This is a genomic window from Methylomonas sp. (assembly GCF_023228165.1).
Lineage (GTDB): Bacteria > Pseudomonadota > Gammaproteobacteria > Methylococcales > Methylomonadaceae > Methylomonas.
The window spans coordinates 230,051-278,580 of sequence record NZ_JALOBS010000002.1; the positions used below are offsets into that span (position 1 = coordinate 230,051).

The following is a 48,530-nucleotide window of genomic DNA, read 5'->3' on the forward strand; positions in this document are numbered from 1 at the left end:
TAAGGCCGCATCAGTAAAATTCACTACATCCAAGCTGCTTACACACCGGTATTTTTTAATGATCGAACCAGTCAAAGCGTTAATTTTAAGCTGCCTAATCTCATCCTCGGTATTCGCTGACGACGATTGGGACCATTATCGTGGATATGGCGACCATCACCATCATAGACATCATCATTGCCTGCCTGCCCCGCCCATTTATTATGAGCGCGATATCGTCTATGTACCTGAACGGATCGTGGAATACGTCCCAGTACCGCAGCACTATTACTCAGCGCCGCCTCCGCCGGTCAGTTATGGCTACTATGATCAACGTTCGTCTCAAGGCTTAGTCGGCGGTGTATTAGGTAGTGCAATGGGTTACCAGATGGGCAGGGGCGATCCCTTGGCTGCCGGAATTGGAGCGGCGACCGGTGCCTGGTTCGGCAATGGCATGGGTAGATAATGATAAAACCAAGTCATTCTTTATTCCCGTTTAGCGGCCTGCCTGTACCGGTCTGCACCGCTCAAACCGGCTGGACGGCCGCTGTCGATAGTTATAACGATCGCAATGCCTATCGGCTAAATCAGGATATACAGGAGTGCCGGCAACTGGCAGAACCTGCTGTCGGCGGAGCGGCCTTGGCTGATGCGGGCATCGGTGCCGCAATGGGTACATCGGCAGGCGGCATTGGTGGTGCTTCGAAACGGTTTACAAACAGAACTGCAATACAAACGCGCTTACAACAGTTGCTTGAGGCAACGCGAACATGCCGTCATTAATTAATCATGCTTGATAAAACCAAATCACACGACTTTCTAAAGTGCTTTTATTGTTAATAACCAATAGTAAATACTTATGAAAAACAAAATGAACGACAATAAAGATATTTATAAAACTGTAAGCTATGCGGCACTTTTGATGGGGTTATCACTTCCGTTGTCAATATTAGTCATGCAGCTATTTAATTTTGTGCTAGGCAATCATATTATTTAACACCCTTCGACTAACGCAAATTATTTACGCTATTGAATTCCTTTCGACATTGATAAGCCGAGCGAGTAGAGAAATAGCGTTAGGCCGATTTATTATGCAAGGCCATCCACACAAGGAGGAGCTAAAAAAGGCCATGTATTCGGGAAGATTGAGGACATGTTTTCAATAAGTTGAGTCTTGTCGCGCCACCGGCTTTTAGACATACTCCGCCACACCCTGAATGTGCATATTCAAGACCAGATCAGCCCTATACCGCGGATTCAAAACTGGTTGCGGCGAGCGAAGCCTAGATTCGTGGACCTAAAACGAATGCCGTGCCGCCCAAGGAGACACGGCTGAAGCAGCGCTTACGGTTACCTATCCGTTAGTATTTGATAGTCACCCCCACAAAAGCCGAGCGTCCCATACCAGGAATATTCCGCCCCCAGGGCACGGTATACGCTGTCGGCCCCGTTGGATTCATGCCATAACGATCACCGAGATAGGCTCCGGCCAAGGGATGATAATATTGCTTATCCAATACGTTATCCAAACCCACATCCAAACGAACCGGTCCCCACTCGTAACCTGTTCTGGCATTCAGCAAAATGTAAGACGATGTGTGAGTTTCGTTTCGAAGAGTCTGAACGTTGTCCTTACCATCGACAAATTGCATTTCAAGCGCACTTTGCCAACTGCTCAAGCGGTGATCCAAACTGAGCTTCATGTTAAAAGGCATCATCTTGTAAAGATTGCCGCCATCCATGCGCTCGCCGCGCACATAGCTCATTGTGGTGTGGGTGGCGAACTCGCCTAATGTTTTGTCTTTATACAACTGTGTGCGCCCGGAAACATCGACACCCCATAAACGGGCATCATGGTTGGCGAACTGTAGGTACTGATAATTGTTAGAGGTGCCTTGGGTCGCGGCCGCACATCCCATATCGTTTGTACCCAACATGCTCGTCAAATTTGTACACGGATCGACATCAATGAAGTTATTCACATAAGTGAAATAAGGCGTAGCAGCAAACTCCCAACCATCATTTTTAGGGTCATGAAACGCTGCGGTCAAACTGACGGTATGCGCCGTCTCTTCGGTCAGGCTCAAGTTACCCATATAGCCGTTACCATCGCCAAACCAGCCTATCATCCCCATATCCATCGGCCGGCGACCCCAAGTATAGAGTTCATACAAATTGGGGGCGCGATTTTTTCGTGCATAACCAAACTCGAACTGGCTCATATCGTTTGCCGTATATTGAACCAACGCAGTGATATCGAACATGTCGTAATTACGTTCGCGATTGGCTGCATTGAACGCATTAGCAGCAGCCAAGTCCAAACCGGCCCCTGCGGCACCAGCCCCACCGAGTAAAGCTGGATTGTATGGCTGAACATTTTCAGCATCCATCATCGTGCGGTCATAACGCAATCCAAACAAGCTTTTCCATCGCAGATTCCAGTTCGCTTCCCATTCGCCAAAGAACCCAGCGCGATCCCGTTCACCATTATGGATGTTGTAATAGGTTTCGGGTGCCATCATCCAGTAAGCATTGTTCGGTTGCGGTTGATTGGCCCCGGCATTGATAGTTGCCGATGTATTGGCGTGAACGCCCGGCCAAAAATCGTTGAGTTTGGCACTATGATATTCGTGACCGACACGAAATGTATCGCGCTCGCTGTAGGGGATTTCGGCTTGGATTTTATACCCCAAGTTTCTACCTCTGGTTTCCATCGGCATCCGGTCATTTGGCGGCGCGAAACTTCCCACATACTGCCCGCCAACGATTGGAGCAAAAGTATTTCGCCGCTCATCATCAATGTCCATGCTGTGCGAAGTACTTTCGAAATAAAACTTACTCTCCAGCGTACCCCAATCGAACAGTCCTTTATGCATGATATTGCCGAAGATACTGTCGTTGTTGGTCATATCCATTCGCTGATTCGGGAAACCCTGTTTTGGAATGTGCTGTTGACCGCCACGGATAACGACCAAGTGGTTATCGAACTTGAACGATAATGCCGCTGAGTGGTTTTGGTTTTCATAGTAAGTGGATTTGATAACATCGCCAGTCCCGCTTCTGTAATCCATACTTTCAGTGTGCGAACCGGTATAGTCCAAGCGCACATTTTGATTCGCAACGCCGGCCGCGATACTGCCGCCGAACGCATCGCCATTACTGCGATAAAATGCGGACACACTACCGTCGATCAGAATATCCTTGCCCGGCTCCGCAAATACCGGCTCCGGAGTAGTCACTGAAATTGTCCCGCCTATGCTGTCGCCTCCCAGGCTAACAGGTGTCACACCGCTTAAAATAGTAATTTTTCCTATGTTGCTGCGGTCGATATAGGATAGCGGCGGATTCATGTGATTGGCGCAAGCCGAACTCAGCGTCATGCCATTTACGGTGATTTTGACCCGGTCATCGTTAAGACCATGAATGACCGGCAAACTCGACACCCCCCCGCCGCCATACAAGCTAACGCCCGGCGTATCTTCCAATAGTTTAGCGGTATCGCTAACCGCCGCCCTTTTACTGGTAACAATATCCGCCTCCATTTCAGAAGCGCTTAAAGCCTTAACGGAAGGAAATTTATCGGTAACGATGACCTTTTCCAATACGACTGGCTGGTCCGTCACTTGCTCCTGGGGATTTGCGCCGGCCATTGCCGGAACTGCCAGACATAACGGCAATACCCCCACCGCCAATCTACATACCCGCTGTCTATTGTTAAAACCATCGAGATTATTTTTGCGAAGTGAAAAGGTAATATCGGGGACAGGTCTTTTCATTTTTTGCCTTTGCTTGTGACTGAAAATGGGAAATTTCACTAAGTAGTGATTTCAGCAAAACACAGACCAGATTAAGAAAAGCATAATATATTAATTACATAAACAACATAAGCCTGCCATTATTTCTTGGAACTATGTTATTTACCATATGTTCCCTAAGTTATTTCACTTATCGCCACCCTTGCTTTCCGCGACAAGGGAAAAATTTGGCTCTCAACTTGTTCTTTATTTGTTTTCATATATACTTACAAAAAACAAAAAAGAAACATTTTAATACCCGTTTAACTCACGCAGGATTAGCCGACCCAAGCCAGACAATCCGTACTTAAGAGAGAAAAACATTAGGAGATTCAATCATGCTGCAACAGTCCGTTCATATGAAAGATCAAAAAGCCAATCAAATTGCCATGCGCAGCCGGCTTTACCGGCAATTCGCCATTAATCGAATAGAAGATCTAACCGTAGTCGTAGTGATATGGGGGGTGTTTTTACTAACGGGCGCCAGCTAAAATAAAATCATGTATCAGTTGACTTTTTATGTCCCGGCCAGCCACCTGGATCAGGTAAAAAACGTCCTATTTGCAGCGGGTGCGGGACAATTTAACGATTACGACCAATGCGCCTGGCAAACCTTAGGCCAAGGTCAATTCAGACCTTTACTCAACAGCCAACCCTTTCTGGGACAAATTGGAAAACTGGAAAGGGTGGCAGAATATAAAGTGGAAATGATTTGCGCCGACGAGCATATCAAAGCAGCCGTTACAGCACTGCTGACCGCTCACCCCTACCAACAACCGGCCTATGCGATATACAAACTTCACGATTTAGCTGGTTTGTAAATGTAGGCATTTGCTAGCAGTACGATGCTTGGATGGCAAAAACCGGCCAAAAGCCGCCAGACGAAACAAAAGTGGCAATGGCAAATGTCGTCAAACCAAAAACAGTCGTATGGTACGGTGAGTTTACGAACCACACCAATGCAAGTTGTTTACCACATCTACGTTGTTGTATCCTGTCAATAACTTGGTTTATCTAAAAGTCCTGATGTAGGGTATGCATCGCGTAGCAATAGAAGGTCATCATGGTAGTAAAAGACAAAAGGTACCCGATGCGCGTCCTACCGGACTAGGCATCTCGCTTTTTGAACGGGAGAAAACCATCCCATAAGTTCGGATGTAATCCTCATTGTTCAGACGTCATATTAGCTGAACACCCCACGCATGAGGTAACGATCACTCTATCGTTAAATGCTATACTTCATCGCTCATATTTTTTACTAGGCTGAATATTTAACAAGGAATTTAAATGAGGTCAGAATCAAGAAATAAAACTATTCATTACAAAAGAGCTGTAATAACAAATTGCAATTTGACCCTACAGAACCTTTTGAAAACGGCATTTAGCAAACAAGGTAACGCAGCTAAAGCTAAGCAACGCAGAGAGGTCCTGAATCAAGATGATGAAAGTTGCCGACTCATAAACCATCATAAAGATTATAATGGAATGCTTTTTGGCCAACTTATCTTCTTTGAACCAGGTAGAAGCCAAGTATTAATTACGTTGGACGACGACGCCGAATACTATGAAATAGACGCAATCACACCAAACTCTATTGACAAAGAAAACAATGAAAGCGACAAAATAAAAAAACGCCGGGAATTTGTCGATTCTATGCTTTATTTCGGAGTACTCGACAACCATATTGTTCTCATACAATCCGCAAGTTTACGAGCAAGAGAACTAGAAGCTCATTTAGCATGGCTATTAGGTTCTTGCTCTCAAGTTATGGATAAAAACAGCGCATTAATACTTCAGGATAAACCTTCAGAGGAAACAATTACTAAGATCGAAAGATCTCCAGTAAAAACAGTGCACCTTGGCACCCCTGTTGAATCTCGATTAGAAACCAATACCCCTGAACCAAAGGCAGAATTATCCGCACCCAAAGAAGGATTGGCAAAAAAAGTAAAATGGATACCGTGCGGAATGGGGGCTAATGTTATTCAAGCAGCTCTTGGAACAGATTGGTTTGAACGACTGGATCTTGACTCTTCTTTGGACGAAGCAAACCTTCAAGTAACCCTTGAAATTACTTACCTGCGAAAAACAACTAGCAATGGTCAAAAAATGCTAGATAACATTGCCACATCTTTGCGGCACATCGAAGACGCCGATGTTAAAATTGAACTTCACGGCGGAGGCACTATAAAAGGTACCGATCTTAAATTAACAGGTACAGTAAGTGTTAAATCAAATAATGGCTTGGTCGACGAAAGCGATCTGTTTCATCAAATGCATTTATGGTTAGTTACAAAAGTTAGAGCTAACGAGATAGAAATAGAAGACACTGAAAGCGAAACCTGACAATGAGACAAATTAACTCAAATAACGGCTGGACAAAACTTGGTGTTATAGGCATCTTGTTTTCAGCTATTATTGGAGCATATGGGTTTGAAATATTGCTAGATATAATCCCAAACAATACCAGCATAGCAATTCCATGGGCCATTGTTTCTCTTTTTTTGTTACCTTTAACTCTTTGTGTTCAACTAATATTGAAACTATGGGATTTAAAAGAGCTTAGCGATATTACAAGAGATGAAAGAAGAAGGCTAAAAGCAATAATCAGAGGAAAAACCAGGCAATTTTTTATTGCAATATGTTACTACGTATTATCTGCTTGCATTGTTGTAACTCTTTACGTCTTTTTATCGAGTGATGTTGGCTTATTTAAAGCGGTAATTAAAATAACTGGAATGTTATTGGGTATTAGCATGTTTTCGATTCTCTTAATTCTACTTGAAATGAAAGAAATATCAGATTTTAATGCCAAATTAAAAGAAAGAGCATTAGCAAAGAAACGGCAAAAGTCAGCTCTGAAACGATTGAATGTAGATTAAATTGAGCTACATTACTCTACCCACAGCTTGAAATGTGAGATTACGCAAGCTAATCGCACCGACACTTTGAATGGCAGCTTATCTGCCTTTTTTGATCCGTGCAAATTCAGTGACATATGGCCGCAATGGGTCGATATTACGCTGCCAACACCCAGCTAAACTCCAAAATCCTTTTTAATTTAAATTCAAAGCATTTGCGTGCGGCCCTAAGCCAGCCCCTTCTGCCCTAGCTAATTCAAGATAATGACATTAACATGCATTATCCGGGTATCGCTGGTTAAACGAAGCGCTCTTAAACACACAGGCGACACTAATTTTTACCATACCCTACACCAGAACTTCACGTGACTCCTGGTGATGCGGTAATACATATCATAAACAAGCTCAGGAGAGCCACGAATGGCTTTAGTTTCATTACGACAACTGTTGGATTATGCGGCGGAACACGACTTTGCCGTTCCGGCTTTTAATATCAGCAACATGGAGCAGGTTCAAGCCATTATGCAAGCAGCCGATACCTGCGACAGCCCGGTGATTATGCAAGGCTCGGCCGGCGCCAATCGCTACGCCGGCGAAGTGTTTTTACGGCATTTGATTCTGGCCGCTGTCGAGCAATACCCGCATATTCCGGTGGTGATGCATCGCGATCATGGACCGATACCTGACATTTGCGCACAGGCGATTCAAGCCGGTTTTAGCTCGGTGATGATGGATGGGTCTTTGCTGGCGGATATGAAAACCCCTGCATCATTTGAATATAACGTCGATGTTACCCGTACCGTGGTTGGTATGGCGCATGCTTGCGGGGTATCGGTCGAGGGTGAGATTGGTTGCCTGGGTTCGTTGGAAACCAGACAAGATGCCGCTACCGTCGAGTCGACAATTCAACAAGAACACAATCGATTATTGACCGACCCCGATGAAGCAGTCGAATTTGTCAAGCAGACCCAAATAGATGCGTTGGCCGTTGCCATCGGCACCAGCCACGGTGCTTATAAATTCAGCAAACCGCCCACCGGCGAGGTTTTGGTGATTAGCCGGCTAAAAACCTTGCAACAACGCTTGCCCAATATGCATTTCGTGATGCACGGCTCAAGTTCGGTACCGCAGGAATGGCTGCAAATCATTAACCAATACGGTGGCGATATTCCCGAAACCTATGGCGTGCCGGTAGCCGAAATCGTCGAAGGAATTAAATACGGTGTTCGTAAAGTCAATATCGATACCGATTTGCGCATGGCCTCTACCGGGGCCATGCGGCGATTTTTGAGCCAACCGGAAAATGCCGCGGAGCTGGACGCCCGCAAAACCTATCAAGCTGCCCGGGACGCTATGCAAACGCTTTGCCAGTCACGCTACGAAGCTTTCGGCTGCGCCGGGCATGCCGGTAAAATTAAGGCCATACCGCTGCGCGAAATGGCCAAAAGGTATCGGTTTGATTTATAGTTCAAAGACTTAACCTGTTTGCAAACAGCTTCAGCTAAAGGGTAAAACACTCATCCCTGGGCGTCATTCAGGCATGGACTGCCCTGCCTCCTGGTCCAAGCAGTCGACCTGCTTCGGCGGCAATGACGGCCATTTTGTTGTTGCTGAAGCAGCTTTATAATCAGGAGGCTTAATGGCCTTCTTCCTCATCTTCGCTTTTAGCAATTTCTTCCAACGCCAAACGGTCCAGCATGCTTTTGCCGCTCTCCGCTTTTGGCGCCGTGGCCGAGCCCAACCCTTCGCTGAGATTGATTTTCAACTTCAAATTGTTGGGCGAATCCGAATTACGCAAAGCTTCTTCCAGCGAAATCACCCCGCCTTTGTACAACCTCATCAAATGACTGTCGAACGTTTGCATGCCGATGTTTTCCGACTTTTCCATGGCTTCCTTGATGGCATGCACTTCGCCTTTATGAATCAAATCGCTCACCAACTTGGTACCAAGCAAAATCTCAATCGCCGCTACCCGCTTGCCTTCGATCGTCGGCACCAAGCGTTGCGAAACAAAAGCCTGTAGATTTAACGACAAGTCCAACAGTAATTGATTGCGGCGTTCTTCCGGGAAAAAGTTGATGATCCTGTCCAAGGCCTGGTTGGCATTGTTGGCATGCAGCGTAGACAAACATAAGTGGCCGGTTTCGGCAAAAGCCAAGGCATGCTCCATGGTTTCCTGACTACGGATTTCGCCGATTAGAATCACGTCCGGCGCCTGGCGCAGGGTATTTTTCAGCGCATCTTCATAGCTCAGAGTATCCACTCCTACTTCGCGCTGGTTAACCAGTGATTTTTTATGCGGATGCACGAACTCGATCGGATCTTCGATAGTTATAATATGCCCTGACGAGTTGCTGTTACGATGATCGATTAAAGCCGCCAACGAGGTGGATTTACCGGAACCGGTACCGCCGACAAACAGAATCAGCCCGCGTTTTTCCATAATCTTGTCTTTCAAGATCTGCGGCAAACCCAGCGTGTCGGCATTGGGAATATCGACCTTGATATTGCGGATCACCAGCGCATAGCTGTTGCGCTGCTTGAAAATATTTACCCTGAAACGGCCCACGCCAGACTCGGCAATAGCCAGATTCATTTCCGGCACGTGCTCAAAAGCAGCCTGCTGGTCGGTATCCATAATATTGTTGGCAATCTCTTTTATTCTTTCGCTCGTCAACTTAACGTTTTCTATCGGCTTGAGTATGCCTTGAAACTTTGCCGCCGGGGGTGCACCTGCTGTCAAGTAAAGATCGGAGCCATCGTGTTGCACCAGTATTTTCAAATAATCTTTAAATTCCATCGCCTTGGTACCGGTAATTATTAAATTCGAGCTTAAGTGTAGAGTAATCCCCAAGTAAGTTGAAGCCGGGAACAGTCAGGTATCGCGTATAATGGCTGGTTTTCTAAAATACCCGTACTATTGCAGTTATGAATCAACAACGAAAAGCCGTGGCGCTGATTTCCGGCGGCCTGGACTCCATGCTGGCCACCCAAGCCATCCTGGAACAAGGTATTCATGTCGAAGGCATCAATTTTTTTACCGGATTTTGTGTAGAAGGTCACACTCATGCCATTCGCAAACAGGACGCGGACAAACCCAAACGCAACAACTCGTTATGGGTAGCTGAGCAATTGGGTATTAAACTGCACATTATTGATGTTATCGAAGAATATAAAAATGTCCTTCTTAACCCCAAGCACGGCTACGGCGCCAACATGAACCCCTGTTTGGATTGCAAGATTTTTATGGTAAATAAAGCCAAACAATGGATGGCGGAAAACGGTTTTGACTTTATCATTACCGGCGAAGTGGTGGGCCAGCGGCCGATGTCGCAGCGCAAACAAACCATGCCTATCGTCGCCGCCGAATCGGGTGCCGACGACTTGCTGGTGCGGCCGTTATCGGCGCAAAATTTACCGGCCACCTTGCCGGAACGCGAAGGCTGGATCAGCCGCGAAAAATTGTTCGGTTTCAGTGGCCGCTCCCGCAAGCCGCAAATGGCCCTGGCCAAACAATTCGGTTTTACGGATTATGCCCAGCCGGCCGGTGGTTGCTGTTTCTTAACCGATGCGGCCTATTCGAATAAACTGGTGGATTTGTGGAAAGCACGCGGTAACCGCGAATATGAGCTGGATGACGTGATGTTGTTAAAAGTCGGCAGACACATCCGCCCTAGGCCGCATTTTAAAGTCATCGTCGCCCGCGAAGACGGCGAAGCCCGCTTCATGAGCGGCTATAAAAAAGACTTTATGAGCATGAACTGCGCCAGTCACCGCGGCCCGCTGGTCCTGATCGATGGCTCGCCGACCGAAGACGACCTGTATCTGGCCGGCCAGATAACTGCCCGCTATGGGCAGGGACGCGACGCCGAAACAGTGGACGTAACCATACGCAATCGGCAAGGCGAGGAACGCAACATCCAGGTTAAGCCCTTACCGGCGGAACAAATCCTCGAGGAGTGGTTTGTATGAACCAGGAAACCTTAAACGCACGCCGATTGCTGTGCCCGTTACCGGTCATCCGCACTCAAGACAAAGTCAAAACCCTGCAAAGCGGCGATGTTTTGACGGTCGAATGCACCGATCCCGGCGTGATGCAGGACATACCGGCCTGGTGCCGTATCAACGGCCACAAGGTACTGGAAACCCGCGCCGATAACGGCGAATATGTAATAGTTTTGCAAGTGATTTAATTTTTTCTACAGGTAATGACATGGCAGTAGGACAATGTGATTTCCCCACAATGCACCCGGTTAAGGGTGTCAAGCTCGGCACCTGCAACGCAGGCATTAAGCAAACCCAGCGCGATGATATTTTAGTCATCGAAATGGCCCAAACCGGCAGTTGCGCCGCGGTATTTACCCAAAACGCCTTTTGCGCGGCCCCGGTGTCTATCGCCCGCGACCATCTCTCCCAAGAACCTCGCTGGCTGTTGGTCAACTCCGGCAATGCCAACGCCGGCACCGGTAAACAAGGCTTACAGGACGCCTTTGCTAGCTGTGCGGCGCTGGCGGGTGAACTGGAAGGCATTGCCCAGCAGGTGCTGCCATTTTCGACGGGTGTGATCGGCGAACCTTTACCGGTGACCAAACTCACTACTGCCCTGCCCATTGCAGTGGCTAATTTGCATGAAGATAATTGGGGTAAGGCTGCCCGCGCCATCATGACCACCGATACGTTTGCGAAAGGTGCATCGACGGTAATAGAGATTGCCGGTCATCCGGTCACCATCACCGGCATATCCAAAGGTGCCGGCATGATTCAACCCAACATGGCCACCATGCTGGGCTTTATCGCTACCGACGCCAATATCGAGCAAACCTTGCTGCAAACCTGCCTATCCGAGGCTGCCGAGTTGTCGTTCAATCGCATTACTGTCGACGGCGATACTTCAACCAATGACGCTTGCGTTTTATTGGCCAGTGCCTGCAGCGATGCGCCGGAAATTAAAGCGGATAGCCCGGAATACGCCGTTTTTGCCGAGGCGGTCAGCCGTATTTGCAAACGTTTGGCAGAATTGATCATTCGCGATGGCGAAGGCGCAACCAAACTGATCCGTATTGTGATAGAGCAAGCATTAAATGGCGGCGAAGCGGTGCGGGTCGCCAAAACCATCGCTCATTCACCTCTGGTGAAAACCGCTTTTTTTGCCAGCGACCCCAATTGGGGCCGCATCCTGGCCGCCGTGGGCAGGACCGGCGTGGAAGACATGGAATTGGATAAAATCGAAATTTATCTGGGTAACGTATGCATCGTCGAAAACGGCGCTCGCTCACCCGCGTATACCGAACAGGATGGGCAGCGCGTCATGGAACAAGCCGAAATTACCGTTACGGTGCGCTTAGGCCGAGGCTCGTCCCGCGAGGAAGTGTTAACCTGCGACTTTTCCTATGATTATGTGCGGATTAATGCCGAGTACCGTACCTAAATGACTGCAGTCGCCGCATCCGCTGTACATGTTGCCGTCGGCGTGATTCGCGACGGCAGCGGGAATATTTTGCTGACCCGACGCGCCAAACATGCCCATCAAGGCGGATTATGGGAATTCCCCGGCGGGAAACTGGAAACCAATGAAACGGTAATGCAGGCACTGCGGCGTGAATTACAGGAAGAAGTGGGCATAACGGTACAGGCCGCCAAACCCTTGATTAAAATCAACCACCGCTATCCGGATTTACGGGTGCTGCTGGATGTCTGGCAAGTCACGGACTTCTCCGGCGTTGCCGAAGCTTGCGAGGGTCAAGCCATGCGCTGGGTTGCGCCACGACAATTAAGCGATTATGCATTCCCCGCCGCCAATCTGCCGATTATTACCGCCTCTCGCTTACCTGACCGATACGCAATTCTGGAAGGAAACAGTGCAGACCAGGTTTTCGCCAATTTACACCGCATCGTTAACAATCGGGTTAATTTGCTGCAATTACGGATCAAATCGCTACCCGCAGCAGAAACCGCCGCTGTTTATCACAGTGTCTTGGAGAATTGCCGGCAACACGGCATACAGGTTTTGCTGAACTCGGATTTGCCCTTGGCCGGCCTACCTGCCGACGGCTTGCATCTTAGCAGCCGGGCCTTGCTTGCTTGCCGAATCAGACCGCCAACCTATCAATGGGTGGCGGCTTCCTGCCATAATTTGCAGGAATTACAGCATGCCGAGCATATTGGTGTCGACTTTGCGGTATTGGCGCCTATTTTACCGACCTCAACGCATCCCGATGCGCAACCTTTAGGCTGGGAAACCGTGGCGAAGCTGATCGAACAAGTCAATCTGCCTGTATTTGCTTTGGGCGGCCTGGAATTGGATGACATGACTCGGGTGCTAAATGCTGGTGGTCAAGGTATCGCCGGCATTAACGCTTTTTTGAGTTAGTTATCGGCTTTACTCGTCAGCGTCGAGCGAATCGATATCAAATTCCGTTGAGACCGACTGACCGGGAATTTTATGCGCTTCGGTGGCCCAATCGCCCAAATCGATTAATTTACAGCGCTGGCTGCAAAACGGCTTAAATGTCTGCTCCGCCACCCAGGGCACTGGGGTTTTACAAGTCGGGCAAGCGACGATAGGAGGTGAATGCTCGTTCATTACACCGCGCACCGGGACAAGGTGAACGAAATATCGGCCTGGGTTTGGGTAGGCCGATTCTCGTCGTTCGATGGTTTCATAAAACGGATGCTGAACCGGTGTTTGCCGCCGCTGATCTCGGCAAAGCAACCCACGGAGACAGGCACGCCCACCCTTAATAACTGCACGGGATGGGCTTTATCCAATGCCAGTTGAAAAAAACCGGCCTGGGCAATTTCTTGTTTGGGCACACTACTTTGACGGATGAAACCCAAAATAAGATCAATGGCTATTCGAATATCGGCAAACGGCAAAGTCCATTGCTGGAAATCTTTTTGTTGTTCGTCCCGATCCTGCTCTAGCCAATAATGAAACGCCGGCAAATCGAACGAACAAGTCCCACCGGGAATTGCACTGCGTTGAGAAATACTCTGAAACAAACCGCTTTCCATAACGCTGGCACCGACTTTGCCGCTAGTGTTATATAGATTCCGGCTGGCTTGATTCAGCTCCTGCAAAATCGCCTGTAATTTTTGAGTATCAACATCCTGGCTGTTACTCAACAGTCCTAGTACTTTGGCATGTCTTTCCAGCTCTTTGATCAGTTCCGATTTTAAATCGCTACGGCTGAATATAACCAATATATCCAACAAGGTATCAACAGCCGTGCGCTTATCAAAAACAGAATCTCCAGCCATGAAGTGACTGAGTTGTTGAAATAATTGCTCCAGGCGCATAAACACCCGAATTCGTTCGTTGAGAGGGAATTCGTAGGTCGTTTGTGTATTCAAGCCGGTATCGTCCTAGCAGTGGCTAATAAAAGGTAAGAATTGTGCAGTCTTTTAACCTGTTCTGCAAGGTGCTCCGGCGTGGCCGTATTGTCAATCACATCATCGGCCAGCGCCAAGCGCTGCCGGCGCGAAGCTTGCGCGGCGATGATAGCCATCGCTTGTTTCTGGCTAATCTCATCCCGATTTACTACCCGTTGTATTTGAACTTGTTCCGGACAATCAACCAACAGCACCCTGTGTAACGCATAGTTATTATGCGTTTCCACCAAAAGCGGAATAACCAATATGCAATAAATCGCTTGCAGGCGAGTAACTTGGACATCCAATTCTTTAAAAATCAAAGGATGCATTATGGCATCCAATTGCTGCTTATGTTGAGCATCGGAAAAAACCAACTGCCGGAGCATCGCCCGGTTGAGCGAACCATCCTGATGAATAATCGTTGCGCCGAAAGCTGCGACAAGCTGCGATAAGGCTGGTTGTCCGGGTTCTACCAGCTGACGGGCAATGACGTCGGTATCAATAATAGGCACATTTAAATCCGAAAACAAACGACAAACGGTAGATTTCCCGCTGCCGATGCCGCCTGTTAACCCCACTTTCAACATTGCTTACAATCCGACGAAATTCAGGTACAGGCGATTTAAATCACTTCCCCAAATCAACGCCAACCAACCGGCAGCGGCCAAATAGGGGCCAAACGGCATAGGTCGGCTGGCATCGTGTTGCCTAAATATAATCATGGTAACACCGATACAGGCACCCACCAGAGACGACAAAATGATGATCAAGGGCAAATACTGCCATCCCAACCAAGCCCCCAGTAAAGCTAACAGCTTAAAATCGCCAAAGCCCATGCCTTCCTTACCCGTCAGCAATTTAAACAGATAGTAAACGCTCCAAAGGCTCAAATAACCGGCAACAGCTCCGATTATACTGGCATGGGCATCGGTATAAATTGAAAACAGACTTAAAAACAAACCCAGCCACAAAACCGGCAACGTAATGGAATCCGGCAGCAATTGCTGATCGATATCGATAAAACTCAGCGCAATCAAGCACCAGGTCAAGAGCAATCCGAACAGCATTGGCAAACCATAACCGAAATGCCAAGCCACCAGTGCGGAGCATAACCCGGTAAAAACTTCAATCAGTGGATAGCGCAAGGAAATAGGCGCTGAACAATGCCCGCATTTACCTCGCAACCAGAGATAACTGAGTACGGGGATATTTTGATAGGCCTTGATCTCGGTTTTACAGGCAGGACAACGGGAACCGGGCCATAACAGATTAAAAGTCTCGGCCACTTCCTCCGCGGGCATTTGCAAATATTCCAGACATTCGCGCCGCCAGCCGCTGCGCATCATGACCGGCAGCCGGTAAATCACCACATTCAAAAAACTGCCTATCATCAACCCCAATATTGAGGCCAACACAATTAGCAAAACAGGCGATTGCTGCATAGTCGTTATCAACATATCCGCTATAAATATAATGTTTAAGCATCAATACCGGGAAACCGCACCCGGCATTATCAAAAAATAGACGGGCGCCAAAACCTAACCGACAGCGGCACCAAGTTTGAAGATAGGCAAATACATAGCCACAATCAAACCACCCACCAACACCCCCAGTACGGCCATAATGAGTGGTTCCATTAAGCTGCTCAGGTTATCCACCAAGTTATCAACCTCTTCCTCGTAAAAATCGGCCACTTTGTCCAGCATTCTGTCGATAGAACCGGATTCTTCGCCGATTGCTACCATTTGTACCACCATATTGGGAAACAATCCGGTCTGAATCATGGAAAATTGCAACTGTTGCCCGGTGGAAACATCGTCGCGCATCTTCATCACACCATCGTAAAACAACACATTTCCACAAGCACCCGCCACGGATACCAAAGCTTCGACTAGCGGTACACCGGCTGCTGACATGGTAGACAGAGTGCGGGCAAAACGGGCAATGGCGGACTTCTCCAGAATCATCCCAACTACCGGAATTTTCAGCAAGGTCCTATCCAAAAAGTGGTTGAATGGCCGGGAACGTTTTTTGAAATAACCAAAGGTGTATCCAACCCCGGCAATCACGCCTACCACGGCCCACCACCATTCCTGTACCCATTCCGACAAACTGATAACGAATTTGGTAAAAGCCGGCAAATCCGCACCAAAACCTTTAAACAAATCCTCAAACACCGGCACCACAAAAATCAGCAATATCGCTGTGACTATAAAGGCCACCACCAACACCGCAATCGGGTAGGTCAGGGCTTTTTTGACCTTTTTACGAATGGACTCGGTTTTCTCCTTATAGGTGGCAATTTTATCCAGCAATCCTTCCAACACCCCGGCCTGCTCGCCGGCGTTGACCAAATTACAAAATAAGTCATCGAAATATATCGGCCGTTTGCCTAAAGCCTGGGCCAAGGTATCGCCGCCTTCGATATCGGCTTTAATACCCAACAACAACTCTGCCATGCTGGCATTGTCATGACCTTTACCGATAATATCGAACGATTGTACCAACGGCACCCCCGCTTCCAACATGGTCGCCAATTGCCTTGCAAATACAGCAATATCGCCAGTAGCGATTTTTTGAGCTCGCTTCCCAAACAGCGGCTTGGGCTTGGGTTTAATCTTTACCACCCTGACACCCATTTTCCTTAATTCGGTACGGGCAATAGTCTCGCTCTTGGCACTGATCAGGCCAGCGGTTTTTTTACTCTGCTTATCAAGACCTTCCCAAAGAAAGTCGATTTGATCTGTTGGTTTGGCCATGGTTTATTCCTTGGTGACGCGATCTATTTCTTCCAGTGACGTAATGCCTTGGCGCGCTTTTAGCAAACCTGACGCCCTCAGATCATTAATGCCTTCGGATTTCGCCAGCTCCGCCATTTGCATCGCATTACCGCCGCTCAAAATCAGTGCGCGCATTTTTTCGCTAATCGGTAATACTTGATAGATGCCAACTCGCCCTTTGTAGCCGTTGGTGCAATGTTCGCAGCCCACTGGTTCATATATTTTGAATGTGCCTATATCTTCTTGGCTATAGCCAGCGGACAACAATACGCTATCCGGAAAGTCGGCTTCTTTTTTACAGTATTCGCACAACCGGCGCGCCAGCCGTTGCGCCATAATCAAATTAACCGCCGATACAATATTGAACGGCTCAATGCCCATTTGCATTAACCGATTAATGGTTTGCGGCGCATCATTGGTATGCAGCGTCGACAATACCAAGTGACCGGTTTGCGCGGCTTTTACAGCGATACTGGCGGTTTCCAAATCCCGAATCTCCCCCACCATGATAATATCAGGGTCTTGCCTCAAAAACGCGCGCAAAGCCTCGGCAAAAGTCAAGCCCGCCTTAGGATTAACGTTTACCTGGTTAATGCCTTCCACGGTAATTTCCACCGGGTCTTCTGCCGTCGAAATGTTACACTCGATACTGTTCAGGATATTTAATCCGGTATATAAGGTTACCGTTTTACCGCTACCGGTCGGCCCCGTTACCAGCACCATGCCGTACGGTCTATGAATAGCGGATAAAAACAGCTTTTGCTGAACCTCTTCAAAACCCAGCTTTTCAATACCTATCTGGGCACTGGTCGGATCAAGGATCCGCATCACCACTTTTTCACCGAACAAAGTCGGGCAGGTATTTACCCGAAAATCGATAGCCCTATTTTTGGACAACTGCATCTTGATCCGGCCATCTTGCGGCACCCGCCGTTCGGCGATATCCATTTTGGACATCACTTTAATCCGGGAAATAATCCGATTGGAAATACCGACCGGTGGACTGGCCACCTCCGATAAAATACCGTCCGCACGAAAACGGATGCGAAATTTTTTCTCAAACGGCTCAAGATGGATGTCCGAAACGCCTTTTTTAATCGAATCCAATAAAATTTTATTGACGAAGCGCACGATAGGCGCATCATCAACATCAGAAGAAGCGTCCTCAACCGGTTGCTCATCTCCTCCGGAAATGTCGATATTGTCCAAGTCCGCATCCAGTAGATTCACCATAGACGTATCGACAGCTTCCAGCGCTGTGTCAATAGCTTTGATGAGTTTTTCTTCTTCTACCAGTATATTTTCTGTATTCAGCCGGGTATGAAATTTTATTTCATCCAAAGCCTGAAAATTGGTGGGGTCGGCAGTGGCAATAAACAAGCGATTGCCACGCTTAAATAAAGGTAAGGCATGGTGTTGGCGAATCAGTTTTTCGCTCACCAGCTTAATGGGAACCGCGCTTAAATCCACCGCATCCAAATCCAGCAGGGGTACCCCAAATTCCGCCGAAGCCAAATTTGCTACAGTGTAGCTATCCACCTGCTTGTTTTTGACCAAATAGCTGACAAAAGGCAGTTTATTTTTTTGCGCTTCGTCGACAGCAGCTGTTGCGGCCTCTTCTGTGAGCACACCTTGCTGAATGAGGCATTTTGCCAAACCGCTAAAATGTATATTGGAAGGTGCTGTCGCCATTTATGCCCAACGATATGTGATGTAATTTCTTTTAGTTGTGCTGCAACTATAGATGAATTAAGGATTTTGTCTATACGCATCTGGGGACAGGCGATACCGCATGCCGCACTTAATTCAATAACTGCACGATGAGTCTTCTAATCGATTGAGGCTCGAATGGCTTATCCAAAACGGCCGACACACCGGCTTTTTCAATCGCTGCCAAGCGATTTTGATTTTGTTCACTGGTGACCATCAAGATTGGTATGGTTGAAATCTGCTCCGCGTCTCCACGTATTGCATTGACCAATTGCAGACCATCCATCTCTGGCATATTGAAATCGGTGATGATCAGATCAAAGAAATGCTCCTGAAACAAGGCTAATGCCTGTTTTCCATCGCAAGCGAAACTAATGTTTTCAATCCCCACGTTATTTAACACCCGCTGAATGAATTTACGGGAAAAATCACTATCGTCAACCAATAAGACACGCAAGTCCTCAACATCGAAATGTTCAAGATTGGCTTTCTCGGGATGCAAATAATCTAACGATGCACATAGCGCCGTATCGAGCTCCCGTTGCGTAAAAGGCTTCGGCAAGATCGCTATCGCCCCTGCCTGACGAATAGGCTCCAGGTATTGAATATTGGTTTCGCTGGAAATCAATAAAAATGCCATGTCGTACGAATCACTATCCTCGCGAATGGCATGAATCAGGTCGACACCGGTCATGTCGGGTAAATACATGCTGCTGATAATCAAATCCGGTTTCGCCAATTTGAGCTGTTTCAGCATCTCGCCGCCACTGGACACAAAGGTAACCGCATGAATGCCGCTGGCTTGCAATCGCTGGTTAATGATGACCCGCTGAGTATGGGAGGGTTCTACTAAAAACACCTCCAGGGTGGTAATTCCATTCTGATTCATACGTTAATGATTTTTCATTCGGTATAAAGTTAATCCGATCTGCGCTTGTTTTGCAAAATGCTTGGCCGCTGAAAAGTCTTCGACAGTCAACGCTTTATGTCCGATACCCCGGTCGCAATAAACCAAACCAATCGGTTTTTTCTCTACGTGAATCGGAAACACAAAACACTCGTGCCGGCCAAACTGCGCTTCAATTTGGTGGGTATAAAGCGTGCCGTGCTGGTTAGGCTTCAGCCAAAGCCCATCATGATCATACAAAGCATGAAATAGCAGATTACCCTTGGCTTCATTATTGTAGACACGAATTTTTTCATTAACATCGGACCTATTCCAACCCAAAGAAATTTTCTCGTTTAGGGATTTTTTATCCGGCCCAAGCAGCATAAATATCGTTCTATCCATTTCCACTCCACGATACACGCCTTCCAACACCATTTCAAACAGCACATTCAAATCGATACTACCACTGATATGCGAGGTAATATCCTGCAATACCTGAAACTGAATTTGCTTTTTATCCGGCTGCACATCCTCATGTAAAACGGCAACATATTGAATCCGCTCCGAACTGATATATTGCGATGCATCGTGCGCTCCAAATTGTTGAGCAATATCAACCGCCATCAAGGTATTGGCTTTGATTTTAGCCTTGATGCCTTCAAGAGTGCCGCCGCCGAGATGCTGTATCTTCCGCACACACGCAGCCATTTCTTCAGAATCGATACCCTGTTTAAGGGCCAGACAGATTTCACTACCCATACACACGGTCTGAACTCGCTCATCCACCGAATGAGGATGACTGATGGCCTCATGAATCAGCCCTCCCAAATGCCAGGACTTACTAAGTTTTTTACCTAAATCCTTCAGATAAAAGCCTAACACTTGCTTTTCGGCCTCCTCACCCTCCAAACCGCTCATCGCTAGTTTTTCGTGCATCCGGGCGGTTTTCCGGTTGCTGGAACACCAAAAAGCCACATGACCGACATTGTGCAGCAAGGCTGCTACAAACACCTCCTCGGGCGACTGGTCTCTCATGGTGATGGCAAACTCACGCGCTTGCACCGCCGCATGAATGGCTTGAGCAATTTCTCTATTCGCCCGATCCTTATTAGCAGGCGATAAAATCGATTCGAAAAAGGAACAGGCCAGCGTCAGCTCGCGAATCATATGCATGCCCAAAATGACAATAGCCCGGGAGATGGTGCTGATTTTTTGCCGCGACGGATTGTAATAAGGGCAATTGCCGACTTTCAGCAGTTTGGCGGTAAGGCTGGGGTCTTGCAAAATAATGGATGCCAACTCCATGGCACCCTTTTTTTTATCATCCATGGCGAAATAAATTTTTTGCGCCGTATTGGAAAAAATAGGCATTTCCTCTTCACGCAAAAGCTCCGCCCACTCCTCCAGGCCCTGGGGATGCGGATCACTTAAATCAGCTTTATCCATTTAAAGTGCTTTTATTTTGATGTGCTGCTCGTTGAGATTTTTCAACGACGACTGCAAACCGACCAATTTTTCTCGCTCTTTGCTAATGACTTCTGCAGGGGCTTTATCCACGAATGCAGCATTATTCAATTTACCTTCGATGCGCGGCAACTCCTTTTCGATACGCTGAATTTCTTTTTCCAACCTGGCAAGTTCAGCTTCTTTATCGATCAAGCCGGCCATGGGAATCAGTATTTTCAAATCGCCGACCAGCGCAATTGCCGATTCCGGCACATCATCGTCCGCATTCAACCAGGCAATACTTTCCAGACGACCCAGTTTCAGCAAATAGCTTTCGGCTTCCCGCAAATTGGCTCGATCGGCGCCACTGCCGTTTTGCAGCAAGACATTCAAGGGCTTACCCGGCGCTATATTCATTTCGCCACGAATGCGGCGAATACCCAGAATAAAGTCCATAACCCATTGGATCCGCTCTTCCGCGGCTAAATTAATCGCCTCAAGCTGCTTTTCCGGATAAGGTTGCAACATGATAGTGGCGGCGGTCACGCCTGCCAGTGGCGCTACACGTTGCCAGATTTCCTCGGTGATAAACGGCATGATGGGGTGCGCCAGACGCAAAATATTTTCCAACACCTTTAATAAGGTTTGCCGTGTCCCTCGCTGCAGAGCCGGATCATCGCATTGCAGGGAAATTTTCGCTAATTCCAGATACCAGTCGCAGTACTCGTTCCAGGTAAACTCATATATTGCCTGTGCGGCCAAATCGAACCGATAGCTATCGATGGCTTCGCTGGTAACAGCGATGGTCTGGTTCAGTCGCGACAGAATCCACAAATCGGCCTGACTATAGCTGCACTCGGCGCAATCGATGCCGTTATCCTGATCTTCGGTGTTCATCAACACATAGCGGGCCGCGTTCCATAACTTATTACAGAAATTGCGGTAGCCTTCGGTGCGCTGCAAGTCGAAGCGGATATCGCGACCGGTCGAGGCCAGCGAGGCAAAGGTGAAGCGTAACGCATCGGTACCGAACGACTGAATGCCATCGGGAAATTGCTTGCGGGTGGCTTGTTCGATTTTTTTGGCCAGATGCGGTTGCATCATGCCGGCAACCCGTTTTTCCACCAACGCTTCCATGTCGATGCCGTCGATGATGTCGATCGGATCCAGCACGTTGCCTTTGGATTTGGACATTTTCTGCCCCTCGGCATCGCGAACCAGTCCGTGGATGTACACTTCTTTAAACGGCACTTCACCTTGAAATTTCAGCCCCATCATGATCATGCGGGCCACCCAGAAGAAAATGATGTCAAAACCGGTCACCAGTACACTGGTCGGATAATGCATCGCCAATTCTGGGGTTTTCTCCGGCCAGCCTAAGGTAGAGAATGGCCACAATGCCGACGAAAACCAGGTATCCAGCACGTCCTCATCCTGATACAGCGGATAATCGCCCGCCAAGCCGTGTTTTTCCCGAACTTCCTGTTCGGAATGGGCTACATAAATATTGCCTTGATCGTCATACCAAGCAGGAATGCGGTGGCCCCACCAGATTTGCCGGGAAATACACCAGTCCTGGATATTGCGCATCCATTCGAAATAGGTATTTTTCCAGTTGTCCGGCACGAATTTGATCGCCCCTGTTTCCACGGCTTCGATAGCAGGCTGGGCTAGTGGGGCGATTTTGACATACCACTGGTTGGTCAAGAACGGCTCAATCACCGCTCCGGTACGATCGCCGCGCGGCACCATCAATTTGTGATCGGCAATTTTTTCCAGTAAGCCTTGGGCTTCCAAATCGGCAACGATTTTTTTACGGGCATCGAAGCGGTCCAAACCAATATAGGCTTCCGGGATTAATGTATATTCGTCGTCATTGCCTCGCACGGCCGCATCCACCGTGAAAACATTGAGCAATCCGCCGTGGGGCAGGTCGGCGATGGCCGAGATATGTTTGTGGCGAGACCAGACTTCATAGTCGTTGAAATCGTGGGCCGGGGTGATTTTCACGCAACCGGTACCGAACTCGGGATCGACATATTCATCGGCAATAATGGGAATACGGCGACCGGTGAGCGGCAGTTCGACGAATTCGCCTAGCAAATGTTTGTAGCGTTCGTCTTCCGGATGAATCGCCACCGCCGCATCGCCCAGCATAGTCTCTGGACGGGTGGTCGCCACCAATACATGCCCCGAGCCATTGCTCAGCGGATAACGCATATACCACATGGAGCCGTTTTCTTCTTCGGACAGCACTTCCAAATCGGACACAGCGGTATGCAGAACCGGATCCCAATTCACCAGGCGCTTGCCACGATAAATCAAACCTTCTTCATAAAGCTTGATAAATACTTCCTGCACGGCGGCGGACATACCGTCATCCATGGTAAAGCGTTCTTTCCGCCAATCCAGGGACGACCCCATGCGTCGCAATTGCCGGGTGATGGTGCCGCCCGATTCTTTCTTCCATTCCCAGATTTTTTCGATAAAAGCCTCGCGACCATAATCATGCCGGGTTTTGCCGTCGGCATTGATTAAACGTTCAACCACCATTTGGGTAGCTATCCCGGCATGGTCGGTACCCGGCTGCCATAAGGCGTTATAGCCTTTCATCCGGTGATAACGAGTCAATGCGTCCATGATGGTATCCTGAAACGCATGCCCCATGTGCAAGCTGCCGGTGACGTTGGGCGGCGGGATCATGATGCAATAAGAGGCGGCGTCGCGATTAGCGGCGAAATAGCCGCTCTGTTCCCAGAGTTGGTACCAACGTTGTTCGATTGCGTGCGGGGAATAGGTTTTTTCCATGAGATAGTCAGATGAGCTTAATTCAATAAACGAGGAGGTATTTTACCTGTAAAACGCGCAGCGACCAGGTTTTACAACTTAGAACACGAGTACAGTCAATAAGTAAGTAAGGCTTATTTATCTATCATCGCCCGCTGATCGCGCAGAAAACCGGCTGTCCGCGTCAGTAACGCCAGCAAGGGGGCCGCACCGGCGATGGCAACCGCGTCCACCAGACAGTACCAAGCCGCCACGCCGCTGGGCGGATTGCCTTGCGGTAACTTTGAGGCCGGATCAATCACGGCCCAGGCCCAGGTCCCGGCGCTGGTACCGACAATTTCCAGCCAGGAGGTAATAAAAAACGCACCTAAATACACCATTGGCGAACGGCCTTTGAATAAGTAGATCAAAAACACAGCAAATAGCACGGCACCGATAACATCCTGCCGTTGCGCCCAACCGCTAATCCCCCAAAACGCCCACAACCCGCAGACAATCACCACAAACACGGCAATCCGCCGGGCATGACGCATAAAAAGCCCTGAACGCCCCAGCGCCACGGCCGTCAAATAAACCAGCCCGTGTCCGGCGGGTACGTAAGCCGGTACATTCTCAAAACGGTAAACATAGCCCTTCATATAAATCGACGCAAAATACTCACCCAGCACTGCAAAGGCTACCGCTACCGCAACTTGAGTACGTACATATTTGCATTCGTCGCGCAGCAAAGCGATTAAAAAAAACCAGCCTAAAAACGCCAAGACGTACTGCATGAACTGCGGTGCAAAACCATCGGTGGTCAGACAAATCGTGGTGGCCACGAAGGTAAAGCAGGCTATGAAATAATCGCGCCGATTATGATCGGCGGCGACACCGGCAGGCGGAAAATGAGGAAGCGAAAAAAACGTCATCTTTGGATTTACAAAAAATTAAACAAATGCGTATGCTACTGCAATATAACGCAGTGCTTTACCAAAACAAATAGCAACTATTGAAGAAAACAGCGACAGTTTCAACCAACCGGCGGCAAAACATAAACCGTCGCCCACTATAGGCAACCAGGAAAACAACAGTGCCCAACTTCCCCAGCGCCTGACTGTCTGCAAGGATTTACGCTGTTTGCCCGATAACACTGCTTCAGCAGGAAATTTTTTAGCCGCCCATAGCCCCAGCCACCAGGTAGTCAAAGCACCTAACGTATTGCCGACCGTAGCAACCACAACCAGCTGTTCGACTGCATGCTGCCGGCTGTCAACCAGATAAGCCAATACCGCCTCCGAGCCACCGGGGGCTATTGTGGAAGAAATAAATGCACTGATGAACAGCCCAACTACGCCAAACGTCTCCAACTGCAATTTCTTTCTCCCATAAAAAAGCCCCTGAAACAGCATGTTTCAGGGGCTTTCAATCGTTTAGTTTATTTATCCGGCAATGGAATGGCTTTTTTACTTAAAAATTTTTTCAGCAACTTGCTTATCATATTCATCACAAAACCAATGACTTGAGAAACCCATTCAAATACAGTAGCGATAACTTCTCCCACGCTCATGCCTTTAAAACGCTTTGCCAGGAAAGGGGCAGCCAATAGCCCGATTGCCAAACCCACCACACCGACGCCCGACAGAAAAGAATCATCACCCGCCGCGCCGCTATCCCCACTTTGCGAGCTAGGTTTGGATGCCGCAGCTTCCATGGCTGCGTTCGCTACCCTGGCTGCCGCCTCTTGGGCTTCAAACGCTTCGGCGGAAAACGGTTTACCGCTGTAATCATCCGGGAATACGCTGGCAGTCAGACCTGGAATGCTGGGCAAATCTTCACCGCCTTTACCCACTTTAAACTGAGCCTTCATACCCTTTTCCATATGCTGAGCAATATCGCAATGCACCAGATAGGTTTTATCGCCGGGTGGCAAAATCAGTGTGCCGGAAACGCTGCCCGGGCCGCTCACTTCCAGATGAAACATCCCTTTCGGATACAAATATTTAGGCAAGCCGTGCATCATCCATTGATGGCGAATTTCATCATCGTTAACAAAATGCACCGTCAGTTTGGTACAAGGCTCGAATTGATATTCCTGTTGATCAAAGGCCCACATGGTACCCGGAAATTTTTCGGAATATTTATGTCCGGCATGCACGGTGATTTCCTTGGTTGCCACAATTTTGTCGCAGCCGCCAGGCAAAGTATCCGTGTTTTGCCCCATAACCATGCCGCCATCCATATCCATCAAGTGGCCGTCGCCATGATTCATCATGTTGTTGTGCTCCTGAAACTCTTTCGCGGAAACACCGAAAGCAGACAGTGCACAAACCAGAGCGGCAATTGATACTGTTTTGACCATTAGAGCAATTCCTCTATTTCAAAGTCGAAATTTAACAACTTGTGTGACTAACTAGTGATAGATATAGCGAACAACAACCCAACCAAAAAAGCACGGCCTCATTTCGCCTATTTTACAAAGACAGAATGAGGCCGGATAAGTTTAAAATTCTTTCGCTTTGCCCATCAATTCGTCGACTTTACGTTTAAAGCCTGCGTTAGACAGATAGAAAATGTACAGACCTGCAAATAATACCAGTACATACAAGCCTATACTGCCTTTGCTGGTAGGTTGACCGCCACCGGCTTTGAAGCTCATGTGCGCGTCAAGACGCTCACCGCTATCTTGCAACAAGGTAATATGGATCAGATATTTACCGGCTTCAGGCACGCCATTGGGTAAATTCAGGATTACGGTACCTGATTTGTGTTTTTTAGGTGCTTCATAGAACACCCGAGTGCCTTCCGGCTCTTTAGTGACCTCAAACTCAACCGACATACCACGGTAGCGTTGATCTTGGTAATCGAACACCAATTGGATCAATGAGTCGGTGTCAGGAATGTTGCCGCAGAACTCTTCGGCCGGATAGGCTTTAGGTTGGTATGCGGTGTAATGAATCCAATGATCTTTTTCCAGCTCAAACTTACACTGGTCGGTATCTGTACCTGCAGCGCCACCGTGCGCCCATGCAGTAGCGGAAAAAATCAGCCCGACGAGAGCAAAAAGACTATTTCTGAAAATACGCGTTGTTTTCATGTTTACCCTTCCCGTTGTTAATGTTTTATTATTATTCATGCAGTTAAGCACGATACGATTTGGGGCTGCACCCTTAAACTAGGATTTGCAATCCCACCAAAAATCACTTCTAACTCTAGCACATCGCCCATGGCAAATAAAGCCATTACTTATATGGCATTCCGCGCCCAACCGCTTTACGGATTTTTTTTTGTCATCAAGGAAACACAATCCTTATAATGTGGGAATACCCTTTCAATTGCACATAAGTCAGAATATTTAAGGGCTCCCTATCTGGTTTATCACAAAAAAATATGTCCAAATTAATCGACTCTCCCGAATGGAACGCTGCTAAACAACATCACCAAGACATTTCCGGCAAATTTTGCATGAAAGAGGCTTTTGCCAGTGACCCGCAACGCTTTGATAAGTTCTCCGTCACCTTTAACGATTTATTGTTCGATTACTCGAAAAACCTGATTACAGAACAAACCATGCCTTTGCTGATCAACTTGGCAAACCGGGCTGAATTGCGCACTAAAACCGAAGCCATGTTTTCGGGCTCAATTATCAACACCACCGAAAAAAGAGCGGTTTTGCACACGGCTCTAAGAAATCGAGGCAATAGCCCGGTGCTGTTTTGCGGCCAGGATGTCATGCCGGAAATCAATAAAGTGCTGACAAAAATGCGCGGTTTCACCGAACAGGTACGTTCCGGCGCCTGGACAGGCTATACGGGTAAACGGATTACCGACATCGTCAATATAGGCATAGGCGGTTCCGACTTGGGCCCGAAAATGGTGGACACCGCACTGGCGCCGTACGGTTTGGAAGGGATGAAAGCTCATTTTGTATCGAATGTCGATCAGACCGATATAGTCGAAACCTTAAAACCGCTCAATCCGGAAACCACTTTATTCCTGATTTCCTCGAAAACCTTTACCACCCAGGAAACCATGACCAACGCCCTCTCGGCGCGTAATTGGTTTTTTAATACGGCAAAAGATCCCGTTCATATGTCGCAGCATTTCATTGCCATCTCAACCAACGAAGAAAAGGTCAAAGAGTTCGGCATTGATCCCAACAACATGTTTGAGTTTTGGGACTGGGTAGGCGGGCGCTACTCGCTGTGGTCGGTGATCGGCATGTCCATTGCGTTGTATATCGGCATGGACAATTTTGAAGAATTATTGATGGGGGCTTATCTCGCCGACGAACATTTCAGGCATGCACCTTTTGAAGAAAATATCCCAGTCATCATGGGTTTACTCGGCATTTGGTACAACAACTTTTTCGAAGCCGAAACCTACGCCATTCTGCCTTATGCCCAATCGCTAAAGTATTTTGCCGACTATTTTCAGCAAGGCGACATGGAAAGCAACGGCAAAAGCGCCACTATTAATGGCGCTAAAGTCGATTACAACACCGGGCCGATTATCTGGGGCCAACCCGGCACCAATGGCCAACATGCGTTTTTCCAACTGATTCACCAAGGCACCAAGTTGATTCCCGGCGACTTTCTGGCCGCGGCGCAAAGCCAATATGACCTGCCGGACCATCACGACATCCTGATTTCCAACTTCCTGGCCCAGGCGGAAGCCTTGATGCGCGGTAAAACCGAAGCGGAAGTCAGACAGGATTTAAGTCACCAGCCCGACCTGGATGACGCCCTGATCGCTTCCAAAATATTCGAAGGCAATAAACCCTCGAATTCATTTCTGTTCAAAAAACTGACCCCTAGAACGCTGGGTACTTTGATTGCGTTTTATGAGCACAAAATCTTTGTCCAGGGCGTTATCTGGAACATCAACTCCTTTGACCAGATGGGCGTGGAATTGGGTAAAGTGCTGGCCAAAGCCATTTTACCGGAGCTGAAAAATGAAGACGAAATCGACAGCCATGATAGCTCCACTAATGGTTTGATCAACACTTATAAAAAATTACGCAAGGCATGATTTTCGTAACGAAGCTCATTTAAGTAAGAATTAACCCCGACAAAATGGGGTTCCGGCTATTTCCGACGGCTCATCGACCCCAGCATACCGGCCAAACCGACTCCGAACATCCATAGCGCGGCAGGCAAAGGCACCACACGCACTTGACTGTCGACATAATTCACATCAACCAAGGTACCGCCCGGTAAGGTAAATCCAGTGTCGTCAAAAGCCGGATTCCCAAGGGTTATCGTTGTTTCCGAGCCCAAACCGCCCAAAATATTGAAGGTAAACGATGCAATTGCAAAAGACGTTCCAGCATCGCCGGGCGTTAATTTATTTAGAAAAACATAATCAATACTTCCTGAATTATCATCGCTAACAAAAGCGCTATCCCATGGCGGATTGGCAACTGTACTCCCAACATAACGCAACACTGAGGGATTCCAATTTAGCGAAAAGGCGGCCCCATCAGGTCCCAGGGTAAAATCGTATCCTCTAAGATCCAATGTCAACGTGTCGCCCTCACGGGCATTGATAAGACCGCCCTGACTAAACATCACAGTATTCGGCGCTAAAACTGCAGCTGAAACAGGAGCCGCAAACATGACCAGGATGACTAAACCACTAACAACCGCAAGAGGCTTCTTAAAAATTTTGTTCATATATTCTCCAAGTTTATTTGATGTTGCTTTATTCATTTCAAAATTTACTTTTTCGTAGGAAATCGACCCGGCGTCATGGGCCGATCCCATTTAAAAATATCAGGGCGCCACTGCAGATGGCCCCGGTGTTTTCCCCAAATATCCCTTTGCGATACTTAAATCGGTTGGATCGACGATCCCATTTCCATTCAAATCCTCATGGCCGTTTGGAGATACTTTTCCTAGCAAGGCTTTCAGTTTTGAGAGATCGGTAGGATCAACCACCCGGTTCTGATTGAAATCCGCATCGCAGATATTGCCGTAGCCGTCGCCATCGGTATCGCGCTGATTGGCGTTGGCGACCAGCTTACAGTTGTCCAGATTATCGGCTACCCCGTCGCCGTCGCTATCGACGACCGGCGCAGTCACCGTATCGGCAAACTCGGTGCCAGCGATCACGGTCGATTTTTGTGCGGACGCATCGAACATGGTTTTGAAGTCCACTACTTCCGGCGTTGTTGTGTCGACAAACAAATCCTCTGCAAAGGCATACGACAGCGTTTGATAGACCAATTCGGCTTTAATCGTATAATGACCCGCCGGCAACCCGCCGATTTGGTAACTAATCCGATCGCTGCCGCCGACGAAGTTGGCGTCGGACAAAGCCGCACCGACCACGCGCACATCATTTGAGGCACCGGCCTTATCGAAACCAATGGGCAGGATTCGATTGTCTTTCAGATACTCTTTGCCGCGCAGCAAGGTGTAAGTCACTTCGCCAAGGTTATTACCCATAATCGCTTCGTAGACCTGAACCTGCTCCTCGGAGGTGATTCGGTCGTAATGCGGTTCGAAAGCGACCCCGTTCTCGTCGGCAGCCACACCCTTGATACTGCCATCAGCATTGACCTTGCCGGACTCCCAGACGATTTGATTCTGCGCATTCATCACCGCGACATGCACAATCGCCCGCCTCGACGGATACCCGGTTGGCAGCTTATGCCCAGTCGCACTATCGATTTGTAAGGTGAAGTCCAAAGCCCCCGCCCTATCGCGTTGCTCGATCACGTTTACCGTAGCCGCGCTTTTCAGCATAGCGTCTGTTTTGGCGATGGTTTCCGGAAAGTGGTTCGACAATACGCCCAACTGAGTTTTATTGTTGCTCAAGATATCCAGCATCAATTTATTGGCGCCCACCAGATCGTGAACGGCAAAATTATCACGCGGGCCAAGCCACATTGGCATCGTCGAGATGGATACGCCATCGGTATGCGTCATATGGCAAGCCTGGCAGCTTTTTTGGCTGACATAGCTGCTCTGCTCCCATTCCATATACGGGGTTTGCTCAGGAAACTCGGTTTCAGGTGTGGTACTCAACACAGTGCCGTTTTCATCGACATACGGCGTTTTCAGGTTATGGCAGGACGCACACAATTTGGAATCCTTAATATGCGCAGCGTAAGTCGGCTTATAACCGGTATGCATAATCATGGGATTAGGAAATATAGCCGTATCACCGGGACCACCGAACGGACCAAAAATGGTTTTGCTGTCATTGATCGAATAGTTGCCGGACATCGTCGCTGAACTGCCTAGTGCCGGTGTAGCCGGAATTTGATGGCACAAGGTACAACTAACCCCATCCATCGCCGCATCGTGCATGGCATGCTCTGCGTTCAGGATACCGCCATCGAAAATGGTTTGGCTGGCAATGCTGCCATCTTTTTTGGCCTCGGTATTCGCCATCGGCGCGTGGCATTTACTGCACTTGTCGTTGATCAAGGACTCCAGTTGCGGATGCTTGGCAAGTTCGCTACGTACCTTGGCCCGCCAGAACGGATCGCGGCTGGAATTGGCCATCATGGTCGACGACCAGTCGGTGATTATTGAAACGTCTGCGCCGTTTTTATCGACGATACCGTTGTGACACATCGCGCAGTTTTGCGAGCCGGAAAAATGCGTAGTGGTAAATAACGGATTCCCAGCGGAGGCCGACTCGGCGGCAAACGTTTCGGCGGCAGCTAGCGACACCGGCGACATAGCCGCCAATATCAGCATGATTATATTTAGGTGTCTCATGACGTATCTCGAATAGCTAACGGGGTTGAACGTCCCGTTCAGCCCCGCCGTAAATGATGTTTGTAACTATGCAGCGAAAAACTGATTCCGCCCCTCTCATCCCGGCCTTATCCCGGCGGGAAAGGGGGTGAAATGTCTCGCTGAACGGTTACATTATGTTTCAACCGAAGCGACGCTTAGCGCGGCCGAGACCGATAAAACCGAACAGGGCGCTACCGAATAGCCAGACTGCGCCCGGTATTGGAACCGCCGAGACGTTGCCGACTAGATTGAGAGTCAATTGATAGCTATGTCGAGTGCTGCTGGCACCAAAATCCGCATCAGACAGGTTAAGCAAATATTGCGCGCTAAATGCGCCGGTATCGGCGGTCAGCAGATTGGCTACGAAAGCTTGGCTGCTACCTTGCGACAAATCAAAAAATGTGGATAAGCCGGTATCGAATACACCGGTATCTCCGCTGCCGATTACGCTATCCAAATCCAAACCGATTCGATCGGCAGCCGCCAAATTGAACAGACCGAAGTCCAGCAAAGCACTGCTGTTTTGGGCGACATTGCCGAAATCCAGGGTCAAGGAATGCGACTCGGCACTACCGTCGAAAGACGCCAAGGCGTGCAGCAAGTAACTATAATCGGCTTGCAAGGTACCAGACCAGTCGACGCTGTAAGTGGTCGATGACCCCGCACCCGCTTGTCCCATAACCGACGAAAGAGTAGTGGTTGCGGATAAGGTCGGTAACGAAAGCGAGGCATTAACCGAACCATTTCCCGCATAATCATTCAGATTCTGTTCGTCGGCTCCGACGTTTGTAGAGGTGGCGGTAGCCGCTGAGGTCTGCGGCCCCCAGCTGCAATTAATTGCTCCGGTCGGCCCCATGGCCAGACTGCAGCCGGAGCCAGCTTGGGTCAAATTTGGAGCAAAGCTGGCGCTGATGCCGACAGCAGACAACAAAGCGTCGCTGGCACCGCTTCCGCTGGCGGTTCTACCCGGCCCATTGTTTTTATTGCCGACACCGCTGATGGTTTGGGTGCGATTTGAATTCAATTGCAGATTTACGTCGGTCAACACGCCGACAGCAGCATTAAACTGGCCTAACCCCACACTGGCAATAGTCGCGCCATTATTCGAATTGGTCGCGGACAGTACGCCCGGACCCGTTGCCGTCACCGACGCGCTGCCATTAAAACCAACCGGTCCGCTAGTCGTGGTCAAAGCCGCCTGGGAAACGCCGCTGACACCCAGTAACACGGCAATTGCTGTTAATTGAAAGTTTGTACTCATAATTTTTCCATTGCTGATTCCATTAAACTAAGTCCGTGATATGCGGCATATGCCACACCCCTATCACATGGGAGCAATCCAGCCATCTTGCTGTTTACCGCAAGACCCGCGACTTTCCGACCCCGCTTCACAGCCGGATTGGCGATAGATGCCTCTGGTTTTCGCAACTTGTTGCCGCGAATTTTGCAGTTCGCCGCAACCAGCCAGGAATAGTCATCTCTAACAATATTCGAACGTAGAAATACTGTTATTTTCTAATCTATCAAAATATGTGCCACTTCTTTCACATCGCGTAATCCGTTGCTTACAAACATATAATTTTTTAATTTGGTTTTTCGTCCTCAAAATCAGGCCCGAAAAATTATGTTATTTGCCACTCATACTGTGTGAATACACTCAGTTTTAGTTCGGCAACACCAGCGACAACCCTACGTAAATCCGCTCGGACGTCAGTAAAACCAGCATCACAATTGTCCCGACTCACGCACAACCTCAGGTTTAAAAGACGTTCTAGTCGCTGTCAACAACCCGCTTCGGCCTAGTTTTACTCTCCCTAAAGTTATGTACGGATTGATATTTCGACTATAATCCCGACCCGTTTGCATGGCATTTTGCCCTGCCCATCATTAACCCTTTCTATCAATAATTACCTGATCAACATGCTGATTTTTCCCCATGTGCCGATTCGGTATGGAGTCTGCCGATATGGACATTGAAATACTGATCAAATCTCTCATCCTGGGCGTAGTTGAAGGCCTGACGGAATTTCTCCCCATCTCCAGCACCGGCCATTTAATTCTGGCGGGCGACCTGCTCGACTTTAACGACGAAAAGGCCAAACTATTTTCCATAGTGATTCAAGTCGGGGCGATATTGGCCATTTGCTGGGAATACCGCGTCAAAATCGCATCAGTACTTTCCGGCCTGACCAGCGACAGGCAAGCGCAAAAATTCGTGCTGAATCTGGCCGTCGCTTTCATCCCGCTGGCCAGTTTGGGCTTGCTGTTCGGCAAACATATCAAAGCCTTGTTGTTCAAACCGATTCCGGTGGCGCTGGCCTTTATCGTTGGTGCTTTTGTCATCATCTGGGCGGAAAAACGCGAACACAAAATCCGGGTAGACAATGTCGACGACTTGAGCATGCTGGACGCCTTTAAACTCGGCGTTGCCCAGGCTTTTGCGCTGATTCCCGGCACCTCGCGATCCGGCTCCACCATCATCGGCGGCTTACTGTTCGGTTTGTCGCGCAAGGCTGCAACCGAATTTTCGTTTTTTCTGGCCATTCCGACCTTGATCATTGCCAGCCTTTACGATCTTTACAAACATCGGGATTTACTACATGTCGAGAGCGACGTAGCCTCCTTCGCCGTTGGCTTGATAGCGGCTTTCATCAGCGCTTTGTTCGCAGTCAAAGGCTTGCTGCGCTACATCAGCCATCACAATTTCATCATTTTCGCCTGGTATCGCATCGCATTCGGCCTGATCGTGATAGGCACTGCGTATAGCGGTTTAGTGCAATGGACGGTTGATTGAGCACCGCAACTGAACGACAACCCAATCTTCCACGCTTTTTTGTTTTTATAGGTAAGTTATGGCATTGCCACTGTTGATGATCGTTTTGGGACTACTCATTTTGGTCTGGAGTGCCGATTTGTTTGTCGAAGGCGCGGCAGCCATTGCCCGTTATTTAGGCATGTCGCCCTTATTGATCGGCATGGTCGTGGTCGGCTTCGGCACCTCCGCTCCCGAGCTCTCGGTTTCCGCCTTGTCGGCCCTGCAAGGTAACCCCGGTATTGCGCTGGGTAACGGCTATGGCTCCAACATCACCAACATTGCCTTGATTCTGGGCATCACCGCCTTAATCAGCCCCATTGCCGTGCATTCGCAAATCTTAAAAAAAGAACTGCCGATTTTGTTATTGGTGACCTTGTTTGCCTTTGCCCAACTCTACGACGGCGAATTTTCACGTCTGGACGGTGCCGTGGAATTGATTGTGTTTGTAGGCGTCATGGCCTGGATGACCTTACAAGGCATGAAACAACACCGCACCGACAGCTTTGAACAGGACATCGAAACCGAACTGGAAGCCCATGCCATGTCCGCCTTTAAGGCTTGGGTTTGCCTGATTGCCGGCCTGGTTTTGCTGGTGGTCAGTTCGCGCATGTTGGTTTGGGGCGCCGTCTCGGTCGCGACGGACCTGGGCGTCAGCGATTTAATCATTGGCCTGACGGTGGTGGCCATCGGTACTTCGCTACCCGAGCTGGCCTCATCTGTGGCCGCCGCCCGCAAAGGGGAGCACGAGCTGGCGGTGGGCAATATCATCGGCTCCAATCTGTTCAACACTCTGGCCGTAGTAGGTTTGGCCGGCGTCATCCAACCCATGAGCATCCCCCCCGACATTATCAACCGCGATTGGCCGCTGATGACTTTGTTGACGCTGGCTTTATTTGCGATGGGTTACGATCGTAACGGCAACGGCAACATCAACCGCTGGGAAGGCATCGTTTTGCTGGTCACTTACGCCGGCTACACCCTGTATCTGATTAATACCGTGGTGAGCAATTAAGCATGCCGATGGAGACCCATTTACGTAATCTGGCCTTCCGCTGGAGTAACTGGCTGATGTATTCGCCGGCGTTATTGCTGGCAAGCGCGGTGCTGTTAGCGTACTTTGCCGTTCAATACACCAGCCACCACCTCACCATCAATACCGATACCGCCGAGCTCATCGCCCCCGAATCGCAATTCCAGCAAAACCGCCGTAAATTCGAAAAAGCCTTCGGCCAGGATATACATACCCTGTTGGTGGTCATAGATTCCACCAGCCCGGAACTGACTAAAGCCGCGGCGCAGCGCTTGGGCCGCGAACTGCGCGCCGATACCCGGCACTTCAGCCATGTCTACCGTCCCGACGAAAATGCTTTTTTCCACCGTAATGGCCTGCTGTATCTGGATACCGACAAATTGCAGGATTTTTCCGTCACCCTGGCCCAAGCCCAACCGTTCATCGGCCGCATCTCGCAAGATCCCAGCCTAAACGGTTTTTTCTCGATTTTTGAAGACGCCCTGAATGCGGAAAACAAAACCGGCGAAGTACCGATTGATTTAACCTCGCTGATCGACAAAGTCAGCCTCTCGCTACATAAAACCCTGAATGGCGAAACCGACTTGCTATCCTGGCAAAAACTGATTGCCGAAAACAACATCAGCGAAGCGCAGTCAGACAAAGCCTTTATATTCGTAACGCCCAAATTCGATTTCAGCCGAATTCTGCCCGCTGAACCGGCGATCAACGCCATTCGCAGTGCTGTCGCCAAAATTCAGGACCCGAATTTACCGACGGTCAAAGTATGGATTACCGGCGAAGTGGGTCTGGAACACGACGAAATGGCCGGCATGAGCGAAGGCACGTTTACTGCCAGCATTTTCTCGCTGGTACTGGTGTGCATAATCTTGCTGATTGCCTACCGTTCCTGGCTGTTGATGCTGGCCACCTTGCTAACCTTGACCTTGGGCATGATCTTTTGCGGTTTGTTTGCATCGGTGGCGGTCAAGGAACTGAATCTGATTTCCGTTGCCTTTGCGGTCTCCAATATCGGCCTGGGAGTGGAATACGCCATCCATTTTTGCCTGCGTTACCGGGACAACCTGGATTTGCACGGCAAAAATAAACTCAGGGCCATACATTCGGCGGTGCTCGACACCAGTCCGTCGCTGATTTTATGCGCCGGCACCACTTCGATCGGCTTGTACGCCTTTGTCCCCACCGACTACCAGGGCATATCCGAACTCGGCCTGTTGGCCGGCTCCAGCTTGTTCATTTGTTTGTTCATCACCCTGACCGTATTGCCGGTATTATTGAAAATCCTGCCGACTCCCGCCATCCATCCGCTAAAGCGCGGCGAGCATCCCGGCACCTCGAAAATTTCTTTGTGGCTGGCGTCGTTTACCCTGCATTACGCCAAACCCATCACTTTGGCAACCGCGCTGTTAACGCTAGTGGCCATCTATCTGGTGTTTCAGGTCAAGACCGACTTCAACCCCATCAATCTGCGCGACCCGCATACCGAATCGGTAATTGCCTTTAAAGAGCTGCTGAAAGCCCGCGACACTTCCCCCATGACGTTGACCGTATTAGCGCATTCGGAAGCCGAAGCCCGCGCCATGCAAAAAAAACTCGGCAACTTAAGCACCGTGGATAAAACCGTCAGCCTGTTCGATTTTGTGCCCAAGGACCAGGAAACCAAACTGGAAATTGTCGACGACATGATGATGACGCTGGGCCCGCAAAGCCAGTCTTTTCCGCAACTGAAAATGGGCACCGACCCCAAGCCAAGTATTCTGCGCATGATTGCGGCCATCGACGCCAATCTGCCTAACAAAACCGATCCGGTGGAAATCCGCTCCCTACAAGCCTTCCGACACGAGTTGCAAGACGTATTGATCGAGCTTAACGCCCGATTTCAACCCGATCGCGGCGTGTTTATCGAAAAAATACAGACTTCGTTATTAGGTACCCTGCCCACCATCATGAACCAGTTGTTGATGGGTTTTCAGGCCGAACAGATCGAGCCATCCAGTATTCCGCCAGAAGTTAAGGAACGCTGGTTAAGCAAGGAAGGCCTGTACCGCATCCAGTTGTTCCCCAAGCAAGACTTGAACGATCTACACCATTTGCAAGCGTTTATTACCGAAGTACAGGCCATAGCCCCCGACGCCACCGATTTGCCGGTCATGTATTGGGAATCCATGAAAGCCGTGCTGGCGGCCTTCCAACAAGCCATCATCATTGCCCTGACGGCTATTGCGCTGCTGCTGTTGTCCATCCGCCGCAGCATCGTCGACACTCTGTTGGTGATGACGCCGCTGATATTGGCCGGCCTATTCACCATGGCCAGCACCGTATTTACCGGTACGCCCATTAATTTTGCTAATATTATAGCCCTGCCCTTATTGATGGGATTGGGTGTCGACAATGGCATTCACATGGTGGAAAAGCTGCACCACTCCTTGTCGGAAGATCAAAACATTTATCAGTCCAGCACGGCGCGCGGCATGTTTTATGGCGCATTGACCACCATATCCAGTTTTATAGGCCTGGCTTTCTCCCCGCATCAAGGCATCGCCAGCATGGGTTTGGTCATCACCATAGGTATTTTCTGGATCATGACCAGCACCTTTGTACTGTTACCGGCCATTAGTAAATTGGTGCTAAAACCGAGAGTCATCATGCACCAACCCGAAACCACATAAACAGGCGCTAAGTGCTACTACTTTTTGGAGCAATTGAATGTCCGACAACCCTCTGCCACACTTATTTCGTTCCATAGTTAGATTTTTTTGTTGAGGCCAGCATGTTGGTAATCTTCGGTTATGTGGTGATTTTAGGCTGCGTCTTGGGTGGGTTCGCGCTTGGCGGCGGACACGTGGGAGTGCTTTTTCAACCGGTAGAATTCTTGATTTTACTCGGTGCCGGCAGCGGCGCATTTTTGGCCAGCAATTCGTTAAGCACCATCAAAGCCTCGTTAGCCGGCGGCTTCGGTACCTTAAAACCCAGCCCTTATAACAAAGACTATTACCTCCAACTATTAATGAGCTTCAACGCCCTTTGCCAAAAGGCTCGTAAGGAAGGATTTTTGTCTTTGGAAAAAGTGGTGGACGATCCGGATTACAACGGCATTTTCGGGGAAAATGTTGCTGCGGACCATCACTTGATGGAGTTTATTTGCGACAAACTTCGGCTGATCCTGACCGGCGTCGATTACAACCAATTGGAAGATATCATAGACGCCGAACTCGACGTACACCTTGAAGAAGGCCACGTGCCGGTCAGGGCCGTGCAACGGGTAGGAGACGGCATGCCGGCTTTTGGCATCGTCGCGGCCGTCATGGGGGTGGTGCACACCATGGAATCGGTAGGCATCCCGCCCACGGAGCTAGGCAAACTGATTGCCGCCGCGCTGGTGGGAACGTTCCTGGGTATCCTGGTGGCCTACGGATTCGTCAACCCAGTAGCGGCCGTCATGGAAAACCGCCTGGAAGACCAGCTGAATGCCTACAAATGCACTCAAGCCGGCCTACTGAATTGCGCCAAAGGCACCTCGCCGACCATGACGGTCGAATTCATGCGCACGATTATCCCGCACCATGTTCGCCCCGATTTTCTCGAATTGGAAGAACAACTGAAGGCCGGCAAAGGGTAAGCCAGGGTGGCCGAAAGACCCATCATCATCAAAAAAGTCAAGAAACGGGCTCGCCATGCCCATCACGGCGGTGCCTGGAAAATCGCTTATGCCGACTTCGTCACCGCGATGATGGCGTTTTTTCTGCTGATGTGGTTGCTGGGTTCCACCGACGACACCACCAAAAAAGGCATATCCCAATATTTCAATGACCCGTTTGGCGTCAACATCAGCAGCTCCGGCGAAGGCATAGCCGACCGCGCCTCGCTGATCCAGGCCGGCGGCTCCGATTTGTCTTCCAAAGATGACGGCCAAGTGCATCTGGGTCAAACGCCCCCGCCGCCCGTCACCGAAAAAACCCCGGAAGACATCGAAAAACTGGCCGAACAGCAAGAGCAACAAAAGCTGGAAAAACTGGAAGCAAAAATAGAATCCATGCTGGATGCCAACTCCAAACTGGCCGAATATCGCGACCAGATCAAGCTCGAAACCACTCCGGAAGGGTTAAAGATCCAAATCATCGACGCCAAAAACCGGCCCATGTTCAAACTGGCCAGTTCGGAGATAGAAGATCACGCCAAAATGATTTTGCGCGAACTGGCCCCGGTCATCAACGAGCTGCCCAACAAGGTTACCGTGAATGGTCACACCGATGCACTACCCTTCCCCAGCAATAAATTAGGCTACACCAACTGGGAACTCTCCAGCGACCGCGCCAATGTGGCCCGCCACCAACTGAATCAGGGCGGATTGACTGAAGACAAGATTTTACGGGTCGTCGGCCTGGCATCCAGTATTCCCTACAACACCGACAACCCTGAAGATCCGATGAACCGGCGCATTTCCATTATCGTCATGAACAAAAAGACCGAGAATCAGGTGATTCATGAAGGCGCAGAGCTTGACGCGTCCTCCGTCCAACCCATCACTATCCCTAATCCGAACTAAGTTCGTCGTACGGCTCTTCAAGCCACCGCCAAGTCGAATCGCTTAACCGCTCATCCAGGTCTTTACCGGGTGCGCATTGACCTGAAAAATAGACTGCCACCCGTTCCGGTGCGGTACTTAACTGCATATAGTTATTACGGTAAATATCCAGCGCATTTTTTCTGGCGACAAGATCCGATACGCCCAGTAATTTGGCGGTTCGGTAATTTCTTTGCACGGCTTGGCACTCGGCTCTGGCTTCGTTGAGTTCACCGCGCACGTGCATGCTTTCGTGGCTCAGCATATTCAAACTGTGCAATTCCTGCCGGCTGGCCCGCTCCGGGTGGTCCAGATAATCCATCAGCGTTGCGCACCATGGATGCTGAAAGACGATTTCACCGGTTTCCGGGTTGGCGTGTCCGGCGGCAAAGGGATCGTTATCGAACATGGCGTCGATCGCCGTGTTGCAATGAAAATAGGCGGGATGCGACTCCGCCAATTCAGTCGAGATCAAGGATAAATGCCGTTCGAAGTGCCAGTAATACAACGGACGCCAGACAAACAACCCCGCAAAAATCAAGCAAACCAACAGATAAGGCTTGTAGACCGGTTCCGGCCGGCCGTAACCCGGCCGGGCCACCATGGCGCCCTTGATTTCCCGAAATGCCAGCCAGCAAAAAAAGCCTGAAATCAACAACCAAACCATCCGGCCCCCTTAGCCTGACAAAGCGACGGGGCAATCAACGCCTCCGGTTCCGGTAAATTATTCAGCTCGGTCGAGGGTGTTTGCTTCAGCCAGAAATTATCCGCACTGGCGCTGTCGCGGCCCAGGATTGGCCCATAGCTGAATGTGCGCCGGCGGCCTTCGAGGAAACCTTGTTGCGGGCATTGATTGAACGTCATACTAGACCATTGTTGGTTCCGCACTGGGTGAATACGTCTGGCTGCTAATAATAGCTGTTGGCCGCAAGCAAAGCCCGGTGTAACCCGGCGAACATTGATCTCGGCGGTCGAAAAAAGCGGCCGGTTTTTATAACGCCGTGTCTTGGCTTTTCGCACCAGTCTGTAATTTCAAGATTATCGAGCTAAACAGCCTTCTAAAAACAACTGTGTGGATTTGCCGACCCAACTCTCGATGTCGTCCTCTTCGGGCGGCGCATCCAGGCCTAACTGCAGTCTTTGCAATCGTTCGCCGCGTAACACACTGATAAATTGGTCGGCCAGAAAGGCCGGCTCGATATCACGAATCCGCCCTGCCTGCTGGTGGCGAGCAAAAAACTCGGCGAGCTGTGCAAGGGTTCGAGTGGGGCCCTGCTCATAAAATTGAGTAGCCAGATCCGGGAACTGTTGCGATTCGCCAATCAATATCGCCCGCATTCTCAAAACATTCGGTCGGGTAATCCGAAACAAAAACTGCCGGCCAAAAGCAATCAAAGCCTCTTCCATAGAGCAGTCTTCCGACAGACTGCCGATGAACTGGTCGGTGCAGCGTCTGATTAACGCACCAAACAGACCGGCCTTACCGTCAAAATGCCGGTAAATAGTCCGCAGCGACACATGCGCATCGCGGGCTATGGTTTCCATGCTCAGATTACCGTAACCGTGTTCGAGAAATAACTGCAAAGCCGAATCGAGGACTCTATCCCGGCTTAACAGTTCTTCGCCCTTACAGGGCCGTCCGCATTTGATCATGTTCTATCACGCAAAAATAAATTGACTCGATATGAAATGATACCCTAGACTAAACGGTAATTGATATTACCGTTTTTTATTTTGTGTTTTTTGAGGTCTCGACTATGGACGAAAATACCCGCTTACCGCACTTGGTTCCGCCTGCATGCAAGCAATATGGATACTGGGCGGATTTGCGCCCGGTGACGATTGCGCTGGCAATGGCTGCGGCATTAGCGGGTTGCGGCTCGCCTTCGGAATCGGAGACGGCCCCGCCGCCCAAAGTCAAAATCGCCCAACCCTTGCATCGACAAACCACGGAATGGGATGAATACACCGGCCGGGTCGAAGCCGTAAATGCGGTGGATATTCGCGCGCGCGTTAGCGGTTATCTGGACAAAGTCAACTTCGTCGCCGGCTCCAAGGTCAATAAAGGCGACTTGTTGTTTCTGATCGATCCCAAACCGTTCAAAGCCCAGCTCAACTATGCCCAGGCCGAACTGGAGCGCGCCAAAACCAAACAAGAACTAGCCAGGAATGATCTGCAGCGCGCCGAAAACCTGCTGCGCGCCAAAGCCATCTCCACCGAAGAATACGATGGCCGAAACAAAGGCTTGCGAGAAGCCACCGCGGCCGTCAAGTCGGCGGAGGCCAATGTGTACACAGCGAAGCTGAATCTGGACTATACCGAGATCAGGGCACCGATCAGCGGGCGCATAGGCCGCGAAATGGTGACCGCCGGCAACCTCGTCAACGCCGGCGGCGAGGCGACTTTGTTGACCAACATAGTGTCTACCGACCCGGTTTATGTTTATGTCGATGCCGACGAACAATCGGTATTGAAATACCGTCGCCAAAATCAACAGCTGAAAAACGGCTCCACCGATTTGAAAGGCACGCCGGTGCAACTGGCAATTGCCGACGAAGCCGACTTTCCGCACCAGGGTCAACTAGACTACCAAGCGCCGAGCGAAGATGCCGCGACCGGTACTATCAGCCTGCGTGGCGTTTTCCCCAATCCCGACGAATTGTTGAGTCCGGGCTTTTTCGCCCGCATGCGGGTACAGGGCAGCGCCCCTTATTTAGCCACCCTGCTGCCGGACCGGGCCATCGGCACCGATCAGGCCAATCGCTTTGTTTGGGTGGTGAATCAGGACAACCAGGTTGTGTACCGCCAGGTGACGCCGGGGGCTCGCATCGGTTCGCTACGCGTGATCCGCGAAGGCCTGCAACCCGACGACTGGGTGGTCATCGAAGGCGTGCTAAAGCTGAAACCGGGCCTCACGGTGACCCCCGAACGCATCTCACTTGCCGATGCGCAGGGAGCGCAATAAGCCATGGATAAATTCACGCATTTTTTTATCGACCGGCCGATCTTCGCTTCGGTATTATCCATCGTCATCTTATTGGTTGGCGGTTTGGCCCTGCTGGGCTTGCCGATTGCACAATATCCGGAAATCGCTCCGCCGACCGTGGTGGTGACGGCCAGCTATCCGGGCGCCAATGCCAAGGTCGTGGCCGAAACGGTGGCCACGCCGATCGAACAGGAAGTCAACGGCGTCGAAGACATGCTGTACATGTCCTCGCAATCCACCAACAGCGGCAATATGTCGCTGACCATTACCTTTAAACCCGGCACCAACCTGGACAAAGCCCAGGTATTGGTACAAAATCGGGTAGCATTGGCCGAACCGAAGCTACCCGAAGAAGTCAACCGCCAGGGCATTAGCGTGAAGAAACGCAGCCCGGACCTGAGCCTTGTGGTTGGCCTGATCTCGCCGGACAAACGCTACGATAGTATTTATCTCAGCAACTATGCCTTGCTGCAAATCAAGGACACCCTGGCCCGCCTGCCCGGCGTCGGTGAAATCCTGGTGTTCGGTGCCCGCGACTACAGTATGCGCCTGTGGTTAAACCCGGAAAAAATCGCCGCCCGCAATCTGACCGCCGGCGAAGTGGTGAGCGCGATTCGGGAGCAAAATGTGCAAGTGGCGGCCGGGGTGGTCGGTCAGCAACCTTCGCCGGAAAACGCCGAATTTCAATATACGGTCAGCACCTTGGGCCGCTTGCAGGAGCCGGAACAATTCGGCGACATCGTTATCAAGCAAGGCCCGGACGGTGAAATTACCCAACTGAAAGATGTGGCGCGTATCGAACTGGGCGCCAAGGATTACAACTCGGGGCTATATCTGAATGGCGAGCAAGCGGTCGGTTTGGCGATATTCCAGCTGCCCGGCTCCAATGCGCTGGATACCAAAACAGCCGTGATCGAGGCGATGGACAAACTGAAAACCCGTTTTCCGGAAGGTCTTGAGTATAAATTGATCTACGACACCGTGGTATTTGTGCGGCAGTCCATCAATGCGGTAACCACCACCCTGTTCGAAGCCATTTTGCTGGTGGTGATCGTGGTGATCATCTTTTTGCAAAACTGGCGCGCCACGCTGATTCCGTTACTGGCGGTGCCGGTGTCGTTAATCGGCACCTTTGCGGTGATGTCGGCGCTGGGATTGTCCCTAAACACCCTGTCGCTATTCGGCTTGGTATTGGCGATCGGCATCGTGGTCGACGACGCCATCGTGGTGGTGGAAAACGTCGAGCGGCATATCGCCGAAGGCATGAACGCCCGCGAAGCCACCCGCAAGGCTATGAGCGAGGTGGTGGGCCCCATCATCGCCACCTCGCTGGTGCTGGTCGCGGTATTCGTGCCGACCGCCTTTATTACCGGGGTGTCCGGCGCGTTTTACAAGCAATTTGCGCTGACCATCGCGGTATCGACGGTGATTTCGACGTTCAACTCATTAACCCTGAGCCCGGCCTTGTGTGCCTTGATGCTGGATAGAGCCCATCACGACAAGGATGCGGTTACCCGGCTGTTCGATCGGCTGTTCGGCTGGTTTTTCGTGCGTTTCAACCGATTTTTCAGCTGGTTCAGCGCAGGCTACGGCCGCTTGGTCGGCCGCTTGATCCGTATGACGACAGTCGTACTGGTCCTGTATGCCGGCCTGAACGGCCTGAATCTGCTGGCCTTTGAAAAAGTACCCACCGGTTTCATTCCGCAGCAGGATCAAGGCTATTTGATTCTATACGCGCAACTGCCGGATGCCGCTTCGTTGTCGCGCACTCAACAGGTAGTACAGCAAGCCACCGGCATCATTAAAGGTACCGATGGGGTGGCCAATGTCGTGGCCTATGCCGGCTGGTCGGTACTGACCGGCGCCAATCAGTCCAATGTCGCCACCATGTTCGCGCGACTGAGCGAGTTCGACCAACGCGCCGGCCATCCCGAACTGCATGCCGACGCGGTCATCAAACAACTTAACCAACGCCTGACTTCGATCGAAGATGCCCGGATCGCGGTTTTCGCACCGCCGCCTATTCGTGGCATGAGCTCGGTCGGCGGTTTCAAATTGCAGATTCAGGATAGAGGTAATGCCGGCACTGAAGAACTGCAACGCGTAGCGGGCGAGATGATAGCCGCCGGCAACCAACAACCGGGTCTGGTCGGACTGTTTACCACCTTCCGGGCCAGTGTGCCGCAACTGTTTGTCGATATCGACCGCACCCGTGCCAAGGCCATGGATATTCCGCTGCAGGATGTATTCGACACCATGCAGATTTATTTGGGCTCTTTGTATGTCAACGACCTGAATGCCTTCGGCCGTACATACCAGGTGGTGGCGCAGGCCGATGCTGAATTTCGCATGAATCCGGCCGATATTACCGAACTGAAGACCAAGAACAGGCAAGGCGGCATGGTGCCGCTGGGCGCTATCGCCAAAATCGACGAAATAACCGGACCGGATAAAATCACCCGTTACAACATGTATCCGGCTGCGGAAATTAACGGCGGCACCCTGCCCGGCGTCAGCTCCGGCCAAGCCATCGGCGTGATGAGCAAGCTGTTGGATAGCGAACTGCCGCCCGGTTTTTCGTTCGAATGGACAGAGCTCAGCTTGCAACAGGTACTGGCCGGCAACGTAGCGTTGCTGGTATTTCCGTTGAGCGTGATTTTCGTATTTCTAGCGCTGGCCGCCCAATACGAAAGTTGGTCATTGCCCTTCGCGGTGATTTTGATCGTGCCGATGTGTATTTTGTCGTCGATGACCGGCATCTGGCTGGCGGGCATGGACAACAATATCTTCACGCAGGTCGGCTTCATCGTCCTGGTCGGTTTGGCCAGTAAAAACGCCATTCTGATCGTCGAGTTCGCCAAGCGCCGCCAGGAAACCGGCATCAGCCCCTTTGCAGCAGCAGTGGAAGCATCCCGCATCCGCCTGCGGCCGATTCTGATGACCTCTTTTGCCTTCATCATGGGGGTATTTCCCTTGGTGATCGCCGAAGGGGCCGGTGCGGAATCCCGCCAAGTACTCGGCACCGCAGTATTCAGCGGCATGATAGGCGTGACGGTATTTGGCCTGTTATTGACGCCGGTGTTTTATGTGGCGATACAAACCTTGGTTCAACGCGTTAAAAGCCGCAAACAAGCCGGCACCTCAGCGCCCGATCAACCTTCCTCGGATTTGCAACTATGAAACGGAATACATCCAATAGCCGCACTCGGCCCAATGTTTACACCCCCCATCATGGCCTAGTGCGACTCGGCACGATAGCGTTGTCTGCCGGGCTGTTGAGTGCTTGTGCCGTGGGCCCGGATTACCAAATGCCGGAAAAACCATTACCCGCCGGTTTCGCCAACGCCGCTCATGCCGAGTTTTCCGACCGGGCGCTGGAAGTCGACTGGTGGAAGTCGTTCAACGATGCACAACTGATAGCGCTGGTCGATCAAGCCCTGCAGCATAATTTTGACCTGAAAGCCGCCCGCGCCAATCTGGCCGAGGCCCGCGCCCTGTATTTGGAAACAGGCCTGAATCTGCTGCCGACGGTTACCTCGCATGCCAACTATACCGAACAAAAGCGCAGTGCAGGCTCCTTAAACAACCGCGCCTTCGTACCGCGTGAACTCAAGCTGTACAACACCGGCTTCGACGCATCCTGGGAGCTGGATTTTTTCGGTCGGGTGCGGCGCAATGTCGAAGCCAGTAATGACGAAGTCGAGGCTCTGGATGCCAGCCTGCGCGACGTCAGCGTCAGTCTGATCGCCGAAGTGGCGATGAATTATTTCGAGCTGCGCGGTTTACAAAATCAGCTGGCGGTTGCCAGACAAAATGCCGACAACCAAACGCAAACTCTGGCACTGACACAGGCTAAAGTCGAAAACGGCCGCGGCACCGAGCTGGATACGGCCCGGGCTTTGGCGCAACTGGAAACCACCCGCGCCGGCATCCCCAGCCTGGAAAGCACCATCATGCGGACCATACACAGACTTAGCGTACTGACCGGCAAATTGCCGGCGGCATTGAGCGAAACTTTGGCCCAGCCTTTACCCCTACCGAAAGCTCCCGATGTACTGCAGATCGGTAATCCGGCACAGTTGCTGAAACGCCGCCCCGACATCCGCATCGCCGAGCGCAATCTGGCGGCGGCTACCGCCCGGATCGGCGTTGCCACCGCCGACTTGTTTCCACGGGTAACCTTCGTCGGCAGTATTTCACTGGAAGCCAGCACCCTATCGGCAATGGTTGCCCCCGGTTCCGACTCCTATTCGGTCGGTCCGAAAATCAGTTGGGCGGCTTTCGATCTGGGCCGGGTCTACGCCCGCATCAAGGCCGCCGATGCCCGCGCGGAATCCAGTCTGGCTAACTATGAACAGACTGTGCTGAATGCGCTGGAAGAAACCGAGAACGCGCTGGTCAATTACAACAAGGAACGCACCCGGCGAGCCTTGCTGACCAACGCAGCCCAGGCCAGCGAAAAAGCCCGCGAACTGGCGCAACTGCGTTACCGGGAAGGCATAGCGGATTTTCTGACCGTGCTGGATAGCGAAGCCCGCTTGTTGCAGGACCAAAGTCAGCTGGCGCAAAGCGAGACGGCCACCGCCACCGCACTGACAGCGGTTTACAAGGCTTTAGGCGGAGGTTGGCAAGTCCTGGAAATAGCAAAATAAGTCGTTGAGTTCGCCGTAAACCACGGGGTACGCGCAAGCAAAGTCTGGCGTAACTAAAGTATTCGAAATTAGACCGGGATGTGAGGGTAAAAGAATTAACACACCCGTTCGGCAGGCGTTTTTGCGTAGCGCGCTCGATCCAAAAACCAATCCCGGTTTTGCCAAGCTGCAAACCTATCTGGAAAACGACGATTTCAAATCGGCGCAGGTTAAAAAGGTTGGCGACAATCTGTACCGGGCTCGACTTAATCTGTAATGGTCAACAAAAACCGGACACCTGTTCAGACAGCGTTTCCGGAAATTTTCAGAGTAGTTATCGCCTCGACGGTTAAATCTTAAGCAGCTTTTTTGTTCTGGATAATCCCCTCTGTGTTAGGTTTATGGTGAGCTTCGGCCTTATCAGGATTAAGGTGAACAGCTTGGACTCTTTGCCAATTTCGGGTAGTGCCGGTCCATCGCCGTGGGTTTTGAGCACGAGCCGCCGCGTTTTAAGACGACCGATGGTAACGCCTTGTTTTTGTAAGCCATCGGCTAGGCGATGCGAACCAAAGCATTGCTTGTTGTCGATAAAAATCTGCTTTTCTGTTTCGGCTATTTTTCGATCTTGTTGATCTTTAGCGCTGTCTTTAGGGGCTTTTAACCAATCGTAATAAGCGCTGGTACTTACCTGCATCACTCGACACAGCACGGTCACTGGATACGTCTTCTGTTGCTCTCGAATAAACCCGTACTTTACTTGTGCCCCTTGGGTATTCGGTTTCTTTCGCAAAGAAGATGGCCGCCTTTTTTAATATTTCGCGCTCCATCCGCAACTGTTCATTTTCCTTGCGTAAGTGCATCAATTCGTCATGCTCTCCCAAGTTCACGTTGGGCTTTTTCAGGATTGAATTCATTGCCGTGGGCTTGCGTTCCGCCCCAACCCAGCGTCCCATCTCACTTAGCGATACACCCAAATGATCGGCTGCTTGCTGCTGACTGTAGCCTTTCTCCAAAACCTGTTTCGCGGCATCTTGCTTGAAGTTAAAACTATATTTGGGTCGATTGTGTCTTTTCTCGTTACTCATGGTCACCTCTCATAGCATTATAAATTCTGCCTTTCGAAGTGTCCGGGTTCATTAAACCATTTCAC

44 protein-coding genes and 1 riboswitch are annotated in these 48,530 nt (G+C 50.1%); of the genes, 21 read left to right on the forward strand and 23 right to left on the reverse strand.

Going from position 1 to position 48,530, the window contains the following annotated elements:
* Positions 1-58: 58 nt before the first annotated feature.
* Complete coding sequence (locus M0R33_RS02465; RefSeq protein WP_292564539.1) at positions 59-445, forward strand: hypothetical protein; 387 nt, start codon at positions 59-61, stop codon at positions 443-445.
* Positions 445-762 carry a hypothetical protein gene (locus M0R33_RS02470; protein ID WP_292564542.1) on the forward strand — a complete coding sequence of 106 codons (318 nt, stop codon included), beginning with the start codon at positions 445-447 and terminating at the stop codon, positions 760-762. The genes M0R33_RS02465 and M0R33_RS02470 overlap by 1 nt, the downstream gene beginning before the upstream one ends.
* Positions 763-1,340: 578 nt before the next feature.
* Here M0R33_RS02470 and M0R33_RS02475 read toward each other — a convergent pair.
* Complete coding sequence (locus M0R33_RS02475; RefSeq protein ID WP_292564544.1) at positions 1,341-3,755, reverse strand: TonB-dependent receptor; 2,415 nt, start codon at positions 3,753-3,755, stop codon at positions 1,341-1,343.
* Positions 3,756-4,111: 356 nt separating this feature from the next.
* Between M0R33_RS02475 and M0R33_RS02480 the strand changes: the two genes are divergently transcribed.
* The 5 genes from M0R33_RS02480 to fba all read left to right on the forward strand — a co-directional run bounded on the left by M0R33_RS02480 (position 4,112) and on the right by fba (position 8,101).
* On the forward strand, positions 4,112-4,264 hold the full coding sequence (locus tag M0R33_RS02480) for a hypothetical protein (protein WP_292564546.1): 153 nt from the start codon (positions 4,112-4,114) through the stop codon (positions 4,262-4,264).
* 9 nt (positions 4,265-4,273) lie between these two features.
* Entirely contained in the window at positions 4,274-4,594 is a 321-nt protein-coding gene (locus M0R33_RS02485) for an NGG1p interacting factor NIF3 (protein ID WP_292564548.1), read from the forward strand.
* A gap of 547 nt (positions 4,595-5,141) precedes the next feature.
* Positions 5,142-6,119: a hypothetical protein gene (locus tag M0R33_RS02490; protein WP_292564551.1), complete on the forward strand. Its 978-nt coding sequence runs from the start codon at positions 5,142-5,144 to the stop codon at positions 6,117-6,119.
* Positions 6,120-6,121: 2 nt separating this feature from the next.
* Complete coding sequence (locus M0R33_RS02495; protein WP_292564554.1) at positions 6,122-6,655, forward strand: hypothetical protein; 534 nt, start codon at positions 6,122-6,124, stop codon at positions 6,653-6,655.
* Positions 6,656-7,054: 399 nt separating this feature from the next.
* The gene (gene fba / locus M0R33_RS02500) at positions 7,055-8,101 is read left to right on the forward strand and encodes a class II fructose-bisphosphate aldolase (protein ID WP_292564557.1); all 1,047 of its coding nucleotides are present in this window, start codon (positions 7,055-7,057) and stop codon (positions 8,099-8,101) included.
* A gap of 169 nt (positions 8,102-8,270) precedes the next feature.
* Here fba and M0R33_RS02505 read toward each other — a convergent pair whose 3' ends face one another.
* Complete coding sequence (locus M0R33_RS02505; RefSeq protein WP_292564561.1) at positions 8,271-9,434, reverse strand: PilT/PilU family type 4a pilus ATPase; 1,164 nt, start codon at positions 9,432-9,434, stop codon at positions 8,271-8,273.
* A 128-nt stretch (positions 9,435-9,562) separates the two neighbouring features.
* Between M0R33_RS02505 and M0R33_RS02510 the strand changes: the two genes are divergently transcribed.
* The 4 genes from M0R33_RS02510 to M0R33_RS02525 are packed head-to-tail and all read left to right on the forward strand — an operon-like array spanning position 9,563 to position 13,004.
* On the forward strand, positions 9,563-10,606 hold the full coding sequence (locus M0R33_RS02510) for a tRNA (5-methylaminomethyl-2-thiouridylate)-methyltransferase (RefSeq protein ID WP_292564564.1): 1,044 nt from the start codon (positions 9,563-9,565) through the stop codon (positions 10,604-10,606).
* On the forward strand, positions 10,603-10,827 hold the full coding sequence (locus tag M0R33_RS02515; RefSeq protein WP_292564567.1) for a sulfurtransferase TusA family protein: 225 nt from the start codon (positions 10,603-10,605) through the stop codon (positions 10,825-10,827). Before M0R33_RS02510 ends, M0R33_RS02515 begins: the two co-directional genes overlap by 4 nt.
* Positions 10,828-10,847: 20 nt before the next feature.
* Positions 10,848-12,062, forward strand: coding sequence for a bifunctional glutamate N-acetyltransferase/amino-acid acetyltransferase ArgJ (gene argJ / locus M0R33_RS02520; RefSeq protein WP_292564569.1), 1,215 nt, complete (start codon positions 10,848-10,850; stop codon positions 12,060-12,062).
* On the forward strand, positions 12,063-13,004 hold the full coding sequence (locus M0R33_RS02525) for a Nudix family hydrolase (protein WP_292564571.1): 942 nt from the start codon (positions 12,063-12,065) through the stop codon (positions 13,002-13,004).
* A 9-nt stretch (positions 13,005-13,013) separates the two neighbouring features.
* Here the strand turns inward: M0R33_RS02525 and M0R33_RS02530 are convergent, their stop codons facing one another.
* The 13 genes from M0R33_RS02530 to M0R33_RS02590 form a co-directional block, all read right to left on the reverse strand.
* Positions 13,014-13,217, reverse strand: a complete 204-nt coding sequence (locus M0R33_RS02530; protein ID WP_292564573.1) for a DNA gyrase inhibitor YacG — start codon at positions 13,215-13,217, stop codon at positions 13,014-13,016.
* The gene (gene zapD / locus M0R33_RS02535; RefSeq protein WP_292564576.1) at positions 13,217-13,987 is read right to left on the reverse strand and encodes a cell division protein ZapD; all 771 of its coding nucleotides are present in this window, start codon (positions 13,985-13,987) and stop codon (positions 13,217-13,219) included. The genes M0R33_RS02530 and zapD overlap by 1 nt, the downstream gene beginning before the upstream one ends.
* Entirely contained in the window at positions 13,984-14,595 is a 612-nt protein-coding gene (gene coaE, locus M0R33_RS02540; protein WP_292564579.1) for a dephospho-CoA kinase, read from the reverse strand. The genes zapD and coaE overlap by 4 nt, the downstream gene beginning before the upstream one ends.
* Positions 14,596-14,598: 3 nt before the next feature.
* Entirely contained in the window at positions 14,599-15,465 is an 867-nt protein-coding gene (locus tag M0R33_RS02545; protein WP_292564582.1) for an A24 family peptidase, read from the reverse strand.
* An 81-nt stretch (positions 15,466-15,546) separates the two neighbouring features.
* Positions 15,547-16,767 (reverse strand): type II secretion system F family protein, encoded by a 1,221-nt coding sequence (locus M0R33_RS02550; RefSeq protein WP_292564585.1) that lies wholly within the window; start codon positions 16,765-16,767, stop codon positions 15,547-15,549.
* Between the two features lie 3 nt (positions 16,768-16,770).
* Positions 16,771-18,480 carry a type IV-A pilus assembly ATPase PilB gene (pilB, locus tag M0R33_RS02555; protein WP_292564588.1) on the reverse strand — a complete coding sequence of 570 codons (1,710 nt, stop codon included), beginning with the start codon at positions 18,478-18,480 and terminating at the stop codon, positions 16,771-16,773.
* 109 nt (positions 18,481-18,589) lie between these two features.
* Positions 18,590-19,387, reverse strand: coding sequence for a response regulator (locus M0R33_RS02560; RefSeq protein ID WP_292564591.1), 798 nt, complete (start codon positions 19,385-19,387; stop codon positions 18,590-18,592).
* Positions 19,388-19,390: 3 nt separating this feature from the next.
* Positions 19,391-20,833, reverse strand: a complete 1,443-nt coding sequence (locus M0R33_RS02565) for an HDOD domain-containing protein (protein WP_292564594.1) — start codon at positions 20,831-20,833, stop codon at positions 19,391-19,393.
* Positions 20,834-23,641 carry a valine--tRNA ligase gene (locus M0R33_RS02570; protein WP_292564597.1) on the reverse strand — a complete coding sequence of 936 codons (2,808 nt, stop codon included), beginning with the start codon at positions 23,639-23,641 and terminating at the stop codon, positions 20,834-20,836.
* A gap of 113 nt (positions 23,642-23,754) precedes the next feature.
* Complete coding sequence (locus M0R33_RS02575; protein ID WP_292564600.1) at positions 23,755-24,531, reverse strand: hypothetical protein; 777 nt, start codon at positions 24,529-24,531, stop codon at positions 23,755-23,757.
* An 18-nt stretch (positions 24,532-24,549) separates the two neighbouring features.
* Complete coding sequence (locus M0R33_RS02580; protein ID WP_292564602.1) at positions 24,550-25,011, reverse strand: YqaA family protein; 462 nt, start codon at positions 25,009-25,011, stop codon at positions 24,550-24,552.
* A gap of 26 nt (positions 25,012-25,037) precedes the next feature.
* Entirely contained in the window at positions 25,038-25,961 is a 924-nt protein-coding gene (locus M0R33_RS02585) for a copper oxidase (RefSeq protein WP_292564605.1), read from the reverse strand.
* 141 nt (positions 25,962-26,102) lie between these two features.
* On the reverse strand, positions 26,103-26,696 hold the full coding sequence (locus M0R33_RS02590) for a hypothetical protein (protein ID WP_292564667.1): 594 nt from the start codon (positions 26,694-26,696) through the stop codon (positions 26,103-26,105).
* Between the two features lie 293 nt (positions 26,697-26,989).
* Here M0R33_RS02590 and pgi point away from each other — a divergent pair, with 293 nt between their 5' ends.
* Entirely contained in the window at positions 26,990-28,630 is a 1,641-nt protein-coding gene (gene pgi / locus M0R33_RS02595) for a glucose-6-phosphate isomerase (protein ID WP_292564608.1), read from the forward strand.
* 56 nt (positions 28,631-28,686) lie between these two features.
* Here pgi and M0R33_RS02600 read toward each other — a convergent pair whose 3' ends face one another.
* The 3 genes from M0R33_RS02600 to M0R33_RS02610 all read right to left on the reverse strand — a co-directional run bounded on the left by M0R33_RS02600 (position 28,687) and on the right by M0R33_RS02610 (position 32,614).
* On the reverse strand, positions 28,687-29,364 hold the full coding sequence (locus M0R33_RS02600; RefSeq protein ID WP_292564612.1) for a hypothetical protein: 678 nt from the start codon (positions 29,362-29,364) through the stop codon (positions 28,687-28,689).
* Between the two features lie 9 nt (positions 29,365-29,373).
* Positions 29,374-31,332, reverse strand: coding sequence for a thrombospondin type 3 repeat-containing protein (locus tag M0R33_RS02605; protein ID WP_292564615.1), 1,959 nt, complete (start codon positions 31,330-31,332; stop codon positions 29,374-29,376).
* 160 nt (positions 31,333-31,492) lie between these two features.
* Complete coding sequence (locus M0R33_RS02610) at positions 31,493-32,614, reverse strand: hypothetical protein (RefSeq protein ID WP_292564619.1); 1,122 nt, start codon at positions 32,612-32,614, stop codon at positions 31,493-31,495.
* 69 nt (positions 32,615-32,683) lie between these two features.
* Positions 32,684-32,767: riboswitch (cyclic di-GMP riboswitch) on the reverse strand.
* Between the two features lie 552 nt (positions 32,768-33,319).
* Between M0R33_RS02610 and M0R33_RS02615 the strand changes: the two genes are divergently transcribed.
* From M0R33_RS02615 to motB, 5 genes are all read left to right on the forward strand, one after another.
* Positions 33,320-34,147, forward strand: a complete 828-nt coding sequence (locus M0R33_RS02615) for an undecaprenyl-diphosphate phosphatase (RefSeq protein ID WP_292564623.1) — start codon at positions 33,320-33,322, stop codon at positions 34,145-34,147.
* Between the two features lie 58 nt (positions 34,148-34,205).
* The gene (locus M0R33_RS02620) at positions 34,206-35,180 is read left to right on the forward strand and encodes a calcium/sodium antiporter (RefSeq protein WP_292564626.1); all 975 of its coding nucleotides are present in this window, start codon (positions 34,206-34,208) and stop codon (positions 35,178-35,180) included.
* A 2-nt stretch (positions 35,181-35,182) separates the two neighbouring features.
* On the forward strand, positions 35,183-37,867 hold the full coding sequence (locus tag M0R33_RS02625) for an MMPL family transporter (RefSeq protein ID WP_292564629.1): 2,685 nt from the start codon (positions 35,183-35,185) through the stop codon (positions 37,865-37,867).
* Positions 37,868-37,968: 101 nt separating this feature from the next.
* The gene (gene motA / locus M0R33_RS02630) at positions 37,969-38,817 is read left to right on the forward strand and encodes a flagellar motor stator protein MotA (RefSeq protein WP_292564631.1); all 849 of its coding nucleotides are present in this window, start codon (positions 37,969-37,971) and stop codon (positions 38,815-38,817) included.
* Positions 38,818-38,823: 6 nt separating this feature from the next.
* Positions 38,824-39,744 carry a flagellar motor protein MotB gene (gene motB, locus M0R33_RS02635; protein WP_292564634.1) on the forward strand — a complete coding sequence of 307 codons (921 nt, stop codon included), beginning with the start codon at positions 38,824-38,826 and terminating at the stop codon, positions 39,742-39,744.
* Here motB and M0R33_RS02640 read toward each other — a convergent pair.
* The 3 genes from M0R33_RS02640 to M0R33_RS02650 form a co-directional block, all read right to left on the reverse strand.
* The gene (locus tag M0R33_RS02640; RefSeq protein ID WP_292564637.1) at positions 39,731-40,429 is read right to left on the reverse strand and encodes a hypothetical protein; all 699 of its coding nucleotides are present in this window, start codon (positions 40,427-40,429) and stop codon (positions 39,731-39,733) included. The two genes, motB and M0R33_RS02640, sit on opposite strands and share 14 nt — an antisense overlap.
* Positions 40,414-40,626 carry a hypothetical protein gene (locus tag M0R33_RS02645; RefSeq protein ID WP_292564640.1) on the reverse strand — a complete coding sequence of 71 codons (213 nt, stop codon included), beginning with the start codon at positions 40,624-40,626 and terminating at the stop codon, positions 40,414-40,416. The genes M0R33_RS02640 and M0R33_RS02645 overlap by 16 nt, the downstream gene beginning before the upstream one ends.
* A 174-nt stretch (positions 40,627-40,800) precedes the next feature.
* Positions 40,801-41,415, reverse strand: coding sequence for a TetR/AcrR family transcriptional regulator (locus tag M0R33_RS02650; RefSeq protein WP_292564642.1), 615 nt, complete (start codon positions 41,413-41,415; stop codon positions 40,801-40,803).
* Between the two features lie 200 nt (positions 41,416-41,615).
* Here M0R33_RS02650 and M0R33_RS02655 point away from each other — a divergent pair, with 200 nt between their 5' ends.
* The 4 genes from M0R33_RS02655 (at position 41,616) to M0R33_RS02670 (ending at position 47,657) form a co-directional block, all read left to right on the forward strand.
* Positions 41,616-42,728 (forward strand): efflux RND transporter periplasmic adaptor subunit, encoded by a 1,113-nt coding sequence (locus M0R33_RS02655; protein ID WP_292564669.1) that lies wholly within the window; start codon positions 41,616-41,618, stop codon positions 42,726-42,728.
* Between the two features lie 3 nt (positions 42,729-42,731).
* Entirely contained in the window at positions 42,732-45,929 is a 3,198-nt protein-coding gene (locus M0R33_RS02660) for a multidrug efflux RND transporter permease subunit (RefSeq protein WP_292564644.1), read from the forward strand.
* Positions 45,926-47,401 carry an efflux transporter outer membrane subunit gene (locus M0R33_RS02665; protein WP_292564647.1) on the forward strand — a complete coding sequence of 492 codons (1,476 nt, stop codon included), beginning with the start codon at positions 45,926-45,928 and terminating at the stop codon, positions 47,399-47,401. Before M0R33_RS02660 ends, M0R33_RS02665 begins: the two co-directional genes overlap by 4 nt.
* Before the next feature lie 121 nt (positions 47,402-47,522).
* Complete coding sequence (locus M0R33_RS02670) at positions 47,523-47,657, forward strand: hypothetical protein (protein ID WP_292564649.1); 135 nt, start codon at positions 47,523-47,525, stop codon at positions 47,655-47,657.
* A 72-nt stretch (positions 47,658-47,729) separates the two neighbouring features.
* Here the strand turns inward: M0R33_RS02670 and M0R33_RS02675 are convergent, their stop codons facing one another.
* Positions 47,730-48,074: a hypothetical protein gene (locus M0R33_RS02675; RefSeq protein ID WP_292564652.1), complete on the reverse strand. Its 345-nt coding sequence runs from the start codon at positions 48,072-48,074 to the stop codon at positions 47,730-47,732.
* Positions 48,028-48,465 (reverse strand): transposase, encoded by a 438-nt coding sequence (locus M0R33_RS02680; RefSeq protein ID WP_292564654.1) that lies wholly within the window; start codon positions 48,463-48,465, stop codon positions 48,028-48,030. Before M0R33_RS02680 ends, M0R33_RS02675 begins: the two co-directional genes overlap by 47 nt.
* Positions 48,466-48,530 lie beyond the last annotated feature (65 nt).

Excerpts from the sequence above, each read along its gene's own strand:
- M0R33_RS02465 (WP_292564539.1), top strand. The coding sequence starts at position 59 with ATGATCGAACCAGTCAAAGCGTTAATTTTAAGCTGCCTAATCTCATCC.
- M0R33_RS02470 (WP_292564542.1), top strand. The coding sequence starts at position 445 with ATGATAAAACCAAGTCATTCTTTATTCCCGTTTAGCGGCCTGCCTGTA.
- M0R33_RS02475 (WP_292564544.1), bottom strand. The coding sequence starts at position 3,755 with ATGAAAAGACCTGTCCCCGATATTACCTTTTCACTTCGCAAAAATAAT.
- M0R33_RS02480 (WP_292564546.1), top strand. The coding sequence starts at position 4,112 with ATGCTGCAACAGTCCGTTCATATGAAAGATCAAAAAGCCAATCAAATT.
- M0R33_RS02485 (WP_292564548.1), top strand. The coding sequence starts at position 4,274 with ATGTATCAGTTGACTTTTTATGTCCCGGCCAGCCACCTGGATCAGGTA.
- M0R33_RS02495 (WP_292564554.1), top strand. The coding sequence starts at position 6,122 with ATGAGACAAATTAACTCAAATAACGGCTGGACAAAACTTGGTGTTATA.
- fba (WP_292564557.1), top strand. The coding sequence starts at position 7,055 with ATGGCTTTAGTTTCATTACGACAACTGTTGGATTATGCGGCGGAACAC.
- M0R33_RS02505 (WP_292564561.1), bottom strand. The coding sequence starts at position 9,434 with ATGGAATTTAAAGATTATTTGAAAATACTGGTGCAACACGATGGCTCC.
- M0R33_RS02510 (WP_292564564.1), top strand. The coding sequence starts at position 9,563 with ATGAATCAACAACGAAAAGCCGTGGCGCTGATTTCCGGCGGCCTGGAC.
- M0R33_RS02515 (WP_292564567.1), top strand. The coding sequence starts at position 10,603 with ATGAACCAGGAAACCTTAAACGCACGCCGATTGCTGTGCCCGTTACCG.
- argJ (WP_292564569.1), top strand. The coding sequence starts at position 10,848 with ATGGCAGTAGGACAATGTGATTTCCCCACAATGCACCCGGTTAAGGGT.
- M0R33_RS02525 (WP_292564571.1), top strand. The coding sequence starts at position 12,063 with ATGACTGCAGTCGCCGCATCCGCTGTACATGTTGCCGTCGGCGTGATT.
- M0R33_RS02530 (WP_292564573.1), bottom strand. The coding sequence starts at position 13,217 with ATGAACGAGCATTCACCTCCTATCGTCGCTTGCCCGACTTGTAAAACC.
- coaE (WP_292564579.1), bottom strand. The coding sequence starts at position 14,595 with ATGTTGAAAGTGGGGTTAACAGGCGGCATCGGCAGCGGGAAATCTACC.
- M0R33_RS02545 (WP_292564582.1), bottom strand. The coding sequence starts at position 15,465 with ATGTTGATAACGACTATGCAGCAATCGCCTGTTTTGCTAATTGTGTTG.
- M0R33_RS02550 (WP_292564585.1), bottom strand. The coding sequence starts at position 16,767 with ATGGCCAAACCAACAGATCAAATCGACTTTCTTTGGGAAGGTCTTGAT.
- pilB (WP_292564588.1), bottom strand. The coding sequence starts at position 18,480 with ATGGCGACAGCACCTTCCAATATACATTTTAGCGGTTTGGCAAAATGC.
- M0R33_RS02560 (WP_292564591.1), bottom strand. The coding sequence starts at position 19,387 with ATGAATCAGAATGGAATTACCACCCTGGAGGTGTTTTTAGTAGAACCC.
- M0R33_RS02565 (WP_292564594.1), bottom strand. The coding sequence starts at position 20,833 with ATGGATAAAGCTGATTTAAGTGATCCGCATCCCCAGGGCCTGGAGGAG.
- M0R33_RS02570 (WP_292564597.1), bottom strand. The coding sequence starts at position 23,641 with ATGGAAAAAACCTATTCCCCGCACGCAATCGAACAACGTTGGTACCAA.
- M0R33_RS02575 (WP_292564600.1), bottom strand. The coding sequence starts at position 24,531 with ATGACGTTTTTTTCGCTTCCTCATTTTCCGCCTGCCGGTGTCGCCGCC.
- M0R33_RS02580 (WP_292564602.1), bottom strand. The coding sequence starts at position 25,011 with ATGCTGTTTCAGGGGCTTTTTTATGGGAGAAAGAAATTGCAGTTGGAG.
- M0R33_RS02585 (WP_292564605.1), bottom strand. The coding sequence starts at position 25,961 with ATGGTCAAAACAGTATCAATTGCCGCTCTGGTTTGTGCACTGTCTGCT.
- M0R33_RS02590 (WP_292564667.1), bottom strand. The coding sequence starts at position 26,696 with ATGAAAACAACGCGTATTTTCAGAAATAGTCTTTTTGCTCTCGTCGGG.
- pgi (WP_292564608.1), top strand. The coding sequence starts at position 26,990 with ATGTCCAAATTAATCGACTCTCCCGAATGGAACGCTGCTAAACAACAT.
- M0R33_RS02600 (WP_292564612.1), bottom strand. The coding sequence starts at position 29,364 with ATGGGATCGGCCCATGACGCCGGGTCGATTTCCTACGAAAAAGTAAAT.
- M0R33_RS02605 (WP_292564615.1), bottom strand. The coding sequence starts at position 31,332 with ATGAGACACCTAAATATAATCATGCTGATATTGGCGGCTATGTCGCCG.
- M0R33_RS02610 (WP_292564619.1), bottom strand. The coding sequence starts at position 32,614 with ATGAGTACAAACTTTCAATTAACAGCAATTGCCGTGTTACTGGGTGTC.
- M0R33_RS02615 (WP_292564623.1), top strand. The coding sequence starts at position 33,320 with ATGGACATTGAAATACTGATCAAATCTCTCATCCTGGGCGTAGTTGAA.
- M0R33_RS02620 (WP_292564626.1), top strand. The coding sequence starts at position 34,206 with ATGGCATTGCCACTGTTGATGATCGTTTTGGGACTACTCATTTTGGTC.
- M0R33_RS02625 (WP_292564629.1), top strand. The coding sequence starts at position 35,183 with ATGCCGATGGAGACCCATTTACGTAATCTGGCCTTCCGCTGGAGTAAC.
- motA (WP_292564631.1), top strand. The coding sequence starts at position 37,969 with ATGTTGGTAATCTTCGGTTATGTGGTGATTTTAGGCTGCGTCTTGGGT.
- M0R33_RS02640 (WP_292564637.1), bottom strand. The coding sequence starts at position 40,429 with ATGGTTTGGTTGTTGATTTCAGGCTTTTTTTGCTGGCTGGCATTTCGG.
- M0R33_RS02645 (WP_292564640.1), bottom strand. The coding sequence starts at position 40,626 with ATGACGTTCAATCAATGCCCGCAACAAGGTTTCCTCGAAGGCCGCCGG.
- M0R33_RS02650 (WP_292564642.1), bottom strand. The coding sequence starts at position 41,415 with ATGATCAAATGCGGACGGCCCTGTAAGGGCGAAGAACTGTTAAGCCGG.
- M0R33_RS02655 (WP_292564669.1), top strand. The coding sequence starts at position 41,616 with ATGGCTGCGGCATTAGCGGGTTGCGGCTCGCCTTCGGAATCGGAGACG.
- M0R33_RS02660 (WP_292564644.1), top strand. The coding sequence starts at position 42,732 with ATGGATAAATTCACGCATTTTTTTATCGACCGGCCGATCTTCGCTTCG.
- M0R33_RS02665 (WP_292564647.1), top strand. The coding sequence starts at position 45,926 with ATGAAACGGAATACATCCAATAGCCGCACTCGGCCCAATGTTTACACC.
- M0R33_RS02675 (WP_292564652.1), bottom strand. The coding sequence starts at position 48,074 with ATGCAGGTAAGTACCAGCGCTTATTACGATTGGTTAAAAGCCCCTAAA.
- M0R33_RS02680 (WP_292564654.1), bottom strand. The coding sequence starts at position 48,465 with ATGAGTAACGAGAAAAGACACAATCGACCCAAATATAGTTTTAACTTC.